The 56,842-nt window shown below is 70.2% G+C and carries 50 protein-coding genes and 2 pseudogenes (1 of these 52 cut by a window edge); 26 read left to right on the top strand and 26 right to left on the bottom strand.

The window, feature by feature from the left end; genetic code table 11:
- On the top strand, positions 1 to 161 hold the end of the coding sequence (locus ASG12_RS00255; RefSeq protein ID WP_055784008.1) for an alpha/beta hydrolase fold domain-containing protein. 1,060 nt of this gene lie to the left of the window's left edge; the window shows 161 of its 1,221 coding nt (coding positions 1,061–1,221); the start codon falls outside the window, past its left edge; the stop codon is at positions 159 to 161.
- Between the two features lie 4 nt (positions 162 to 165).
- Here the strand turns inward: ASG12_RS00255 and ASG12_RS00250 are convergent, their stop codons facing one another.
- From ASG12_RS00250 to ASG12_RS00240, 3 genes are read right to left on the bottom strand one after another with little or no spacing between them, the layout of a single operon-like run.
- Positions 166 to 1,734, bottom strand: coding sequence for an ATP-binding cassette domain-containing protein (locus tag ASG12_RS00250; protein ID WP_055784006.1), 1,569 nt, complete (start codon positions 1,732 to 1,734; stop codon positions 166 to 168).
- Between the two features lie 42 nt (positions 1,735 to 1,776).
- Positions 1,777 to 2,196, bottom strand: a complete 420-nt coding sequence (locus tag ASG12_RS00245; protein ID WP_055784004.1) for a DUF3054 domain-containing protein — start codon at positions 2,194 to 2,196, stop codon at positions 1,777 to 1,779.
- On the bottom strand, positions 2,193 to 3,332 hold the full coding sequence (locus tag ASG12_RS00240) for a lysylphosphatidylglycerol synthase transmembrane domain-containing protein (RefSeq protein ID WP_082501502.1): 1,140 nt from the start codon (positions 3,330 to 3,332) through the stop codon (positions 2,193 to 2,195). The genes ASG12_RS00245 and ASG12_RS00240 overlap by 4 nt, the downstream gene beginning before the upstream one ends.
- 83 nt (positions 3,333 to 3,415) lie before the next feature.
- On the opposite strand from ASG12_RS00240, the gene ASG12_RS00235 reads away from it, so the two are divergent.
- From ASG12_RS00235 to ASG12_RS00215, 5 genes are all read left to right on the top strand, one after another.
- Positions 3,416 to 4,672, top strand: a complete 1,257-nt coding sequence (locus ASG12_RS00235; protein ID WP_235455666.1) for an AI-2E family transporter — start codon at positions 3,416 to 3,418, stop codon at positions 4,670 to 4,672.
- Entirely contained in the window at positions 4,672 to 5,826 is a 1,155-nt protein-coding gene (gene macS / locus ASG12_RS00230; RefSeq protein WP_055784002.1) for a MacS family sensor histidine kinase, read from the top strand. Before ASG12_RS00235 ends, macS begins: the two co-directional genes overlap by 1 nt.
- Complete coding sequence (locus ASG12_RS00225; protein WP_055784000.1) at positions 5,823 to 6,485, top strand: response regulator; 663 nt, start codon at positions 5,823 to 5,825, stop codon at positions 6,483 to 6,485. Before macS ends, ASG12_RS00225 begins: the two co-directional genes overlap by 4 nt.
- 16 nt (positions 6,486 to 6,501) lie before the next feature.
- Positions 6,502 to 6,798, top strand: a complete 297-nt coding sequence (locus tag ASG12_RS00220) for a DUF503 domain-containing protein (RefSeq protein WP_055783999.1) — start codon at positions 6,502 to 6,504, stop codon at positions 6,796 to 6,798.
- A gap of 84 nt (positions 6,799 to 6,882) precedes the next feature.
- Complete coding sequence (locus ASG12_RS00215) at positions 6,883 to 8,808, top strand: DUF2339 domain-containing protein (RefSeq protein ID WP_055783996.1); 1,926 nt, start codon at positions 6,883 to 6,885, stop codon at positions 8,806 to 8,808.
- Here ASG12_RS00215 and ASG12_RS00210 read toward each other — a convergent pair.
- The 3 genes from ASG12_RS00210 to trmB all read right to left on the bottom strand — a co-directional run bounded on the left by ASG12_RS00210 (position 8,796) and on the right by trmB (position 13,409).
- A complete protein-coding gene (locus ASG12_RS00210) occupies positions 8,796 to 11,792 on the bottom strand; it encodes an MMPL family transporter (protein WP_055783995.1) in 2,997 nt (998 codons plus the stop codon). The genes ASG12_RS00215 and ASG12_RS00210 overlap by 13 nt on opposite strands.
- Before the next feature lie 130 nt (positions 11,793 to 11,922).
- Positions 11,923 to 12,627, bottom strand: a complete 705-nt coding sequence (locus ASG12_RS00205) for an NYN domain-containing protein (RefSeq protein ID WP_055783993.1) — start codon at positions 12,625 to 12,627, stop codon at positions 11,923 to 11,925.
- Positions 12,627 to 13,409, bottom strand: coding sequence for a tRNA (guanosine(46)-N7)-methyltransferase TrmB (gene trmB / locus ASG12_RS00200; RefSeq protein WP_055783991.1), 783 nt, complete (start codon positions 13,407 to 13,409; stop codon positions 12,627 to 12,629). Before trmB ends, ASG12_RS00205 begins: the two co-directional genes overlap by 1 nt.
- A 49-nt stretch (positions 13,410 to 13,458) precedes the next feature.
- On the opposite strand from trmB, the gene ASG12_RS00195 reads away from it, so the two are divergent.
- From ASG12_RS00195 to ASG12_RS00165, 7 genes are all read left to right on the top strand, one after another.
- Positions 13,459 to 14,343: a hypothetical protein gene (locus ASG12_RS00195; protein WP_055783988.1), complete on the top strand. Its 885-nt coding sequence runs from the start codon at positions 13,459 to 13,461 to the stop codon at positions 14,341 to 14,343.
- Positions 14,340 to 15,626, top strand: a complete 1,287-nt coding sequence (locus ASG12_RS00190; protein ID WP_055783987.1) for a hypothetical protein — start codon at positions 14,340 to 14,342, stop codon at positions 15,624 to 15,626. The genes ASG12_RS00195 and ASG12_RS00190 overlap by 4 nt, the downstream gene beginning before the upstream one ends.
- On the top strand, positions 15,626 to 15,988 hold the full coding sequence (locus ASG12_RS00185) for a DUF6802 family protein (RefSeq protein WP_082501729.1): 363 nt from the start codon (positions 15,626 to 15,628) through the stop codon (positions 15,986 to 15,988). Before ASG12_RS00190 ends, ASG12_RS00185 begins: the two co-directional genes overlap by 1 nt.
- Before the next feature lie 143 nt (positions 15,989 to 16,131).
- Positions 16,132 to 17,955: a phosphoenolpyruvate carboxykinase (GTP) gene (locus tag ASG12_RS00180; RefSeq protein ID WP_055783985.1), complete on the top strand. Its 1,824-nt coding sequence runs from the start codon at positions 16,132 to 16,134 to the stop codon at positions 17,953 to 17,955.
- A 113-nt stretch (positions 17,956 to 18,068) separates the two neighbouring features.
- Positions 18,069 to 19,166 carry an esterase-like activity of phytase family protein gene (locus ASG12_RS00175; protein ID WP_055783983.1) on the top strand — a complete coding sequence of 366 codons (1,098 nt, stop codon included), beginning with the start codon at positions 18,069 to 18,071 and terminating at the stop codon, positions 19,164 to 19,166.
- Between the two features lie 142 nt (positions 19,167 to 19,308).
- Positions 19,309 to 20,067, top strand: a complete 759-nt coding sequence (locus ASG12_RS00170) for an ABC transporter ATP-binding protein (protein ID WP_055783981.1) — start codon at positions 19,309 to 19,311, stop codon at positions 20,065 to 20,067.
- Positions 20,064 to 22,616, top strand: a complete 2,553-nt coding sequence (locus ASG12_RS00165) for an ABC transporter permease (protein WP_055783978.1) — start codon at positions 20,064 to 20,066, stop codon at positions 22,614 to 22,616. Before ASG12_RS00170 ends, ASG12_RS00165 begins: the two co-directional genes overlap by 4 nt.
- 3 nt (positions 22,617 to 22,619) lie before the next feature.
- Here the strand turns inward: ASG12_RS00165 and ASG12_RS00160 are convergent, their stop codons facing one another.
- Positions 22,620 to 23,108 (bottom strand): PaaI family thioesterase, encoded by a 489-nt coding sequence (locus ASG12_RS00160; protein WP_055783976.1) that lies wholly within the window; start codon positions 23,106 to 23,108, stop codon positions 22,620 to 22,622.
- The gene (locus ASG12_RS00155) at positions 23,105 to 23,620 is read right to left on the bottom strand and encodes a winged helix-turn-helix transcriptional regulator (RefSeq protein ID WP_055783974.1); all 516 of its coding nucleotides are present in this window, start codon (positions 23,618 to 23,620) and stop codon (positions 23,105 to 23,107) included. The genes ASG12_RS00160 and ASG12_RS00155 overlap by 4 nt, the downstream gene beginning before the upstream one ends.
- Before the next feature lie 98 nt (positions 23,621 to 23,718).
- Between ASG12_RS00155 and ASG12_RS00150 the strand changes: the two genes are divergently transcribed.
- Positions 23,719 to 24,858: an epoxide hydrolase family protein gene (locus ASG12_RS00150; RefSeq protein WP_156377990.1), complete on the top strand. Its 1,140-nt coding sequence runs from the start codon at positions 23,719 to 23,721 to the stop codon at positions 24,856 to 24,858.
- Here the strand turns inward: ASG12_RS00150 and ASG12_RS00145 are convergent.
- Entirely contained in the window at positions 24,846 to 25,676 is an 831-nt protein-coding gene (locus ASG12_RS00145; protein ID WP_055783972.1) for a G1 family glutamic endopeptidase, read from the bottom strand. The two genes, ASG12_RS00150 and ASG12_RS00145, sit on opposite strands and share 13 nt — an antisense overlap.
- A gap of 198 nt (positions 25,677 to 25,874) precedes the next feature.
- On the opposite strand from ASG12_RS00145, the gene ASG12_RS21925 reads away from it, so the two are divergent.
- Complete coding sequence (locus ASG12_RS21925; protein ID WP_055783970.1) at positions 25,875 to 26,711, top strand: hypothetical protein; 837 nt, start codon at positions 25,875 to 25,877, stop codon at positions 26,709 to 26,711.
- A 121-nt stretch (positions 26,712 to 26,832) separates the two neighbouring features.
- On the top strand, positions 26,833 to 28,158 hold the full coding sequence (locus ASG12_RS00135) for an HNH endonuclease (RefSeq protein ID WP_082501498.1): 1,326 nt from the start codon (positions 26,833 to 26,835) through the stop codon (positions 28,156 to 28,158).
- Here the strand turns inward: ASG12_RS00135 and ASG12_RS00130 are convergent.
- On the bottom strand, positions 28,141 to 28,908 hold the full coding sequence (locus ASG12_RS00130) for a class I SAM-dependent methyltransferase (RefSeq protein ID WP_055783966.1): 768 nt from the start codon (positions 28,906 to 28,908) through the stop codon (positions 28,141 to 28,143). The two genes, ASG12_RS00135 and ASG12_RS00130, sit on opposite strands and share 18 nt — an antisense overlap.
- 33 nt (positions 28,909 to 28,941) lie before the next feature.
- Here ASG12_RS00130 and ASG12_RS00125 point away from each other — a divergent pair, with 33 nt between their 5' ends.
- On the top strand, positions 28,942 to 30,180 hold the full coding sequence (locus ASG12_RS00125; protein ID WP_055783964.1) for a glycosyltransferase family 4 protein: 1,239 nt from the start codon (positions 28,942 to 28,944) through the stop codon (positions 30,178 to 30,180).
- Here the strand turns inward: ASG12_RS00125 and ASG12_RS21010 are convergent.
- The 3 genes and pseudogenes from ASG12_RS21010 to ASG12_RS00115 form a co-directional block, all read right to left on the bottom strand.
- Positions 30,117 to 30,584, bottom strand: a pseudogene (locus ASG12_RS21010) (nuclear transport factor 2 family protein); the annotation flags it as partial. The gene ASG12_RS00125 and the pseudogene ASG12_RS21010 sit on opposite strands and share 64 nt — an antisense overlap.
- On the bottom strand, positions 30,536 to 32,284 hold the full coding sequence (locus ASG12_RS00120; protein ID WP_200932708.1) for a hypothetical protein: 1,749 nt from the start codon (positions 32,282 to 32,284) through the stop codon (positions 30,536 to 30,538). The gene ASG12_RS00120 and the pseudogene ASG12_RS21010, both read right to left, overlap by 49 nt.
- 11 nt (positions 32,285 to 32,295) lie before the next feature.
- Positions 32,296 to 33,402, bottom strand: a complete 1,107-nt coding sequence (locus ASG12_RS00115) for a serine hydrolase (protein WP_055783962.1) — start codon at positions 33,400 to 33,402, stop codon at positions 32,296 to 32,298.
- Positions 33,403 to 33,464: 62 nt separating this feature from the next.
- On the opposite strand from ASG12_RS00115, the gene ASG12_RS00110 reads away from it, so the two are divergent.
- A complete protein-coding gene (locus ASG12_RS00110; protein ID WP_235455639.1) occupies positions 33,465 to 34,649 on the top strand; it encodes a polysaccharide biosynthesis protein in 1,185 nt (394 codons plus the stop codon).
- On the opposite strand, the gene ASG12_RS00105 is transcribed toward ASG12_RS00110, so the two are convergent.
- Positions 34,639 to 35,472: a helix-turn-helix transcriptional regulator gene (locus ASG12_RS00105; RefSeq protein WP_055783958.1), complete on the bottom strand. Its 834-nt coding sequence runs from the start codon at positions 35,470 to 35,472 to the stop codon at positions 34,639 to 34,641. The genes ASG12_RS00110 and ASG12_RS00105 overlap by 11 nt on opposite strands.
- Positions 35,473 to 35,613: 141 nt before the next feature.
- On the opposite strand from ASG12_RS00105, the gene ASG12_RS00100 reads away from it, so the two are divergent.
- Positions 35,614 to 36,360, top strand: coding sequence for an SDR family oxidoreductase (locus ASG12_RS00100; protein ID WP_055783956.1), 747 nt, complete (start codon positions 35,614 to 35,616; stop codon positions 36,358 to 36,360).
- 41 nt (positions 36,361 to 36,401) lie between these two features.
- Entirely contained in the window at positions 36,402 to 37,382 is a 981-nt protein-coding gene (locus tag ASG12_RS00095; RefSeq protein WP_055783954.1) for an LLM class F420-dependent oxidoreductase, read from the top strand.
- Here ASG12_RS00095 and ASG12_RS00090 read toward each other — a convergent pair.
- Entirely contained in the window at positions 37,356 to 38,045 is a 690-nt protein-coding gene (locus ASG12_RS00090) for a TetR/AcrR family transcriptional regulator (RefSeq protein WP_082501496.1), read from the bottom strand. The genes ASG12_RS00095 and ASG12_RS00090 overlap by 27 nt on opposite strands.
- Positions 38,046 to 38,160: 115 nt before the next feature.
- On the opposite strand from ASG12_RS00090, the gene ASG12_RS00085 reads away from it, so the two are divergent.
- A complete protein-coding gene (locus tag ASG12_RS00085; RefSeq protein ID WP_235455630.1) occupies positions 38,161 to 39,513 on the top strand; it encodes a serine hydrolase domain-containing protein in 1,353 nt (450 codons plus the stop codon).
- Between the two features lie 29 nt (positions 39,514 to 39,542).
- On the opposite strand, the gene ASG12_RS00080 is transcribed toward ASG12_RS00085, so the two are convergent.
- On the bottom strand, positions 39,543 to 40,985 hold the full coding sequence (locus tag ASG12_RS00080; RefSeq protein ID WP_082501494.1) for a DUF3068 domain-containing protein: 1,443 nt from the start codon (positions 40,983 to 40,985) through the stop codon (positions 39,543 to 39,545).
- A gap of 161 nt (positions 40,986 to 41,146) precedes the next feature.
- On the opposite strand from ASG12_RS00080, the pseudogene ASG12_RS21005 reads away from it, so the two are divergent.
- Positions 41,147 to 42,187 (top strand): annotated as a pseudogene (locus ASG12_RS21005) (acyltransferase family protein); the annotation flags it as partial.
- A 14-nt stretch (positions 42,188 to 42,201) separates the two neighbouring features.
- On the opposite strand, the gene ASG12_RS00070 reads toward ASG12_RS21005, so the two are convergent.
- From ASG12_RS00070 to ASG12_RS22285, 4 genes are all read right to left on the bottom strand, one after another.
- On the bottom strand, positions 42,202 to 46,500 hold the full coding sequence (locus ASG12_RS00070; RefSeq protein ID WP_055783944.1) for an alpha-(1->3)-arabinofuranosyltransferase: 4,299 nt from the start codon (positions 46,498 to 46,500) through the stop codon (positions 42,202 to 42,204).
- 13 nt (positions 46,501 to 46,513) lie between these two features.
- The gene (locus ASG12_RS00065; protein ID WP_045821299.1) at positions 46,514 to 46,714 is read right to left on the bottom strand and encodes a DUF2613 domain-containing protein; all 201 of its coding nucleotides are present in this window, start codon (positions 46,712 to 46,714) and stop codon (positions 46,514 to 46,516) included.
- Between the two features lie 24 nt (positions 46,715 to 46,738).
- Positions 46,739 to 47,239 (bottom strand): universal stress protein, encoded by a 501-nt coding sequence (locus ASG12_RS00060; RefSeq protein ID WP_235455620.1) that lies wholly within the window; start codon positions 47,237 to 47,239, stop codon positions 46,739 to 46,741.
- 78 nt (positions 47,240 to 47,317) lie between these two features.
- Positions 47,318 to 47,578, bottom strand: coding sequence for a hypothetical protein (locus ASG12_RS22285; protein WP_055783942.1), 261 nt, complete (start codon positions 47,576 to 47,578; stop codon positions 47,318 to 47,320).
- On the opposite strand from ASG12_RS22285, the gene ASG12_RS00050 reads away from it, so the two are divergent.
- Positions 47,562 to 48,557, top strand: coding sequence for a glycoside hydrolase family 3 N-terminal domain-containing protein (locus ASG12_RS00050; protein WP_055783940.1), 996 nt, complete (start codon positions 47,562 to 47,564; stop codon positions 48,555 to 48,557). The genes ASG12_RS22285 and ASG12_RS00050 overlap by 17 nt on opposite strands.
- Positions 48,558 to 48,613: 56 nt before the next feature.
- Here the strand turns inward: ASG12_RS00050 and ASG12_RS00045 are convergent, their stop codons facing one another.
- Positions 48,614 to 48,781 (bottom strand): hypothetical protein, encoded by a 168-nt coding sequence (locus ASG12_RS00045; RefSeq protein WP_156377856.1) that lies wholly within the window; start codon positions 48,779 to 48,781, stop codon positions 48,614 to 48,616.
- A gap of 127 nt (positions 48,782 to 48,908) precedes the next feature.
- Here ASG12_RS00045 and ASG12_RS00040 point away from each other — a divergent pair, with 127 nt between their 5' ends.
- Together ASG12_RS00040 and ASG12_RS00035 are read left to right on the top strand one after the other, a co-directional pair.
- Complete coding sequence (locus ASG12_RS00040) at positions 48,909 to 49,520, top strand: TetR/AcrR family transcriptional regulator (RefSeq protein ID WP_055783937.1); 612 nt, start codon at positions 48,909 to 48,911, stop codon at positions 49,518 to 49,520.
- A 49-nt stretch (positions 49,521 to 49,569) separates the two neighbouring features.
- Positions 49,570 to 50,202: a TetR/AcrR family transcriptional regulator gene (locus ASG12_RS00035; RefSeq protein WP_055783934.1), complete on the top strand. Its 633-nt coding sequence runs from the start codon at positions 49,570 to 49,572 to the stop codon at positions 50,200 to 50,202.
- An 18-nt stretch (positions 50,203 to 50,220) separates the two neighbouring features.
- Here the strand turns inward: ASG12_RS00035 and ASG12_RS00030 are convergent, their stop codons facing one another.
- Genes ASG12_RS00030 through ASG12_RS00020 form a run of 3 tightly spaced genes read right to left on the bottom strand, consistent with a single transcriptional unit; the run spans position 50,221 to position 54,156 of the window.
- On the bottom strand, positions 50,221 to 51,051 hold the full coding sequence (locus tag ASG12_RS00030) for an SDR family oxidoreductase (protein ID WP_055783932.1): 831 nt from the start codon (positions 51,049 to 51,051) through the stop codon (positions 50,221 to 50,223).
- Between the two features lie 50 nt (positions 51,052 to 51,101).
- Positions 51,102 to 52,040, bottom strand: coding sequence for a glycosyltransferase family 2 protein (locus ASG12_RS00025; RefSeq protein WP_055783930.1), 939 nt, complete (start codon positions 52,038 to 52,040; stop codon positions 51,102 to 51,104).
- Positions 52,041 to 52,050: 10 nt separating this feature from the next.
- Complete coding sequence (locus ASG12_RS00020) at positions 52,051 to 54,156, bottom strand: MMPL family transporter (RefSeq protein ID WP_055783928.1); 2,106 nt, start codon at positions 54,154 to 54,156, stop codon at positions 52,051 to 52,053.
- A 73-nt stretch (positions 54,157 to 54,229) separates the two neighbouring features.
- Between ASG12_RS00020 and ASG12_RS00015 the strand changes: the two genes are divergently transcribed.
- The gene (locus ASG12_RS00015; protein WP_055783925.1) at positions 54,230 to 54,739 is read left to right on the top strand and encodes a MarR family winged helix-turn-helix transcriptional regulator; all 510 of its coding nucleotides are present in this window, start codon (positions 54,230 to 54,232) and stop codon (positions 54,737 to 54,739) included.
- Here the strand turns inward: ASG12_RS00015 and ASG12_RS00010 are convergent.
- Together ASG12_RS00010 and ASG12_RS00005 are read right to left on the bottom strand one after the other, a co-directional pair.
- Positions 54,736 to 55,680, bottom strand: coding sequence for an alpha/beta fold hydrolase (locus ASG12_RS00010; RefSeq protein WP_055783923.1), 945 nt, complete (start codon positions 55,678 to 55,680; stop codon positions 54,736 to 54,738). The two genes, ASG12_RS00015 and ASG12_RS00010, sit on opposite strands and share 4 nt — an antisense overlap.
- A gap of 28 nt (positions 55,681 to 55,708) precedes the next feature.
- Positions 55,709 to 56,824 (bottom strand): DUF222 domain-containing protein, encoded by a 1,116-nt coding sequence (locus tag ASG12_RS00005; RefSeq protein WP_082501490.1) that lies wholly within the window; start codon positions 56,822 to 56,824, stop codon positions 55,709 to 55,711.
- Positions 56,825 to 56,842 lie beyond the last annotated feature (18 nt).

Raw genomic sequence — 56,842 nt, 5'->3', positions numbered from 1 at the left:
CGGGGAAGCTCTCCGCGGCCGGGGTGCCGAACCGCTACGTCGAACTGCCCGCCCTCGGCCACGGCATCGGTGACACGTCCTCACCCGGCACGGCCGGCGCCAAGACCATGCGCGACGCCATCGTCAAATGGCTCGACCGGTACGTGCCCCGGACGTCCTGATCGGTCAGAGGGTGTCGAGGTCGATGACGCGGGTGATGCCCAGTTCGCCGACGAAGTGGTCGTCGTGACCGACCACGACCAGCGCGCCACGGAAATCGGCGAGGGCCTGCGCGAGATGGTCGCGGGTGACGATGTCGATGTTGTTGGTCGGCTCGTCGAGGATCAGCAGCTGCGGGGCCGGTCGTGCGAACAACACCGCGGCCAACGCCGCGCGCACCCGCTCACCACCCGAGAGCGATTCCCACGCGCGGTCGGCGTCGTCGCCGCGGAACAGCATGCGCGCCAGGCCTGCCCGGCGTTCCTGCATCCCGAGGCCGGGTGAGGTGCGCGACACCAGCTCGTAGGGCGACACCGTGGGGCCGGGGTCGGGGTGCACCTGGGCCAGGTATCCGGTCGGCACCGCGGGCGGCGCCGCGAGGAGAGCCCGCAACAGGGTCGTCTTGCCGCTGCCGTTGCGTCCGCGCAGATGGATCCGTTCGGGCCCGGTGATGGCCATGTCCACCTCGCCGGCGGGGATCGACAGACGGGTGGGCGCGAGCACCACCTGACCCGCATGGACCTCGGTGCCGGGCAGGTCGACGCGGACCTCACGGTCGTCGCGGATCGCGTCGGCCGCGTCGTCGGCGAGGGCGGCGGCCTCGGCGAGCCGACGCTCGTGTCCGCCGACGAGTTTGCCGGCCGACTCCTGCGCGAACCGCTTGCGCTGGTTCATCACGATCTTCGGCTCGCGCTTCTGCGCGGACATCTTCTTCCCGTATCGCTGTCGGTGGGCGATGACGGTCTGGGACTCGACGAGCTCGCGTTTCTGTCGGGCCTCGTGGCCCCGAGCGGTGGCCAGGACCTCCTGAGCCCGTTGCTGTTCGGCGGCGATGACCGCGAGGTGGTGGTCGAAGTCGCCGGCCATGGTGCGGACGGCGCCGTCGCGCACCTCGGCGATGGTGTCGACGTGTGCGAGGAGGGTGCGGTCGTGGCTGATGGTGAGGACCTGACCTCCGAAGCGCCCGATCTCCTCCAGCAACAGCCCGCGGGCGTGGTGGTCGAGGTTGTTCGTCGGTTCGTCGAGGATCAGCAGATCGGGTCGACGCAGCAGCGCACCGATGATCGCGATCAGCGTCGCCTCACCCCCGGACAGCTCGCCGACGACCCGGCCGAGATCGTGCGGCTGCGCCACCAGGTGGGCCATGCCGAGCCGACCGAACAGGGCGACGGCGCGCTCCTCGACATCCCAGTTCCCCTCCAGCGCATCGAGATCGCCCGCATCGGAGCCGCCGGATTCGACGCGCGCCAATGCACCCCGCAGGTCGGCGAGCCCGATGAGCTCGTCGATCCGTCGGCCGGTCGCCGCCGTGAGATCCTGCGGCACCACCGCGAGATTCGCCGGTCGGTCGACGGATCCGGAGGTGGGTGTGAGGTCGCCGGTGATGAGACGGATCAGGGTGGTCTTGCCGCCGCCGTTCGCGCCGACGATGCCGACGTGGTGGCCGGCGAGTGACACCGAGACGTTCTCGAAGATCGTTGTGCCGTCCGGGAATCGGTGACTCAGCGCAGAGACGGTGACCGATCGCGAACTCATGGGGATCGACACTAGGTGGCCGTGTGCCCCGCGGCCAGCGAATTACGGGCGGGCGGCCCTGCGGGCGAGGCGACCGCGGGCGGCGCGCCATCCGAGGAGGAACACCCCGAGGACGATCGTCGCGACGATCACGAAGCTGACCGCGACACCCTGTCCGAACTGGTCGCGCAGGATCATCCCGATCGCGACCGCCCCGATCCACGTGAGGACGCCGTCGGGGACGAGGTTCTCGGGACGGAAATCGTGGTCGCCGATCTCACCGGAGCGGACGTGGGCGATGACGTAGGCGATCGACCAGCCGACGGCGCCGCCGATCGCGAACGGCCAGAATGTGGAGAAGATCCCCGGGATCGTGAGCCCGTCGTCGTGGTTGAACCGGCCGATGATCACGAACACGAGGATTGCGACGACGTCGCACACTGCGGCCAGCGCGATCGGGCGCGTACGGGTCGGTGATGTCACGGGTGGCCTCCAGCTGCAGACGGTGGGGTGTCCCCATCGGGAGACCGTTCTCTGTCACCGCCGTGTTCGTGTGCCTCGATGTCGTGCTCGGTGGCGCCGATCGACGACCGGAAGCGGAACACGATGACCACCCAGCCCACCAACGACACCAACAGGTAGCTGATGAGTCGGTAGATGAGCACCGCGGTGACGGCCTCGCCCGCACCCATGCCCGCCGAGGTGAGCGCTGGGACGAGGACGGCATCGACGACACCGAGACCACCGGGCAGCAGCGGGAACGCGGTGCCCACGGCCTTGCCCGCGGCATAGGCGACGGCGAGTCCGGAGATGCTGGGCTCACCGCCGACCGCGTAACAGGCGAAGGCCAGGCACGCGACGTCGGCGACCCAGTTGAACAGCGACCACCCGAAGGCGATGGCGGTGTCCTTGCCGTTGAGCTGCACTGCGCGCAGCTGGTCGACGATCTGGTGCCAGCGCTCGACGCCGTGCTCGTCGGGCTTGTTGCGGAGGTGGTTCACGGCGTGCAGGAACCGGGTGCCGATGTTCTTGATCGACTCGGGGTGCCCGGCGACGTACTGGGCGGCGATCACGAACGCCAGGAAACCGGCGATGGAGAAGATCACCGAGAACGGGCTCGTCTTGGCGCCAGCCAGCAGGGCACCGCCGAGGCCGAGGACCGCGAGCCCGACGCCCATCAGCAGGCCCGACATCACGACCTGCCACGACGCGATCACGGGGGTGGCGCCCCACTTGCGGGTCTCGCGGTAGGTGAAGGCCGGTGCGAGGACGTTGCCTCCGGGCATCGTCTGGCTGACGGAGTTCGCGGCGAGCACCACCGACAGCGACTTCATCTGGGACACCGCGACGCCCGCCGAGCGCAGCAGCGCGCGCTGGACCTGCGCGAAGCTGTCCATCGAGAGGCCGGAGGCGACGATGCACGCGGCGACCCACCCCCAGTGGATGCTGCCCATGCTCGCCCACGCCTCTTTGAGCTTGGGCCAGACGAGGACGGCTTCCACCGTGAGGACGATGACCACGAGGGCCAACGCGACCCAGCGGACCCACCAGAACCGACGTCGCGCGGGCGCCACGGGGGCGTTCGCGTCGTCGGCGGCGTCGCCGGACTGAGCCGTCATGGGGCCTTACCTTATCGACAACCCCCCTCGAAGCCCGCTTTCGAGGTGGTAGCGGAGTCGACTCCCTCGGATACTGTTGCGTGGTGAACGATGCGACGGCGGTGCATCCGCTGGTCCGAGCCGCGGCGCAGTGGGCGTGGCGGCTCATCGTCATCGGGGTCGGGGCCTACCTCGTGCTGCGGGTGGCCCACGAGTTCGAAGAGGTCGTGGTGCCGGTCGCGTTGGCGATCCTGGGCACGGCGTTCCTCGTCCCGGTGGTCGACTGGCTCGACCGCAAGGGCATGAATCGCGGCGTCGCGGTGGCGCTGACGATGATCGTCGCGATCGGCGCGCTCGCCGGGATCCTGACCTTCGTGGTGCAGCAGTTCATCGACGGACTGCCCGACCTCACCACTCAGGTCACCAGCACCATCGACACGCTCAAAGAGTGGCTCGTCGACGGGCCGTTCGGGCTCCGGCAGGCCCAACTCGACCACGTCGGTGACGATTTCGTCTCGATGCTCCAGCGCAACCAGGACAAGATCACCACCGGCGCGATCGCGACCGCGACCACCGTCACCCAGCTCGCCACCGGCGCCCTGCTGCTGCTGTTCCTCATGATCTTCTTCCTGTTCGGCGGCGGCCAGGTGTGGGAGTTCGTCACCCGCCTCATCCCCCGGGGCAGTCGGTCGAAGGTGCTCCAGGCCGGTCGGGCCGGTTTCGGCACCCTGGTCGGCTACGTCCGTGCGACGGTCGCGGTCGCGATGGTCGACGCCGTCGGCATCGGTGTCGGACTGGCGATCCTGCAGGTGCCGCTCGCCCTGCCGCTCGCGTCGCTGGTGTTCATCGGCGCCTTCATCCCGATCGTCGGTGCGTTGGTCACCGGATCGCTCGCTGTGCTCGTGGCGCTGGTGACGAAGGGCTGGATCGCCGCGGTGATCGCGCTCGCCGTGGTGGTCGCGGTGATGCAGATCGAGAGTCATGTGCTGCAGCCGTTCCTGCTGGGTCGTTCCGTGCGCCTGCACCCGGTGGCCGTGGTCCTCGGGATCGCGGCCGGCATCGTCTCGGCGGGCATCATCGGCGGTCTGTTGGCCGTACCGATCATCGCGTTCCTCAACACCGCGGTGCGGTCGATGTACGACCAGACCCATGCCGACGAGCACGAGTCGGAGACACGTGTCGGCATGTACGCCGCACGCCCGGACCCGCCGACATGGGACGACCCCGACGCCCCGGGGCGTGACGGGCCCGCCCCGTTGAGCGATCCCGTCGACCTCGCCAAGCGGGAGAGCTCGAAGCCCGAGACGCCCGCCGACACCCCCGACACCGCCGACGACCCGCCGCCGGGTTCGACGAGCTGATGAACCGTCGCGGCCCCGACGACGCGGTCGCTCCGCTGTGGCGCGCGGCGCAGGCGTACCGGCTGCTGACGGTGGTCTACGCGCTCGGGTTCCAGATCGCGGTCAACGGCGATCTCGACCATCCCGCATTCGGGGCCGCGGTGTTCGCCGTCGTCGCTGTGAGCTCTGGGGTGTTCGCGGCGGTCTACCTGCTGGGCAACGGCCGCAACGTCGGTTGGGTGATCGCGGAGCTGGTCCTCACGTGCGCCCTGATGCTCTCGACACTGCTGATCGCGAGTGAGCAGTGGCGGGCCGACAACCAGTCGCTGCCCACCACGCTGTGGGCCACCAATGCCGTCATCTCCGTCGCCATCCTCGCCGGCCCGGTGTTCGGCGGCGTCGCGGCGGCCGCGGTCATCGTGTCGAGCACGGTGGTGAAGGGTTTCGTCAACATCGATCTGGGCCGCAACGCGGCGGTGGTGATCCTGCTGGCCGTCGGCGTCATCATCGGCATGGGCGCGGTGACGGCGCGGCGGGCGTCGGCGCGTCTGGCCGAGGCGACCCGCCTGGCCGCGGCCACCGACGAACGCGAACGGCTCTCGCGTCACGTCCACGACGGCGTGCTGCAGGTGCTCGCGCTCATCGCCCGCCGTGGCCGCGAGATCGGCGGCCCCACCGAAGATCTCGCGTATCTCGCCGCCGATCAGGAGCGGGTGCTGCGGTCGTTGCTCAGCGCACCCGGGATCCCCGACAGCACCGGTACGACCAGCGACGTCGCGACGATGCTGCGGTCCCGTGAGTCCGACCGCGTCACGGTCAGCGCCCCGGGGCAGGCCGTGACGCTGGATTCCGTGGTCGCCGCCGAGCTGTTGGCGGCGGTCGACAACGCTCTCGACAACGCCGCGCGCCATGCCGGTGCGGGCGCTCGGGTGTTCGTGCTGCTCGAGGACCTGGGGGAGTCGGTGGTGGTGAGCGTGCGCGACGACGGTGTCGGGATCGAGCCGGGGCGGGTCGCCTCGGCCGCGGCGTCGGGTCGTCTCGGGATCGCGCAGTCGATCGTGGGTCGCGTCGAATCCCTCGGTGGCCGCGCGATACTCGACTCGGAGCCGGGTGCGGGGACCGAATGGGAACTGACCGTGCCGCGGCCGGCACACGACGGGACGAGGGACCGATGACCGAGACCACAGCGGTACGCGTGATGGTCGTCGACGACCACCCGATCTGGCGGGATGGGGTGGCCCGGGACCTCGCCGAGGACGGTTTCGAGGTGGTCGCCACCGCCGACAGTGTCCGTGCCGCGGTGGCGCGTGCCGGTGCGGTGACACCCGACGTCGTGCTCATGGACATGCAGCTGCCCGACGGCACGGGCGTCGACGCGACCGTCGGGGTGATGTCGGCGTCGGCGACGACGCGCGTACTGGTGTTGTCGGCGTCGTCGGAACGCGACGACGTGCTCGCCGCCGTGAAGGCCGGCGCCAGTGGTTATCTCGTGAAGAGCGCCTCGCGCAGCGAACTGGGGGACGCGGTGACCGCGACCGCGGCGGGCCAGGCGGTGTTCACACCGGGTCTCGCCGGACTCGTGCTCGGCGAGTTCCGCCGCATCGCCGGTGGCGGCGACGCCGACACCGACAACCCGACACCGCCGATCACCGAGCGCGAGACCGAGGTGCTGCGGCTCGTGGCGAAAGGACTGTCCGCGCGGCAGATCGCCACCAAGCTCGGACTGAGTCACCGCACGGTGGAGAACCACGTGCAGTCGACCCTGCGAAAACTGCAGCTGGGCAACCGAGTCGAGCTCACGCGGTACGCGATCGAGCACGGCCTCGACGGATGAGTACCATCGACGGCACATGTGGATCGGATGGATCGAGTTCGACTTCCTGCTGGGAGACGTGCACTCGCTGAAGCAGAAGCGGTCGCTGGTGCGGCCGATGGTCACCGAGATGCACCGGAAGTTCGGGGTGTCGGTCGCCGAGGTCGATCACCTCGACCTGCATCGCCGGGCCGGGATCGGTGCGTCGGTCGTCGCGGCCGACCGCACGCACGTCACCGATGTGGTCGACCGCCTCGAACGCCACGGTGCGAGTCGACCCGAGGTGCACCTGGTCTCGGTGCGGCGCCGGATCATCCGCGCCGACGAGATCTGATCCCGAGCCCAGACGGGTAAGCCCCCAGCTGGGCTGAGTAGTCGTACTCATCTCGATGACGGCGCGTCCGGCGAGCATGAGTCCATGACCGACAACGAAGCTCGCCCTCCGCGCCCCGACTGGACCGTGTTGTCCAAGGTGTCGTCGGATTTCGCGTCCCTGTCGCGCCAGATGGCGCAGATGTCCACCGATCTCACCGATCTGCGGACCACCATGACCGCCGTGCGTCCCGAGCCGGCCCCGACACCCCCACCACCGCAGCCCGCACCGCCGGTCCCGACACCACCGAGGCCCGCACCGCCCATGCCGCCCGCGCCCCCGCAGGCGGCGTGGCAGCCCCCGCCCGTCGCGTACCCGCCCGTCCTCTATCCGCCCAGCCTCGCTCCTCCGTTCGTCCCGCCGCGGCGCACCACCCCGCCGCCGTGGGCCGGGCAGCCTGCGCCGCCCCACCCGCCCCGACCCTCGCTGCTGCGCCGGGCCGCCTCGGCCACCGACGGCCGACTGGTCGGCACGATCCTCGCCGTCGCAGGGGTGGGCGTCACCCTGGTGGGTGTCGTGCTGCTGCTGGTCCTCGCCGCACAGGCCGGCATCCTGCGTCCCGAGGTCCGGGTCGGTGCCGGCGGTCTGCTGGCCGCCGCGCTCGTGGCGATCGGCGCCCGGGACCGCCGTCGGGGTTCCCGCGTCGGCCCGATCGCGCTCGTGGCGACCGGTGTCGGTACGGCCTATCTCGACATCGTGGCGATGACGCGGATCTATCACTGGCTCCCCGCGGTGGCCGGACTCGTGCTCGCCGGCGTCGTGGCCGTCGGTGGTCTGTCGCTGGCGCGACGCTGGGCTTCGGAACACCTCGCCCTGCTCGTGGTGGTGCCCCTGATCGGCGCGGCTCCGTTCGTCGCCGGGGGCATCGGACTGCCGCTGATCGGTTTCATGCTGGTGCTCGCCGCGATCACCCTGCCGTTCGGCCTCGGGTTCGGTACCGCGGCACCGTGGGCGAACCTGCAGTACGCCCGCGTCGCCGCTGCCGCGCTCTGGCTGGTCCCGACGATCGTGACGGTGGCGCAGAGCCGTTCGGACGCAAGCAGTCTCGATCAGTGGGCCCTGGCCGTCGCCTGCCTGCTGGCCGCGACGATCGCGCTCGGTGGCAGCCTGCTCACCCGCGGCGACACCGCCCACGCCGTCATCGCGGCGCTCGGCGCCGTCCCGGTCCTGGTGTGCGGCACGGCGATCGATCGTCCGCTCGCGGCGGGCGCGACGGCAGTGGTGGCCGTGGCGCTGACCGCGGCGGTCACCCTCGGCCGCTCGCACCTGACCGAGCCGCAGCGCATCACGTGGGGGGTCCTCGCCGCGGTCGCGGCGCTGATCGCGGTGCCCACGGCGTTCGGCGGGCCGGTCGCGGTGCCGGTGCTCATCGGGCTGGCCGTGATGGTCACCGTCGTCGGCCGTGACGACGTGCTCGGCCGCGGGATCGGGTTCACCCTCACCGGCGTCGGTGCGCTGGGCTACCTGTCGACCACGCGCCTGGAGTCACTGGTCGACCCGACCGTCACCGACACGGCGACCGCGACGTCGTCGATCGTCGGAGGACTGTTGCTCGCCGTCGCGGCGATGACGACGGCCTCGGTGGTCGCGTCACGTCTGGCGGAGGAGGTGTGGCAGTGGATCCTCGGAGGCGTGGTCGCCCTCTACGGGATCACGGCCACCGCGGTGACCGCGGGCGTCGCGACCGGCGGCACCGGGACCGGCTTCCTCGCCGGCCACATGGCCGCCACCATCGTGTGGGTGTGCGCCGCCGGCGCGGCGCTGGTGCTCGCGGGTCGGGTCCCCGCCGGCCCGGCGCGCATCGCACCCATCGCCGGTGCGCTGACCCTCGCCGCCGCGGCGGTCGCGAAGCTGATCGTGTTCGACCTCGCCACCCTCGACGGCGGCTTCCGGGTCGGCGCCTTCATCGCGGTCGGTCTGGTCCTGCTCGCCCTCGGGGCGAGGTACGCCCGGACCGGTCAGGAGTCCTGATCGGGACGACGCGACGTCGTCCGCCGCAGGAGATCCTGTACCGAGATCTGCTGGCCGTCGCCCCGCTCGTGACGCCGCCCGCCCGAATCGGAACCGTTCGAACCCACCTCGGGATCGGCCGGTTCGGGCCGCGGTGCACGGGTGGGGCGCGGTGCGTTCCCGGCCGGGGGGACGGGTATCGGCCGCGACACCGGCGGTGAGCTCGGACGCCCGTTGCCGTTCCCGGTGGCACCGTTGCCGTTACCGCTCACCGTGCCGTTGTTGTCGTGGCTCGGTGGACGGGCGCTGATGGCACCGCCGAGGCGGATGCCGCTGTCACCGAGGCTCCACCCGCCGGTGTCGGGTCGTGAACCCGACGTCCGCGGGGGTCGCGACGGCGCGAACGGACGTGCGCTCGGCTCCGACGGTTGCGCACCCGAGGGACGCGACCCGGACGGGATGGTCTCGCGGCTGGGTCGACGGGGCGCGATGGGTCCGCTGTCGGGCGGCGGCGGGGGACGGCGCACGCCCTCGGGTGCCGGTCGGGGACCGGGGACCTCGGGACGGCGTACCGGTCCCCGACCCTGCTCGGCGGGTGCACCGGGACGGGCCGGTCGGGCCCCTGCGGGCGGACCCGCGGGCCGCGCCGGACCGCGCTGCGGCGCCGGACGCCCCTGAGCGACCAACGCGGTGGTCGGTACCTGCGACACCACGGTCCCGGCGTCGCGTTGGGTGCCGGGGATCGCGGCGCGACCGGGCTCGTCGTCGAGGATCGTCTCACCGAGACCGATCTTGCGCTGCACGGTCTGCATCCACTTCGGTGCCCACCAGCAGTCGTCACCGAGCAGCTTCATCACCGCGGGGACCAGCAGCATGCGGATGACCGTCGCGTCGAGCAGGAGTGCGGCGATGATGCCGAACGCGATGTACTTCATCATCACGATCTCGGAGAAGCCGAACGCACCGACGACCACCACCAGGATGGCCGCGGCGGCGGTGATGATCCGGCCGGTGTGCGCGGTGCCGCTGCGGATCGCCTCGGTGGTGGTGGCGCCCTGCTGCCTGGCCTCCACCATGCGGGAGAGCAGGAACACCTCGTAGTCGGTCGACAGGCCGTAGATGATCGCGATGATCAACACCAGCACCGGCGACATCAACGGGCCGGGCGTGAAGTTGAACAGCCCCGATCCGTGGCCGTCGATGAAGATCCACGTGAGGACGCCGAGGGTCGAACCGAGTCCGAGCGCCGACATCAGCGCGGCCTTGATCGGCAGCACCACCGACCCGAACTGCAGGAACATCAGCAGGAACGTCACCGAGATGAGCAGCACGACCATCAACGGCAGGTTGTCGAGCAGGGCGTCGATGGAGTCCTGGGTGAGCGCCGGGGTGCCCGCGACGTACATGGTGAGGCCCTGGGTGTTGATCGCCCGCAGCGCCTTCACCGCATCGCCCGCGGTGTCGCGGTCGACGAGTCCAGCCGACATCTGCACGACACCGGTGGTGGTGCCCTCGATGCTCCCGGTGAGCGCGCCCTGACCGCTGTCGAGACTGAATTTCTTGGTGAAGCCGGGGATCGCGTTGGCCTCGTCGGCGATCTGCTGCAGCTTCGCGCCGTCGTCGCTGCTGTTCTCGTCGTAGCGGATGACGAGTTTGATCTCCTCGGTCCGCTGCGTCGGGAAGATGCGGTCGAAGTCCTGCTGGGCGACACGGAAGTCGTTGCCCGGCGGCAGGTACTTCTCGGTAATGCCGCCGAAGGAGATGTTGCTGAACGGGACGATGAGGACCAGCAGGAGGAGCACGGTCGGGATCGCGGTCTTGAGCGGGTGGCGCATCACCCAGCCCGAGAGCCGACCCCAGAACCCGGCCTCGATCTCCTTCTTCGTCTTGGTCTTGCGCAGGAACTTGAAGCCGAGCATGTCGATGCGCGGGCCGAGGATGCCGAGGATCGCCGGCAGCACGGTGATCGACAGCAGCGCCGCGAGGCTCACCGCGCAGATCGCGCCGTAGGCCACCGACTTGAGGAATCCCTGCGGGAACAGCAGCAGACACGCCAGCGCCGCGACGATGATGGTGGCCGAGAACACCACGGTCTGCCCCGCGGTCATGACCGTGCGTTTCACCGCCAACGGTGGTGGATAGCCCTCGGCGAGTTCCTCTCGGAACCGGCTGACGATGAACAACCCGTAGTCGATGGCGATACCCAGGCCGATCAGCGAGATGACCGGCTGGGCGAAGTAGTTGACCTCGGTGGCCTGGGCGAGGGCGTTGAGGATGCCGGTGGCGCCGGCGATGGTGAGTCCGCCGATGATGACCGGCAACACCGCGGCGACCACACCGCCGAAGATGAAGAACAGCATGATCGCCACCAGAGGGAGCGCGACGAGCTCGGCTCGCGTGGTGTCCTTCGCGACGCCGTCGGAGATGCCGCCCGCGATGGGCTGCAACCCGGCGAGCTGGAAGGTCGTACCCGGCAGGTCGTAGCGCTGGGCGATGTTCTCGAAGAACGGCTGGATGGTCTTGTAGTTGTTCAGGATCGTCGTGTCGTTGTCACCCTTGACGCCGATGCTGATGAACGCGTGCTGTTTCGAGGCGTCGAAGGTCTGCGCCCGGATCTGTTCCTGGGCGGCCTTCGACGCACCGCCGGTCGCGGAGAGGAACGGGTCGATGAGACCGGGATCGTCACGGTTGACGATATTCGGGTGCGCCGCGATGAGGTCGGTGACGAACTTCTCGACCTTGGTGCCGAACTCGGGGTTGTCGACGGTGGTGCCGGCGGGCGGCGTGATGAGCAACACGATGTCGGACTTGTGGTCGCGTCCGAAGGTGTTGTCGGCGAGCTGCGAGCCCGCGACCGACTGCGACCCGTCGTCGAAGAACCCGCTCTGGCTGAGGTGCTTGCCGAGGGTGAGCCCGTAGAGGCCGAGGCCTCCCATCAGGACGATCAGCACCGCGATGACGGCGAAGCGCATCCGGTACACGAATGTGCCTATGGCTCCGAACACCGGTTACATCCTCTCCAGTCGGGCGGACACGCCCCCACCGGACGCGCCGCCGCGAGGCGGGCGAAGGGGGCGAACTCGCCACGATTGTCTCAGGTCATCGTTCCCGACGGGATCTCCGCCGTGTGGTCGCTCAGTGCGTGCGCCCGCTGAGCAACGCCGACAGCGGGCGGAACGGCGCCAGCCAGGCGCCGTCGTCGGGCAGCGAATCGAGGTTGATCCGCGGGAGGGGCTCGCGGAACACGCCCGCGATGTCCTCCAGGTCGACGAACTCGATGACCTCCGACGTCACCGCCCAACTGGCGTGTTCCCGGAAACCGAGGACGGTGACCGGCACACCCTCGGCGGCGATCTCCTCCAGCGGTTCCCGGAAGGCCTGACCGTCGGCCGAGGCCACGATCAGTCCCGCTAACCCCACAGTGTGCCTGCGCAACTCGATGTGGTCGAGCATGTCCGAGTCGACGTCACTGTCCTCGGTGACCTTCGGCTTCGCGAACACGGCGAAACCGACGTTGCGCAACGCCTCGACCCACGGCCGCACGACATCTGCGCTTCCGGGGACGATGTTGGTGAAGACGGTCGCCTCGGGCTCGATGTCGCGGGAGCCGTCGTCCGCCGCGACCGACAGGTCGGCGGTGCGGGTCAGCAGCCAGCGGCCCAGGGCGTCGAACCGGGGGCGGTGCGAGGTGGTCGGACGCCCACCCAGGATCGCCCCGAGTCCCATGTCGAGGTTCGGCGCGTCCCAGATCAGCAGCGACCGCGGTGCCGGGCTGCCCCCGGAGATCGTGCGCGCGACGCCGGGCGCCTCGGTGGCCGAACCACCGTTCTGGCCCGACATCAGGCTGCGTCCCGGGGGATGCGGCGCAACACGAACTCGGTGACCGGGCGTCCCTCGCGATCGGCCCGACCCTCGAACTTGGTGGTCGGACGATCGAGGGAGAACGGTGCCTCGCCGTCGAACGGCACCAGCAGATCCTGCTCGGCCAGCTGCTCGGCGATGTACTCCGCATATTCGGCGTGATCGGTGGCGATGTGCACGACGGCGTCGTCGACGACCGCCTGTGCGATCAGTGCGAGCGTGCCGGTCTGCAGCAGCCGCCGCTTGTGATGGCGGGCCTTGGGCCACGGATCGGGGAAGAAGACCCGCACGCCGAACAGCGACGCCGGGGCGATCATGTCGCGCAGCACGGCGACCGCGTCACCGCGGACGATGCGGATGTTGTCGATGTCCTCCCGGACGATCATGCCGATGAGCTGGGCGAGACCGGGCTTGTAGACCTCGACCGCGAGGACGTCGAACTGCGGCTCGAGGTGCGCCATCGCCGCGGTCGATGTCCCGGTGCCGCAGCCGATCTCCATGATCACCGGCGCGGTGCGACCGAACCATGCGTGCACGTCGAGGGGGGAATCCGTCGCATCGCGACCGATGATCGGCCACACTGTCTCCCAGTTGTGCTGCTGGGCGGGAGTGAGAGCGCCGCGTCGCGATCGGAAACTGGTCACCCGGGGATAGAGCCGCGCGCGTTCCACATGATCGATCGGGTCGGGCACGGTGTCGGTGCCCGTGGCATGGGAATCGGGGGCGTACTGGTCGGGGTCCACCCTGCCATGGTGGCGCATCGCGAGGCCGGGGGACAGTCGGGCAGCAGCGGAAGAGGGTGAGGGGTCGATGGACGTGCAGGGTGTGGCGGTGTCCGGGACACTGTTCTCCGACGGTCCGCTGGCCGACGCCGCAGCCCTGCTCGACGCCCTCGGCGACCGCTTCGACGACCGCCCCGAGATCGTTCATGCCCGACGCGAGGTGCACGACCGACTCCGGGTCGCCGTCCACGGTCGGCCCGGCACCGGCCGCGACACCCTCGCCCGCGCCGTCCGCGACCACCTCGACGTGGCGCCGATCGGTCCCGGTGACGACGACGCCGATGCCGACGCCGATCTCTGGATCTACGTGGTGGTCGGGTGGCCGCGTGCCGCCGATCACGCCGCGCTGCGACATCTGCCCGTCGAACGGACGCTGGTGGTGCTGGGCAAGGCCGACACCCTCGGGTCGTGGGAGGTCGCGCGGTCGACCGCCGACGAGATCGCGTCGCTGTTGCGCCGCCCGGTGCACCCGGTGATGCCGCTGCTGGGGTGCGCCGACCTCACCGACGAGGAGTTCGCGCTGCTCGAGACGATGGTGGCGACCGACGAACCGATGCCGTCGATGGCGGCGCACTTCATCGTCGGTGGTCGCGAGGAGCAGGCCCTGCGCACCGGTCTGCTGCGTCGGCTCGACCAGTTCGGCATCCTCACCGCCCTCGACCTCGTCGACGACGCGCGCCTCGAGGGCCGCCGACTCGACCGGCGACAGCTGAGTGCGGCGCTCCGGGCCGACAGCGGGGTGTCGCAGCTGCGACTCGCGGTCGCCGCGACCCTGCCCGCGGTCGGGGTCCGCCGCCGCGATGTCGTCGTCGACCGACTCGATCGTCTCGCCGCGGCCGGGATCGCTCGCGACGAGATCGAGGCGGCCCTCGGCCGGTTGCAGCCCGGAACCCTCGCGGGGTCGGGGACGTGAACCCCGACACCGTCGTGGTCGTGGGGGTCGGCCGCAGCGGCGTGACGACGCTGATCGACGCCCTCGGCGTCGTCGACCCCGGGCTGCCGGTGGTGCGCCTGGCACCCGCGGACCTCGCCCCGTCGGTTCGCGTTCGCGTCGGGCTCCTCGTGATCGACCCGTCGTCGGTGGTCGGCGACGAGGAGGCGGCCCTGTTCGCCCGGCTGCGCGCGGTCGCGACCACGGTCGCCGTCGTGTGCACGAAGGTCGACGCGTTCTGGGACTGGCCCACCAACGCCCGGGCCAGCCGCGCGGTGCTCGACCCGACCGGCCGGTGGCCGGTGTTCGCGGTGTCGGGTGCGGCCGCCGTCGCCGGCGCGGTCGACGAATCCGGTGTCGACGAACTCCTCGGCTGGATCCGACAGTCGCCTCCGGTCACACCGCGCGACTCCGACGACGATGTCCGTGTGGCGCGCCGCCGATCGGCCGCCGACCTCGCCGCGACCCGTGCGCGCCTGGTGCGCGGACGCGATCGGGGCCGCGCCGATCGACTGGCCGCGCTGCGATCGGGTCTCGCGAGCATCCGCGCCCGTGCCGTGGCCGACCTCAACGCCGGAGTCCGCGACATCGGCGCCACCTCGCGCGACACCGTCGCCGGGTTGCGCGACGACGATGTCGCCGCCCACGCCGAGTGGGTGGCCGCCGCGATGACCCATCTCCGCGACCGTCTCGATGCCCGGGTGCGCACCGACCTCGATCAGATCCGGGCGGTGGCGCTGCTCGGTATCGAACCGGTCGCGCCCGTCGCGTCCACCCCGCCCCGCCCGCCGGTGCAGCTGCGACCGCAGACGGCGCGTCGCCGCGGGGCCGAGGATGCGCTGCTGGTTCTGTTCGGTGCGTCGGGTGGGGCCGCCCTGGGACGCCTGGTGGTGACACCGCTCGCGCAGGTCCACACCCTGCAGTGGATCACCATGCCGGTGGCCCTCGTGATCGGCGTGGTGATGGCGATCGGGGTGGTGCGGCTGCGCCGGGTCGCGGCACTGCGCACCGCGGTCCGCACCTGGACCACCGAGGCGGTCGGCGAGGCGCGGGCGACGATCGAGCACGACCTCCTCGACCGGATCACCGCTGCCGAACCCGTCGTCGCCGGACAGGTGACGCGACACTACGAGCGTCGGGCGCGCCTCCTCACCGAGGAGGTCGCGGCCGTCGACGCCCAGATCCGCGGTGTGCGGGCGGGTGGAACCGAACGGGCCGTCGCGACGTCCGAACACGGACGGGCAATCGGCGAAGGGAAGCAGTGATGATCGAGATCGGTGACGCGTTCGATCAGGGTGACGAGGCCGGGGTCGACGATCTCGACGACCATCTGGTCCACCCGGCGATGGCGACACACCCGGCCCACGACCCCCACGACAACCTGTGGATGGCCGACGGCGACCGGATCTGGGACCTCGGGCCCGCCGAGACCGACACCGACGCCGATGGTGTCGCCGACTCGCTCACGCGGATCGGACCCGACGGCATGACGGTCTACACCGACAGTGATCACGACGGTCAGATCGACGCGATCACCGAGGTCGATGCCGACGGGGGTTACGAATCGCGACGCCTCGACACCGCCACCGGCGAGTGGGTCCGCACCGACATCGGGCGCCTGCGATGACCGAGCGTGCGATCGCTCACCCGTTTGGCGAACGGCCTGCCTGAACCAGTAACCTGGGCGGACACCATGTCCGTCACCGGCGACGGACACTCCCGGCGGGGGCTGCGGACCCCACGCCGGACGGCCACGCAGGAGATGCACAGATGACCTCAGCGACCATCCCCGGTCTGGATCCCGACAACGCCCCCACCCGGCACGCCGAGCTCCTGGCCTGGGTCGCCGAGATCGCCGAGCTCACCCAGCCCGATCGCGTCGAGTGGTCCGACGGCAGCGACGAGGAGTGGACGCGGCTGACCGATCATCTCGTCGCCGCGGGCACCATCGTGAAGCTGAACGAGGAGAAGAAGCCCAACTCCTACCTCGCGACGTCCGATCCCGCCGACGTCGCCCGCGTCGAGTCGCGCACCTACATCTGTTCGAAGAACGAGATCGACGCCGGCCCCACCAACAACTGGGTCGACCCGTCCGAGATGCGCGCCACGATGACCGATCTGTACCGCGGCTGCATGCGCGGACGCACGATGTACGTCATCCCCTTCTGCATGGGCCCGCTCGGTGCCGACGACCCCAAGCTCGGTGTCGAGATCACCGACTCGGAGTACGTGGTCCTGTCGATGCGGATCATGACCCGCGTCGGCCCGCAGGTCGTGGAGCTGCTCGGCGAGGACCGCTTCTTCGTCAAGGCGCTGCACTCGCTCGGCGCGCCGCTGGCCGACGGCGAGGCCGACGTCCCGTGGCCCTGCAACACCACGAAGTACATCACCCACTTCCCCGAGGACCGCGAGATCTGGTCGTTCGGTTCGGGTTACGGCGGCAACGCGCTGCTGGGCAAGAAGTGCTACTCGCTGCGCATCGCCTCGGCCATGGCGCACGACGAGGGCTGGCTGGCCGAGCACATGCTGATCCTCAAGCTCATCAGCCCGGAGGAGAAGGCCTACTACTTCGCGGCGGCGTTCCCGAGCGCCTGCGGCAAGACCAACCTCGCGATGATCCAGCCGACCATCCCCGGCTGGCGCGCCGAGACCCTCGGCGACGACATCGCCTGGATGCGTTTCGGTGACGACGGCCGCCTCTACGCGGTGAACCCCGAGTTCGGGTTCTTCGGCGTGGCGCCGGGCACCAACTGGTCGTCGAACCCGAACGCGATGAAGACTGTCGAGGCCGGCAACACGATGTACACCAACGTCGCCCGCACCGACGACGGCGACATCTGGTGGGAGGGTCTCGAGGGCGAACACGATCACCTCGTCGACTGGCAGGGCAACGATTGGACCCCCGAGTCGGGAACGCCTGCCGCGCATCCGAACTCGCGCTACTGCACCCCGATGAGCCAGTGTCCCATCATGGCGCCGGAGTGGGACGACCCGCAGGGTGTGCCGATCTCGGGCATCCTGTTCGGCGGTCGTCGCAAGACCACCGTCCCGCTGGTGACCGAGGCCCGTAGCTGGCAGCACGGCGTGTTCATGGGCGCGACTGTCGGCTCCGAGCAGACCGCCGCCGCCGAGGGCACGGTCGGCACCATCCGCCGCGACCCGATGGCCATGCTGCCGTTCCTCGGCTACAACGTGGGCGACTACCTGCAGCACTGGATCGACCTCGGCAAGAACGCCGACGAGTCGAAGCTGCCGAAGGTGTTCTACGTCAACTGGTTCCGTCGTGGCGACGACAAGCGCTTCCTGTGGCCCGGATTCGGCGAGAACAGCCGCGTGCTGAAGTGGATCGTGGAGCGCATCGAGGGCACCGCCGACGGCGTCGAGACCCCCATCGGCATCGTCGCGACACCGGAGGCGCTCGATCTCGACGGCCTCGACGCGTCGCCCGCCGACGTCGCGGAGTCGCTCGCGGTGGACCTCGACGAGTGGCGCGGTGAGATCCCGTCGATCGAGGAGTGGTTCGAGTTCGTCGGTGAGAAGCTCCCGACCGGGATCGCCGACGAGTTCGCCGCACTCAAGCAGCGTCTGAGCTGAACGCGACGAACATCACCGGACGCACCCGGACCGGTCACTTTCCGATCTCGCATCGCCGCTTTGCGGTACTTGGTCTGGTGCGGGTTCCGACGGTGCCGGTAGCATCCCGCCTCATGGGTCTCAGTCGCTCCGGCGCGCGTCGTTCCTCTCTCGGTGTCCTCCTCCTGAGCTGCGCGCTCGCGGTCGGCACCGTCGTGTCGGCACCGTCGTCGGCCGCTCCGGGGCTGCGGGGGCCGTCGGCGCGCTACGTGGACACGATGACCGTGCCCGACAACTTCATCCCGTTCCCCGCCCGTTTCGGCGGACTGTCGGGCATCGACAACATCGGTGGCGGCAACTACGTCGCGGTCAGCGACGACAAGGTCCAGTACGGCGCCACCCGGTACTACCAGTTCGGTCTGCCGATCACCTCCGACGGCATGTTCGCCTCGGCCACCCCGCAGATCAACGGCGGCGGCACCATCCTCGGGCCCGGCAACGTGCCGATCCTGCCCGGCGGCGCCGACCTCGAGGGCATCCGCAAGCTCGGTGGCAACTACGTCGTGTCCAGCGAGGGCGCACGTCCGTTCGTCCGGGTGATCACCCCGCCCGGGCTGTTCGTGCGTGATCTGCCGATCCCGCGTGCCTACCTCCCGGGCCGGTCGTCGGGCCTGGCCGTCAACGACGGTTTCGAGGGCCTCGCGGTCACCCCGGGCGGTTCGATCGCCCTGATGACCGAGCAGGCCCTGCGCCAGGACGGTCCCGCCCCCACCAAGGCCGCGGGCACCCGCTCACGGCTGCTGGTCTACGGCGCCCGAGGCGGCACCAACGAGTACGTGTACCGCACCGATCCGCTCGCGCGGAATGCGAGCAACCGTGCGAGCAAGGGCGTCTCGGAGATCCTCGCCGTCAACGCCACCGACTTCCTCGTCCTCGAGCGCGGATTCGATCCCGCGACCGGCCGCAACGACATCAAGGTCTTCTTCTCCACCACCCGCGGCGCCACCTCGGTGACCGGGGTGAACCGCCTCTCGGGTCGCGAGACGGTGATGCCCAAGACGCTGGTCTACGACTTCGCGTCGGTGCCGCTGCTGCGCCCGGACAACGTCGAGGGAATGGCCTTCGGACCGCGACTGTCCGACAACCGTCGCGCGCTGATCCTCATCAGCGACGACAACTTCAACAACCCGACCCAGCACACCAAGCTGCACCTGCTGGCGCTGCGCTTCTAGGTCACTCCTCCGCCCACCCCCGTCCGCCGTGGATGATGGTGGGGGAAAAGATCAGGGACTGCCCCGATGACGACGGTGACCGTCGCGGGCGATCATCTCGTGTGAGCACAGGCCACACGGGTGCCCCGGTCGGAAGGCGGACATGAGCGTTTCAGCAGCAGAACAGTCGACGAGTGCGGAGATCGCGGCGCGCGCAACCGATGTGACCAAGACCTACGGGTCGGGTGACACCACGGTCGAGGCCCTGCGCGGCGTCTCGTTGTCGTTCCGCTCGGGGGAGTTCACCGCGATCATGGGTCCGTCGGGTTCGGGCAAATCGACCCTGATGCACTGCCTCGCCGGCCTCGATTCGGTGAGCGGCGGGTCGGTCACCATCGGTGACACCGATCTCACCTCGCTGGGCGACAAGGAGATGACCCGGTTGCGTCGCGACCGCATCGGGTTCGTCTTCCAGTCCTACAACCTCGTGCCCACCCTCACCGCACGCGAGAACATCACCCTGCCGCTCGACATCGCCGGCCGCACCCCCGATCAGCAATGGTTCGACACCGTCGTCGACCGCCTCGGCATCGGTGAGCGCCTCGGTCACCGCCCCAGTGAGCTGTCCGGCGGCCAGCAGCAGCGGGTGGCCTGTGCCCGCGCCCTGGTCGGGCAGCCCGCGATCATCTTCGGCGACGAACCGACCGGCAACCTCGACTCCCGGTCCTCGGGTGAGGTGATGAGCATCCTGCGTGCCGCGGTCGACGAGTTCGGTCAGACCGTCGTCATAGTCACCCACGACCCGCGTGCCGCGAGCTGGGCCGACCGGGTGGTGTTCCTCGCCGACGGCCGCATCGTCGAGGAGCTGCACAAGCCGTCGGCCGACGACGTGTACGCCTACATGAAGAACCTCGACGCATGAGTTCGGCGTCCACCATGCGCCGGGTCTCACTGCGAAACCTGGCCGCGCACAAGGTCCGACTCGTGCTCACGGTCCTCTCGGTGGTGCTCGGCACCTCGTTCGTGGCGGGGTCGATCATCTTCACCGGGACCATCTCGACGGCGTTCGACAACATCTTCGACAAGGTGGCGCTCGGGGTCGACACCCGACTGAGCCCGGCCGAGTCGAGGGCGTCGGGGGTCGACACCGCGGTGCTCGACCGCCTCGAGGCCGAGAAGTCGCAGCTGGGCATCGCCAAGATCGTCCCGCGTTACTCGGCCACGGTCACCATCGCCAAGGCCGACGGCACCGCCCTGCAGACCGGTGGCGCACCCAGTGTCGGGACGGCGTTCACGCCGCCCGCCGAGGCGTTGTCGACGACGGAGTCGATGCTCGAACCCGGCGGTCGCGCGCCGGTCGGGACCGGTGAGATCGCGCTCAACGCCAGTGCGGCGAAGGAGGCCGGCCTCTCGGTCGGGTCGACCACGACGCTGGTGGTGAGCCGCGGTGCGGCCACGCCGATGAAGGTCACCGTGGTCGGCATCGTCGACCTCCCCCAGGACACCGGCGGGTACGTCAACGTCCAGGTGGAGGAATCGGTTGCCCGGCAACTGTTCTCCGCCGACGACCGGCCCGCGTTCATCGAGATGGCGGCGGTACCGGGGGTGAGTGCGCAGACGCTCACCGACCGGGTGCAGGCCGCGTTCGGCGACGACTACAAGGCCCAGACCGGCGCCCAGGTACGGCAGGAGGAGAAGGACCGGGTCAACCAGTTCCTCGACGTCTTCAACTACATCCTGTTGGCGTTCGCGGCGATCGGGCTCATCGTCGGCACGTTCATCATCTACAACACCTTCGCGATGATCATCGCCCAGCGGGTGAAGGAGCTCGCGCTGCTGCGCGCCATCGGCGCCGGACGCGGACAGATCACCCGGTCGGTGTTGCTCGAGGCGTTCGTGGTCGGATTGTTCGGCGGCCTCGTGGGGCTCGGTGTCGGTGTCGGGTTGGCGGCGATCCTCAAGGCGGTCACGACCTCCACCTCGGGACTGCCCAGTGCGCCCTTGGAACTCACGCCGAGCGCGGTGATCGCCTGCATGGCCGTGGGCATCGTCGTGACGATGATCAGCGCCTACGCCCCGGCGCGGCGTGCGGGTCAGGTGTCCCCGGTGGAGGCGATGCGCGAGAGCGCCACCGACGGCGCCTCGTCGCTGAGGCGGCGCACCCTCGCCGGCGCGATCCTCGGCGTCGTCGGTGTCGCGGTCATCGGCATCGGCACCTCCGGACAGGGAGCGAAGTACGCGTCGACCGTCGGTGGCGGCGCACTCCTCATGATCATCGCGGTCGTGTTGTTCGCCCCGGCGCTGTCGCGGCCGCTCGTCGGCGCACTCGGCCGGGTGCTCGGTGCTCCGTTCGGCAAGATCGGTCGGCTCGCCCGAACCAACGCGGTGCGCAATCCGAGACGCACGGCGGCAACGGCTTTCGCGCTCACCCTCGGACTGATGCTCGTCGCGGTGGTCGGCACGTTCGGGTCGAGTCTGAAGGGGTCGATCGACACCGCCATCAACAAGAACCTGTCGGCGGATCTCGTGCTGGCCACGTCGGATCAGGGTGCGCTGCCGACGTCGGTGGTCACCGCGGCCGGCAAGGCGCAGGGCGTGGGCACCGCGGTGTCGTTCCGCATCGTCGCCGCCAAGGTCGACGGTCAGGCGGTCAGCGGCATCTCGCCCACCGGTGACCTCGGTGCGGTCACGCCGTACGAGATGCTCGACGGCGCGTCGAAATCGATCCCGTCCGACGGGATGATCATCTCGGAGAAGACCAGTGAGTCGAAGGGCTGGAAACGCGGCCAGGTGCTGACGTTCACCGGTTACGACGGCGCCACGGTGCCGGTCACGGTGTCCGGCATCTACAAGGACTCACAGATCCTCGACCCCTGGCAGATGGGGGAGGGGGCCTACGAGAAGCTGGTGCCCGCCGGATATCGATCGGATCTGTTGGTGCTGGTGAAGGCCGCGCCGGGGGAATCGGTCGATGCGCTGCGCACCGAGTTGACCGCCGCCACCAAGGATTTCCTGACGGTGCAGGTCGAGGACCGTGCGCAGTTCGTCGGGCAGGCGTCGTCGCAGATCGACCAGATGTTGGCCGTGCTCTACGGCATGCTCGGGTTGGCGCTGGTGATCGCGGTGCTCGGCATCATCAACACGTTGGCGTTGTCGGTGATCGAGCGCAAACGCGAGATCGGGATGCTCCGCGCGATCGGCATGGCCCGCGCCCAGGTCCGCCGGACCATCTACGTCGAGTCGGTCCTGATCGCCATCTTCGGTGCCGTGCTGGGCGTCATCCTCGGCAGCGGTATCGGCATCGCCCTGGTGCGCACGTTCCGCGATCTCGGGATCACCACCGCCGTGCTGCCGTACGGCCTGATCGGGATCACGCTGGTGGCGGCCGCGTTCGTCGGCGTGCTGGCCGCGCTGTGGCCGGCCGTGCGCGCCGCGCGGACCAACCCCCTCGAGGCCATCACCGACGCGTAGGCGTCACGGTCGCAGGATCACGCAGCTGCTGGTGGCCGAGGCGAGCAATCGGTCGTCGCCGTCGCGGATCTCGGCCTGCGCGAGCGCGGTTCGGCGCCCGGCGTGGACGACCGTTCCGGTGCAGGTGATCTCGCCGGTGTCGGCGCGCACGCCGCGCAGGTACTTCACCGACAGGTCGAGGCTGGTGTAGCCGACCCCCTCGTCGAGCACGGTCTGCACCGCGCAGCCCGCGGCGGAGTCGAGCAGGGTGGCGAGGATGCCGCCGTGCACCGAGCCGATCGGGTTGTAGTGGTATTCGGCGGGCTGCAGCGCGAAGACGACGCGACCGGACTCGGCCGAGACGAGGGTGGCGCCGGTCAGGTGCATGATCGGCGGCGCGGGCACCTCGCCGGCGGCGAGCGCGCGGATGAACTCGAGGCCGGTGCGGCCCTGCGCGGCCGACGCCGTGGCCATCGGGTCGTCCCAGGTGACGGTGCGGGTGCGGTCGGTCATGTGTGGTCCTCGGGGGTCTCGGTGTCGGGTGCAGGGCCCGCGGCGAGCGCGGTCTCGTGTCGGGGAACGAGATGGTCATCGGTGCAGCGCATCTCGGCGTGCACGGTCGCGCCGCAGTCGCGGTGCACGGTGTGCAGCGGGGGTCCGGGCTCGGGTGCCTCCCATCGGTCGCCCCAGTCACGTAGGGCGGTGAGCACCACGCGGAGTTCACCGCCCTTGGCGGTGAGTCGGTACTCCTGCCGTTCCCGTTGTCCCGGCTCGCGATAGGGACGGCGTTCGAGGATCCCGGCCGCGGCCAGCTCTCCCAGCCGCTTCGCCGCGGCCGATTCCGACACCCCGACCCGCTCGGCGAAGTCGTCGAAACGTCGGGTGCCGAAGAACGCCTCGCGGAGCAGCAGCAGCGAGATCCGGTTGCCGATCACCTCGAGGGCGCGGGCGATCGAGCAGTTCGCGTTCGTGAGCGTCCACTCCCCACGGTCGGGGAGCAGCTCGGGCGGCGGATGGGTGGCCATCGGGCCAGGCTAACACCCCTGGCTTTTCTGTCGAGAAGTCAGTCGATGGGGGCACACTGGTGGCCGTGACTTCTGATGACAGCACCCCTTCGGAGACGATCACCCCCTTCCGCGTCGAGGTGGCGCAGGCGCAGCTCGACGATCTCGCCGATCGCCTCGCCCGCACCCGGTGGGCCGAGCCGGAGACCGTCGACGACATCTCCCAGGGGGTGCGGGAGGAGTTCCTGCGTTCGCTGGTCGCGCACTGGGCCGACGGCTACGACTGGCGTCGACTCGAGCGCCGTCTCAACGACCTGCCGCAGTTCCGGGTCGAACTCGACGGCGGAGGCCCGGACAGCCTGCGGGTCCACGTGATCCACGTGCGGTCGTCGCGGCCCGACGCCACGCCGCTGCTGTTGACGCACGGGTGGCCGGGCTCGGTGTGCGAGTTCCTCGACGTGATCGCGCCCCTGACCGAGCCGGGAGCCGACGAACCGGCCTTCCACGTCGTGATCCCGGCCCTGCCGGGCTTCGGGTTCAGTGACAAACCGAGGTCGCCGGGCTGGGGGATCGAGCGGATCGCCGACGCCTGGGCGCAACTCATGGCGCGTCTCGGCTACGAGCGGTACGTCGCGCAGGGCGGCGACTGGGGGTCGATCGTGACGAGCAGTCTCGCCGAACGCGACGCCGAGCACGTGATGGGCATCCACCTGAACATGCCCCTCGCCCCGCCGGATCGTGATGACGAGCCGACTGCGCAGGAGGCGCAGATCCTCGCCGAGTCGGCCGAGCACCGGCGTCAGCGCACCGGGTACCAGAACCAGCAGTCGACCCGGCCGCAGACACTGGGATACGGCCTGGTCGATTCCCCGGTCGGGCAGGCGGCGTGGATCGTCGAGAAGTTCTGGGAGTGGACCGATCACGACGGCGACCTGACGTCGATCCTCGACCACGATCAGCTGCTCGACGCGGTGATGATGTACTGGCTGCCCGCCGCGGGTGCGTCGTCGGCGCGGATCTACTGGGAGGCCGCCCACAATCCGACGTGGCCGAACATCACCGTGCCGGTGGGCATCTCCATGTTCCCGAAGGAGATCTTCCGGACCTCACGGCGGTGGGCGGCGAAGCGGTACCCGACCCTGGGTTACTTCCACGAGGTCGATCGTGGTGGCCACTTCGCCGCCCTCGAACAGCCCGAGCTCTTCGTGTCCGAGGTCCGGGCGTGGTTCGTGACGCTGAGAACGGTTCAGCCGGTGTAGGTCTGGGTGCCGGTCGCCAGCCAGGTGGTGGTGAAGCCGTTGCCCGTGGCGTTGGGCGCCGATGTCTGCGTCTCCTGTGTGCCCTGACCGTCGACGATGTCGATCGACTGGCTCGAGGTGAGTGCCGGCGAGGCCCCGTTGACGGTGATGCCGCGGAAGGTCACCGACCCCCAGTTCGGCGCTGTCGAGATGTAGCCGTTGACGTCGGTGTCCTCCTGGATCCATTCGGCCGAGGCGCCCGGGCCGGTGTAGGCGGCGGTCTTGCTCGCGGTCTGGCCGGTGGTGGTGTCGGTGAGCGTCATCAACGAGGTGGTGCCGTTGGTGACCACCGACGCGGTGATGGCGTCGCCGGGGGAGATCGGGAAGCGGCTGAACCGGGTCTCGGGGGCGGGGTCGCTGGGCGTGATCACCTCCCACCACGCGTAGTACGAGACCTTGCCGTTGACGACGTCGGCCTCGGTGCCGGTCTGGGTGAGGTAGCTGTTGGCGGCGCCGTCGACGCCGACCCACGTCGAGGAGTAGCCGGGGTAGGTGGTCGACGTCTTGGGGACCGTCCACGACGCCGTCGAGCTCTTGAACTGCCCCGCCGACCCGGTCTGGGCGTAGCCCGCCCAGTTCGTCGAGGTGCTGCCGGCGGCGACGCGGCTGGTCTTCGATCCGCGCGGCTTGCGGCCGACGAGGGGATGCCCGTGGATGCCGGTGGATGCGGAGATGGCGCTCGTGGTGGCGGGAACGTCGACGCTCGCCGCGACGGCCACGGTCGGGACGACCGCGGACGTGGCCAGGGCGGCGAGGGTGACGGCGAGATGGCGGCGCATGGGGATCCCTACTGTTAGTTGCCGGTGATAACCGAATGAGTGAGACCACCTGATCAGAGTTCTGCCCGGTTGGCGTGGTGAAGACCGATTTGTCGTGGTCGTACGCCGAAAAGGCCGTGTTCGGCGGGTGGGCGCCCGGCGCCAGGCAGACTGGTGGGCGACCCGGCAGGACGTCGGTGGGACGAGAGAGGCTGCGAGATGACCGAACGACCCGGTGGCGAGCATGATCCCGGAGCGGACGATCAGTGGCGCCCGGTCGACCCGGTGGGCGGCAACCCGCCCACGCAGGCCTTCGACCCCGCCCAGGGCCCGTATCCGCAGGATCCGTACGCGCAACCCCAGTACGGGCAGCAGCCGCCCTACGGCGAGCCCCAGTACGGCACCGCTCAGTACGGGCAGACCCCGTACGGGCAGACCCCTTACGGCCAGGCGCAGTACGACCAGACCCAGTACGGCCAGCCGCAGTACACCCAGCCGGGGTACGGCCAGGATCCGTATGCCCAGCCCCAGTACGGCGGGACCCAATACGGCGGGACACCGCCCGGCGGTGGCAACACGAACCGGACGCTGTGGTTGATCGCGGCCGTGGTGGCCCTGCTCGTGGTGGTGGCACTGGTGGCCGGCTACTTCCTGGTGAGCAACAGCGGCGATGACAGCGACAACGGTCTGGCGGCGTCGAGCAGCACGTCGGTCACCGCGCCGGACGATTCGCTGATCCCCGATCTCCCCGGCGGCGCGATCCCCACCGAGGAACCGCCGACGTCGGCGACGCCGACCGCGGGGCAGATCCTGTACCAGATCACGGGCAACGGCCAGGTTCTCGGACTGACCTACTCGGCGGGCCAGACCTTCAAGATCACACCGCGACTCATCACCCCGCCGTGGTCGGTGGCCGTCGATGTGGAGGTGACACCGTCGTTGACGGCGGTCGTCCTCCAGGGTCAGCTGACGTGCACGATCAGCCGCGACGGCAAGGTGCTGAACACCTCGACATCGTCGACCGGCTTGTTGCGCTGTGAGGCGCCAGCGGGCTGATCGGCGCGCTTGCTCGTCGCGCCGAACCGGTTGCGCGCGAAATGCATTGAGTTGCGACTGTTGTCCACAGGACTCGCGATCGACGTGGCGATTGTCGGTGGGTGCAGATACAATAGAACACATGAACGACGGGGATGGAGACGCGACAATGGTTGCGCTGCAATCATTCCTGTCTTTACTCCCCGAGCTTCCCGCTGCCGGCGACGAGGCGGCCGCGATCGATCGCATCTCGGTACTCGAGGCGATCAAGGCGGGTTGCGCTGCGGCGCAGGCGGTCGAGACGATGCGACTCGAGGAACTCCGCGTCGAATCCGAGTCCGCCGTCGGCGTACCGAAGGCCCGCCAGGGTCGTGGGTTGGCCGCCGAGGTCGCACTCGCACGCAAAGCGTCCGGCTCTGCTGGTGGTCGGCACCTCGGGTTCGCGCGTGCGTTGATGCACGAGATGCCGCACACGCGTGCGGCGTTGGCGTCCGGTGCGCTGACCGAATGGCGGGCGACGATCCTCGTGCGGGAGACCGCGCACCTCACCCCGCATGATCGCGGAGAGATCGACCGCCGCATGTGCGCCGATGTGTCGGTGCTGGAGGGCGTCGGGGACCGCGCGTTGGATGCCGAGGTGAAGCGGATCGCCTACGAGCTCGATCCGCAGGCCGTGGTGGACCGGCACGCTCATGCGGTGAAGGATCGCCGCGTGTCGACCCGGCCGGCCCCAGATGGGATGGTGCGGCTGTCGGCGTTGTTGCCGTTGGTGTCCGGGATCTCGGTGTACGCGGCGCTGAAGAAGCAGGCCGATGCCACCGTCGGTGGTGATGACCGGACCCACGCGCAGGTGATGGCCGACGCCCTCGTCGAACGGGTCACCGGCGCCGCGACAGCAGACGCTCTGCCGGTGGCGGTGAACGTCGTGATGTCCGACGAGGTCTTGGCCGGGAACGGCAGTGCGGCAGCCCATGTGACCGGTTACGGCCCGATCCCCGCCGACACCGCCCGCGCGATGGTGGCCACCTCCCTCGACGCCGACGCGGCCACCACCCTGCGCCGGGTCTACAAGGCCCCGACGAGCGGCGCGCTGATCGCGATGGACTCCACCGCACGCCTCTTTCCGACCGGATTGAAACACTTCCTCGACCTGCGCGACGGGTCGTGCCGCATCCCGTACTGCGATGCCCCGATTGCCGAGTACGACCACGCCGATCCCCATGCGCGGGGCGGTGCCACCTCAGCCGCCAACGGCGGCGGAATGTGCCTGGCCCACAACCGCGCCAAACAGAACCCCGGCTGGCGGATGACTACCGCCGACCACACCGACACCGGCCGCCACACCGCGACGATCACGACACCCACCGGACGCACTCATGTCTCGCGCGCACCGGCGCCCCCGGGTCACCACGACGAAACCGTCAGTCTCGTCGAACGACAACTCCGGTCGCTACTGGACGCCGCCTGAGCGGAACACCAGTACGAGGTTGCTGCCCAACAGTTCTCGGAGAACGGGTACGCGCATCACCCACCAGGACCAGCGGGGAAGGTAACGGGGAAATGAGGCGACGAGGGTAGCGGTGTCGGTGGGAACGTTTGCGGCCCAGCGGAGTCCGTCGGATGCGGTGACACGGAAGAGACTGGTGCCGTAGAGGTTCTTCGGTGGGTGGCCATGACGGCGGGTGTACATGCGGGCAGCGCGGGCGCCGCCGAGGTAGTGGGTGAGACCCATCTCGTGGCCACCGAACGGGCCGTACCAGAGGGTGTAGCTGAGGATCACGGTGCCGCCGGGTCGGGTGACGCGCAGCATCTCGGTGCCCATGCGCCACGGATCGCGGACGTGTTCGGCGACGTTGGAGGAGAAGCAGACGTCGAACGCACCGTCGGCGAAGGGCAGGTCCATCCCCGAGGCGCGGACGGTCGCGCGGTGCGGGAGCGCGGCGGCGTGCAGTTCGGCGGGGTCGGGCTCGGCGCTCACGTAGCGCGCGCCGAAGGCGCGGAACCCGTCGGCGAAGTAACCGGGTCCGCCACCGACGTCGAGGATCACCGCACCGTCGAGGTCGCCGTGGTGATCGGCCACGAGGTCCACCGAGTCACGGGCCAACGCCGAGTAGAAGCGGTCGGGGTCGGTCTGCTCGTAGCGGAAGTCGTTCAGCAACCCGGCGGCGCGACGCAGCGTGGCGCGACGGGCGAACGGGGACCGGGGCGGGGCGGACACGTCAGAACCCTAACGACCGATACCCTCGCAGACGTGTCGAGCCACACCGCGTCCTCCCGGGACCTCCCCGCAGAGGTGCTGCTGCTGTGCTGGCGCGACAGCGATCACCCGCAGGGCGGCGGCAGCGAGCGCTACCTCGAACGCGTCGGGGCGGAGTTCGCGCGACGCGGCGTGCGGGTCACGCTGCGCACCGCCGGATACCCGGGCGCCGCGCGTACCGAGGTCCGCGACGGCATCACCATCTCGCGCGGCGGGGGCCGGTTGTCGGTCTACCCGCGTGCGCTCGGTGCGATGGTCGCCGGGCGTCTCGGTCTCGGGCCCCTCGCGGGCCTGGCGCCGGACGCCGTCATCGACACCCAGAACGGCATCCCCTTCTTCGCCGCCGCCGTCACGCGTGCACCGGTCGTCGTCCTGGTCCACCACTGTCATCGCGCGCAGTGGCCGGTGGCCGGTCGGCTGCTCGGGACGATCGGCTGGCTCATCGAGTCGCGGATCTCGCCACGAGTGCACCGGCGCAGGCAGTACCTCACCGTCTCCGATCCCTCGGCCGGGGATCTGCACGCCCTGGGCGTCGAGTCCGAGCGGGTGGCCATAGTGCGGGCGGGAGCAGATCCTTTGCCGCCCACCACGCCACTGCCCGTCGACGCCGACCAGCATCGCCTCGTGGTGCTGTCACGTCTGGTGCCGCACAAGCAGATCGAGGACGCCCTCGAGGTGGTCGCGCACCTGCGCGCCCGCGACGTCGCGGTGCACCTCGACGTCGTCGGTGACGGCTGGTGGGGAGATCGACTGCGCGAGAAGGCCGGCGAGCTCGACATCGTCGACCACGTCACCTTCCACGGCCACGTCGACGAGGCGACCAAACACCAACTGCTGGCCCGCGCCGAGATCCATCTCATGCCCTCACGCACCGAGGGCTGGGGCCTCGCGGTCATCGAGGCGGCCCAGCACGCCGTGCCCACCATCGGCTATCGCACGTCGCGAGGGCTCACCGACTCGGTGATCGACGGTGTCACCGGCCTCCTGGTGGACGGCGGTGAGGCCGAACGGTCGACCGAACTCGCCGGTGCCGCAGCAGTATTGCTCGCCGACCCCGATCGGCGCCGCACACTGGGCGAGGCGGGGCGTCAGCGGGTGTCGGGCTGGACCTGGTCGGCCACGGCCGACGCCGTCGGTGCCGTGGTGTCGGCGGCAGCATCGGGCAGGTATATCGCCGGGCCGGTGGTGAGCCCGAAGCTGGGGACGTCGGCCAGCGAGACCGTCGCCTCGTAGGTCCGCTGGTAGCCGGTGGAACTGATCCGCCAGCCGTCGTCGGTGCGCCGGTAGGTGTCGGTGTAGACCGCGGCGCCGAACAGCATGAACTGTGCACCCGCGGCGATCACCCGGTCCTGGAGGTACCAGTGCCCGGTCGCGGTGTCGCCGCCGGGATCGATGTCGATCTCGGGATGTCCCACGTGGTGTTCGGTGATGATCTCGGCGGTGCCCAGGGAGGTGCGCATGAAGTCGACGAGCCGCTCGCGGGTGTCGAAGGACAGCGAAGCCCCGTACGCGCCGGTCACGTCCTCGGTGAGCGTGGCCTCGAACTCGTCCCAGCGCTTGGTGTCGAGTGTGCGCAGGTAGCGGTACTTCAGCCTGCAGATCGCGGCGACGTCGGCGGCGGTGTCGGTGCTCTCCATGCTCCCCATGAGAACAGCCGCCGCCCCCGTCCCGCGGCCACTCCGCCGAACCCGACCCCGCCGACGATGACCGCGAGCCACACGAGATGCGCCGCCCACGACAGCACCCGGTCGACGGTCGACGCACGCACGACGACGGGGTCGACCACGCGATACAGGGTGAGAAGGTCGCCGCGATAGACCACCGGCAGCGTCGTCAGCGTCGCGGAGGGCGTGTGCGGTCCGACCGATTCGACGAGCACCCAGCCGACCCCGAGCCGCGCCAGCTCGGCCGGGGGCTCACCCCGGGCGAGGATCGCCTCGGCGCGGGCGGCCCGCGAGTCGGGAGCGGTGTCGACCGCTCGCCCGTCGACGAACAACTCCCCGGTCGCGAGCACCGGTGCGCGCAGCAGGCGGGCGGTGGGGTCGAGTGACACGACACCGTCGGTGAACGCGTACCGCCGATTCGACCCGGTCGGCAGCACGACGACGTCGCCGGCATCGGCGGGCACCAGCGCGGCGACCTCGGCGAAGTCGCTCGGCAACGACACCGTGCGCACCTCACCCCCCACGCCGGCGGCGAGGTCGGGCAGCGGCGCGACCACGAGCAGTGCGACGCACGCCGCGGCCAGCCCTCGGGGCACGAATCGACCTATCACCTGCACCGCGGCGGCCGCGGCGATCGCGTAGAACGGGACCACCAGGGCGACGAACTTCGAGGTGTCGCGCAGCAGACCGGCGCCCGGGACGGTGTCGACGAGTCCGCGCAGCACCGCCTGACCGGGCGTGGTGGCCGCGAGCGTGACGAGTACGAGCGCCGCCACCGCGACGGCCGCGGTGACGCCGATCAGCCGGACCCGACGCCACCGGCGCCGCAGCGCGACACACCCGATCGCCACGACGGCCAGCAGGCACAGGGTCGCGATGAGGGCCCACACCCCGGTGCGGCTCGCCGGCACCGCGTCGGCGTTCCAGATGCCACCCAGACCGGCGAGCGTCCCGAGGGTTCCCAGCCCGGTCTCCGCGCGCGCGGCGAACGCGGCGACGGCCGCGGTGTCGGAGGTGGCCGGCGCGGTCGACAATGCTGCGGCCACCGTCCACGGCAGGCTCGTCACGATCCCGATTACCGCGACCCCGACCACCGCACGGGGCCGTGGGACCACCACGGCGAGGGCGACGACGACGGCGAACATCCAGCCCGTCGGGGTGATGCCCGCGACGGCGACCCACGCGGCGAGACGCGCCCACGTCCGACCGTCGGGGCGGCGACGGCAGTCCTCGGCCGCCAGGATCACCCACCCGAGCGCGGCGTAACCCAGCAGCAGGCTCCACTGACCCTGCAGAAGGCGTTCGGCGACAAAGGGATTCCAGATGCCGATCGCCGCGCCGGCGAGGAGTCCCGGTGTCCGCGCGGCGGGCACGACCCGCCCCGCGAGTCGCCCGAACCCGACACCGGCGAGAACCAGCGCGGCGAACGTGAGCGTGGTGACGACCACGGAGCCATCCAGCACACGGCTCGCGACCGCGATCAACCAGTCCTGCGGAACCGCTCGCGCAGGTGCGTCACCGAGCCCCAGCGCGGTGTCGGTGACGAAGCTCCGCGGCGTCGATACCGCGTCGCGGTAGAGCAGGTCGCCCCCCGCGAACAGCGGCGCGACGATCAGCGCCGAGAGTCCCGCGCTCGTGAGCCACAGCGTCGCCCGAGCTCCGCCGCGGTTCATGGGTCACGACACTAGTGACCGCCGGTCGCGCACTGCACCGCAGCCACGATGGCCGCGTCGCCGCGCACCAGGCCGAGCAGCAGCTTCTGCTGGGCGTAGTTCGACTTCTGGTAGTCGGCACTCGACAGCCCGCGGACCAGCAGCGTCGCGGTCGAGATGTGCCCGGCAGGGGTTCGGAACTCGAAGTTGTCGGTGAGCACCGAGTTGTTCGGCGCGAAGAGGCTCCCACCCTTGAAGCCGAGCACCGAGCCGTCCGGCTGGGGCCCCTGGTATTCGAGGATCGACCGTGCGAGTGGGGCTCCGGGACCGAACGACCCGTCGGCGATGGCGCCGATGAGCCGGTTGAGGCCACGGGCGGGCTGCGAGTACGAGCGGTCGACCTGGGCGCTGGTCGTGAGGGCGGTGAGACGCGGCGCCGCGGCGAACACGGCTGCGCGATAGCGGGCGTCGTCGTGGTATCTGCGCGCGGCGGCCTGCTGGCGTGCCTGCGTCGTCAGCGTCGGGTCGATCAGCCTGAGGTAGAGCGCTGCATTGAGCGGCGGGAGCCCGGTCAGCCCGTACTGCCGCATGACCGCGTCGAAACCGGCGTCACCGAGGACCGATCGCAGGGTGTCGGGGGCCGCCGAGTCGGAGAAGCGGATCATCACGTCGGCGAGCTGGGCCAGGCTCACCCGCAGCGACGCCGGGCGCGCGGAACCGGGGGCCCCGGTCAGCGGTGGGAGCTTCAGGTACTCCAGTGCCTTGACGTGGGCGCCGCCGTCGATCGGCAGGTACCAGCGTTCCCACTCGTTCACGCTGACGGTCTGCGTCGGGGTGATCCGGCCCGATGCGACGGCGCGCGCGTAGACGGCGAGGTTGATGAGCTTGGATGCCGACGCCGTCGGGTACGCACGATCGGCGTTGTGCGAAACGGTCACGCGCCCGCCGTCGGTGACCACGAGCCCGTAGTCCTTCGGGTGCGCGGCCAGGTAGCCGATCCAGCCCTGCTCGGTGGACGTGTCGGCGGCCGGGGGCGGGGGACACGGGGCGGCCGAGGCGGGACCCACGCTCGTGGGGGCGACGAGCGCGACCGCTGCCATGAGCAGACCGGTGAGGAACGACGCAGTGCGGCGTGACATGGACCAGATCGTAAACGATGCGAACGACCTGGGTGAAGCATGACGGCTGACACACTCGACCGGTGACGACAGGGTCGATGGCGCGATCGGTGGGCCTGGTGGCCGTGGGCAGCATGGTCGCCAACGTGTGCGCCTACTTCGTGCACCTGCCCGCCAGCGCGTGGCTGTCGACCGACGCCTACGGCGAGTTCGCCGTGCTGCTGCAGGCGACCCTGGTGCTCGGCGTCCCGGCGCTCGCGGTGCAGGCCGTGACCGCGCGGGAAGTGGTCGCGGGGCGGCCGATCGGATCGTTGGTCCGGCTCGGCGGGATCACCGCGGCCGCGGTCGCCATGCTCGCCGCGATCGCGGTGTGGCCGTTCACGGTGTTCGCCCACACGGGCGCCGTGGCGACCGCGGCGGCGTTCACGGTGGCGCCGCTGTTGGTGCTCATCGCCGTCGGGCAGGGCATCATCCAGGGCCGCACCGAGTTCCGTCGACTCGCCTGGGTGATCGGGACGGTCGGGGTGGCCCGGACGGTGCCGCCGTTCGTGGCGCTCGCGTTCGGTGGCGGTCCGGCCTCGGCGTTGGTGGCGACGATGGCCGGTGCCGTGGCGGCCGCGGTGCTGGTCGCGTGGCAGGCCCGCCTCGTCGCGCCCGAGGCCGGCTCGATGTCGCTGCCGCGGCTGTCGCCGGCGAGTGTGCTGCAGGCGTCACAGGTGCAGCTGGTCTTGATCTCCGCGACGTCGGTGGACCTGTTGTTGGCACGAGCGGTGTTGGGCGAGAGTGATTCCGGGGTCTACGCGCTGGGGACGGTGGCGAGCAAGGTCGCGTTCTGGCTACCCCAGGCGGTGGGTCTCGTCGTCTTCCCACGCCTTGCCGACGCCCAGCGCTCGGCGGCGACCTTGCGGACGGCGATCATGGTCCTGGTGGGGCTGTCGGCGGCGACCACGCTCGCGTCGGTGGCGGGCGGCCCGCTGGTGCCGATCGTGATCGGCGAGGACTATCGGCCCGTCGCCGGTCTGCTGTGGCTGTTCGCGATCACCGGCGGCGCACTGGCCGTGCTGCAGGTCGCACTGCTCGCGGCCATCGCGCGGCACCGCACCCGGATCGCCGCGGTGCCGTGGGTGGTGCTCGCGGTCGAGGTCGTCCTGATCCTGACCTGCGCGACGTCGGTGGCCGGGCTCGCGGTGATCGCGGCGGGATCCGCGGTCGTCGCCGCGGCACTCACGGTCACGGTGTTGTCGCGCGACGACACCGTCAGGCCGTGACCGCGGCGAGCATCGACAGCTTCTGGTGGCTCTCGCTGCCGGGGGTGGCGGTGTAGACCAGCAGCAGCAGTCCCTGGTCGGGTTCGGTGAGCGTCTGGCAGTTCACCTCGATCGTCCCCAGCTCCGGGTGCACGATCCGCTTCGTCGACACGTCGAGTGCCACATCGACGTCGTGCTGCGACCACAGTTCGACGAACTCCGGTGACACCTCGGCGAGTGCCCGACTCACCTCTGCGGCGCGGGAACTCGACCCCTCGACGGTCACCGCGCGTCGCAGACGCGCGGTGTGCGCCCGCGCGTGGTGGTCGTGATCGGGCTCGGGGACGCGTGCGCGCTGTCGGGGGTCGGTGAACCAGCGGTACACGACGCTGCGGTGCACCCCGGTGTACTCGGTCTCGTCGCCGAGGAGGGCGACGGCCGGACGGGTCTGGATGAGGGTCTCGCCCGCGCCGTTGACGACCATCGCGGGGGTGTCGCCGAGTCGATCCACGATGCGCAGCAGCCCTGGAGGCACGTGGTCGTTGCGGGTGATGCGTTGCGGCGCATGATGTCCGGCGAGAACAAAGAGGTGATCGCGCTCGGCCAGCGACAGGTGCAGCGCCCGAGCGAGCGCGGTGAGCATCTGGTCCGACGGCTGCGGACCGCGCTTCTGTTCCAGTCGGGACAGGTAGTCGGTCGACATGCCGGCGAGCATCGCGACCTCCTCGCGCCGCAGCCCCGGGGTGCGGCGTCGTTGCCCGCGCGGCAATCCCACGTCCTCGGGCGCCAACGCTTCCCGGCGACGCGTGAGGAATTCGGCGAGCCCGGCGCGATCGGTGTCCACCCGACCATCATGGGCGACGCCGTGCGCCACATCCAGGGAGCACCGATCCCACGATGAGCGGTGCCTTCCTGCCCGTCTCGGTCGGGTGTCGACTGGTGTCACCGGGCCACTGGAGCCACCGCACACGAGAAACGAGATCCCATGCAGATCACCGGCAACACCATCTTCCTCCCCGGCGCCACTTCGGGGATCGGCGAAGCCCTCGCCGTCGCCCTGCACGACGCCGGCAACACCGTGGTGATCGCCGGGCGCCGCCAGGAACGCCTCGACGACATCGCCGCCCGCCACCCGGGCATCGAGACCGCGCGCCTCGACGTCGCCGACCCGGCGTCGATCGACGCCGTCGCCGCGGACGTGCTCGCCCGATTCCCGGCGCTCAACGTCCTCATCACGATGGCCGGTGTCGCCGGTCCCGAGGACCTCACCTCGGCCGACTTCGTCGACACCGCCGAACGCATCGTGACCACGAATGTCCTCGGGACGATCCGCCTCGTCGGCGCGTTCACCGAACACTTCGCGACAGTGTCCGATGCGACCGTGGTGACCGTCTCGTCCGGTTTGGCGTTCACGCCGATGCCGGTGACGCCCACCTACTCGGCCACGAAGTCGTTCGTCCACGCCTTCACCGACTCACTGCGGATCCAGTTGCGCGACAGCGGTGTCCGGGTCCGCGAGCTCGTACCGCCGGCGGTCCAGACCGACATCTTCGACGGGCAGGCCGACGCCGAGTGGGCGATGCCGCTCGCCGATTTCGTCACCGAGGTGATGGATCTGCTCGCCGGCGACGACGACGAGATCGTGGTCCGCAACGCCCGCGCACTGCGGAACTCGGAGGTCGACGGGACGCGCGGGGAGCTCATGGAGCATCTGGCGCATCTCATCGGTTGACGACTCTGGTGGGGGCATGGGGTGAGGCATACCGTGGAGGCATGAGCATCCGCCTCGGTTACCAGATCCCCAACTTCACCTACCCAGGGACGCCGGCCGACATCGTGCCGACCGTGCTCGCCCAGGCCCGCGAGGCCGAGGCCAGTGGCTTCGACGCCGTACTGGTGATGGACCACTTCTACCAACTCCCCGGGCTGGGTGAGCCGTCGGAACCGATGCTCGAGGCGTACACGCTGCTCGCGGCGATCGCCGGGGCGACCGAGTCGATCCAGTTGTCGACGCTGGTCACCGGCAACACCTACCGCAACCCGGCGATGCTCGCGAAGACGGTCACCACCCTCGACCTGGTGAGTGCGGGTCGCGCTGTCCTGGCGATCGGTGCGGGGTGGTTCGAGCTCGAGCACCAGCAGATGGGCTACGAGTTCGGCACCTTCACCGACCGTTTCGAGCGTCTCGACGAGGCCCTGCAGATCATCGAACCGATGTTGCGCGGCGGTCATCCCGAACTCGACGGCACGTGGTACCAGGCACATTCGACCCTGAACGAGCCACGGGTGCGCGACACGCTGCCGATCATGCTGGGTGGTGGCGGCGAGAAGAAGACGTTCGGTCTGGCCGCGCGGTACGCCGATCACCTCAACATCATCTGCAATGCGAGTGAACTGCCCCGCAAACTCGATGCCCTCGCCGCGCGCTGCGACGAGGCCGGTCGTGACCGCGGCAGCATCGAGACGAGCTTCCTCGCCTTCGTGATGGTCGACGCCGACGGCGACAAGGCCCGACAGATGCAGCGGGACTATCTGATCAAGACCGGTGTGAACGTCGATGCACTCGACGCCGACGGGTGGGCGCAGGCCACCGACCGGATGTTCGTCGGCACCCCCGACGACGTCGCCGAGCAGATCCAGCGTCGCGTGCTCGATCCCGGCGTCGACGGCGTGATTATCAATCTCGTTCCCAACGGCCACATCCCGGGAACCGTCGAGATGGCGGCGTCAGCGCTCAAGCCCCTCGTGGGCTGACGGGGCTGACGGGGCTGATGGGGCCGACGGGCTGACGGCCGGGTTCGGCGCCGACTCCATCAGCGCGCGGAGACCGCCGGCGATGAACCGTGCGGCGATCGCGATCGCCTCTGCGGGGTCGACCTCGGAGACGAGCAGGGACTCCCGGGCGGCGTAGACCGACGCGCCGACGACCATCGCCGCGAGCTGACGGATCGCCGGCGCCTCGGGGTCGATGCCGGCGACGGCGCCCATCCGGTCGGCCACGCGGGACACGATCGCCTCGTTGAAGTGGTCACGCAGGTCGCTCGGCGGGCCGGCGTCGCGCATCTCCACGATGAGTCGGAAGCCGTGCGGCCGGGCGGCGGCGTAGTCGAAGAACGCCGCGACGTCGGCGGCGACCTCGTCGTCGATCGTCAGGTCCTCGGCACGGCCGTAGGCGGCGAAGAGATGCTGTCGAGCGTGCTCGAACTCGCGCTCGAGGCACCGTTCGTACAGCGTCGCCTTGTCGGAGAAGTGCTTGTACAGAGTCGGTTTGGTGGTGTTGCCCCGGGTCGCGATGGCGGCGACGGTGGCGTCGGCGAATCCCTGCTCGGCGAAGACCTCGGCGGCGGCGGACAGCAACGGGTCCAACGGCACCGCCTCCGGCCCGGGCTTTCGCCTGCGTGCGTCGCGCTCGATCACCGCATTACTTTACTCACGGGTCAGCAGATGCTATCTGTTTACCATGAGGTCAAGTGTTCTGGATCACGTTCGTCTCGCCCTCGGAGTGGCGATCGCCCTCGCGACGGTGACGGCCGTGACCCCCGCGATCGGCTCGACACCGTCGGCGACTGCGGCCCCGGCATCGGCGGAGAGCCGCTGCGCGCTGCCCGGCTCCGGAGCCCCGTCGACGGCATCTCCGGCATCGGTCGGGATCGATCCGGGCAGGCTCGACGCCGCCATCGCGTTCGCGAGCTCCCGGCTGCGCACCAACATCACGGTCTTCCGCAACGACTGCCTCGTCGGTCGCGGGCCGTTCAACGCCGTGACCGACGACCTCCCGTGGAATCTGTGGAGCGGCACGAAGTCGGTCGTGTCGATGGTGGCCGGCGTCGCCCACAGCGAGGGGCGACTCGCGCTCGACGCACCGATCGGGCGGTACCTGCCGGCCGGTGAGGGCGATGCCGCCCATCGAGCGATCACCGTGCGCGATCTCCTCACGCAGACATCGGGTCTCAAGCAGTCGATCGTCAGCGAGGGCATCCCGGCCGCTCTCGATCTCGACACCGACATCGTCGGGCAGGCACTGGCCCTGCCGATCGTGCACCGCCCGGGCACCTTCTTCGAATACGGGCAACACAACGCCGATCTCCTCGCCCATGTGGTGCAGTCGGCGGTGGGCGAGGACTTCCAGACCTACGCGCAGAGAACGCTGTTCGCACCGCTGGGCATCGGCCGGGGTGACTGGTTCTGGAACCGCGACCGGCGCGGCAACACCTACGGCTACGCGTTCCTCTACATGCCACCGAGTGATTTCGCGCGCCTCGGACTCCTCATGCTGAACGACGGGTCGTGGAACGGTCGTCGCGTGATCGCGTCGGACTACGTCGCGGCACTGCGCACACCGACCGCGACGAACCCGTGCTACGGATTCCTGTTCTGGCTCAACCGATCCCCGTGCACCGGTCCGTCCATCCCGTCGCGCCAGACGCAGGACGTGGCACCGCTGGCCGGCATGCCCGCCGACGCCTACGCGATGGTCGGGCTGATGCAGCAGAACAACTTCATCATCCCCAGCCTCGACCTGCTGGTCAGCTGGACCGGCGCGTTCGGGGACGTGTCACCGGACCCGATCACCCTGCTCAGCGGAAGCCTCAACAGCGAGCTCTACCACGACTTCCTGCGATTGCTGGCCGCAGCGATCGTCCGGCCGCGCCTGCCCGACCCCGGGCCCTACCGCCCGACGTTCAACCTCACCGTCGACCCGGATCAGTCCGCCGATCCCTCGATCGCGTTGGGCGCGTTCGGACTCGGGCCCTACGCGCCGAAGGGGTGCACCCTGGTGCGGTGCGGCGACACCCCGCTGCGCGCACCCCTGCAGGGCAACCCGGGGTGCTTCGCCATCACCTGCCTGCCGACCCCGACAGGACCGGGCCGGCGACCGAACTGATCGGTCGCCCGACCTGATCGGTCGTCAGGTCAGGTCCGCTTCCAGGGGTCGTCATCGCGACGGGTCTCCGCCGATCCGGGTCCGTTCTCGTCGGGCTCGGACCAGCCGTGCGGCTCGTCGCCGGTGACGCGCGGGATGTTCTGTGTCGCATCGTCGTCGGTCGGACCGGCGCCGGATGCCCCACCGCCGCGCTTACGCAGGTCGGGGAACGTCGAGGTGGCGTCATCCGAGCCGCCGAAGGCGCCGGAGTCGTCGCGTGTGGCGGCGGAGTCGGTGTCCTGGGTGGCCACCGGGTAGTACGGATCCTCGCCGCCCGCGGTGGCGGGGGTGCGACGCGGTCCGCGCAGCAGCAGCACGATGCCGGCGGCGAGGGCCAGCACACCGAGGATGCCGAACACGATCGGCATCCATCGTCCCCACAGCTTGATCGGCGACGCGAGGTCCTTGGCGTCGGCGGCGCGCTGCTCCTGGGTCTTCTGGTCGTAGGCGAAGGTGGCGTCGAGGTTGGTCAGCGAGAAGTTCTTCAGCGCATCGGGTGCGTCGTCGCTGATGCCCGAGATCTTGAAGTACTCCTGGACGCGCTCGCGGTCGTTCACGATCGTCCCGGTCGTGGGGTCCACGTAGAGGTCGCGGGTGGTCTTGCGGTAGAGGTCGGCGGGCAGCACCTGCTTGCCGTCGATACCGGGGAAACCGCCGTACCAGGACGCGCTCTGGGTGAGCTGCGTGCCCTGCGGGACACCACCGTTCGCATCCTTGAGCGAAGCGAGGTTCGCCTCGGGCACCTCCTGCGAGAAGTGGTCGACCTTCACACCGTTGATCTCGGTCGAGTCGACGTACTTCAGCGGGCTGGTGGTGCGGCTCGCGAGGTCGAAGTAGATGTAGTTCTTGCCCTTGTCGGTGTCGAAGGGGAAGCGGTACTGCAGCCCGCGGCGATCGGGGATGGTGACGGTCTTGTCCGACGAGTCGAGCTGCACCTCGGAGCTGCCCCCGCCGCCCAGTGCCGGCGCACCGGTGGTGCGGTTGGTGGTCACGCGGTCCTTGGTCGCGCTCAACAGCGCACCGAGGCAGCCGCCGCCGCTGGTCGAATCCGAACTGGGCGTCACGGTCTCACCCGAGATCTGCACCTGGTTGATGCGCACCGAGGTGCCGGCCTGGAAGGTGACGCGGTCACTGTTCGCCGGCTTGACGACCACCACGCGCTGCTGGCGGGTCAGGTTGGCCGGCGACACCTCCGGCTTCGACGACGTGAGCGAGCACCGGTTGAGGATCTGCGCGGGCAACGCCTGGCTCCCCGAGGAGCCGTCGGTGCGCTGCGAGGTCGACACGGTCGTGTAATCGGTGTCCATCGGGGTCTTCTGGAACTGACCCACCAGGTACAGCGGCATCGCGATGGCGGCGACCACGAACAGCGCCCCGATGAAGATGAGGACGGGCCCCACCAGCTCTCGGACCGACATACGGCTTGACGCCATGGCGAAGACTCCTTCGGAGACGATGTGTCCGGCCGGTGGTCGCCGCGTCGTCGGCGCGGAGTCGACGTGAGCGGTCCCACCCTGCGAGCGAGACTAACAGTCGGCCCCGCGTGCTCACGGGATCGAAGGCCGGGCGCGGGGAGCGCGGTAGCTTCGAGCCCATGCGCGCCACGTCCGGACATGTCCCCGCACTCGACGGTGTGCGGGCGCTGGCGGCGCTCGGTGTCCTCACCACCCACGTGGCGTTCCAGACCGGGTCGGTGGACTCCTCGGTGGTCGGCTCGGTCCTCGGGCGTCTCGACCTGGCCGTGGCGGTGTTCTTCGCGCTCTCGGGCTTCCTGCTCTGGCGCCCGCACGCCGCGGCAGCCCGCGGCCTTCGCGAGGCGCCCTCGGCGGTCCGGTATCTCCGGCACCGGGTGGTGCGGATCTGGCCGGCGTATCTCGTGGTCGTCGTGGTGGTGCTGTCGTTGCTCCCGGCGGCCCGGGGTGCCGGTGTCACCACATGGCTGGCGAACCTGTTCGTCGCCCAGATCTACGTCCCCTACACGCTGACCTCGGGGCTGACCCAGATGTGGACGCTCGCGGTGGAGGTCAGTTTCTACCTCCTGCTCCCGGTGATCGCCGTGTCCGTCGCGCGGCTGCGCGGCGATCGTGCGCGGTGGCGATCCCCGGTGCTCGTCGCGGCGGCCGTGGCGTGCCTGGCGTGGCCCTGGCTCGCCTCGACGCTGCCGCTCGCACCGGGCGTCGCGGTCGACAACTGGCTGCCCGGCCACCTGGGCTGGTTCGTCGCGGGCATGGTCCTCGCGGAGAGCGTGAGCGACGGGGACGAGACGGGGTCGTGGCCCCGTCGCATCGCGGCCGACCGCCGCATCATGGGCGCACTCGCCGTGGTGGCGTACGCGCTGGCGTGCACCCCGATCGCCGGCCCGACCGGTCTCGCCGCGGTGTCGAGCGCCGAGTTCGCGACCAAGACGGTGCTCGGCGCCGCGGTCGCTTTCGGGCTGTTGGCGCCGATCGTCCTGGGCGACCACCGCCACCGCCTGCTCGACTCGACGATGATGCAGACGCTCGGGCGCTGGTCGTACGGCATCTTCATCTGGCACCTCGCGGTGCTGGCCGCGGTGTTCGGACTCTTCGGCTTCGCGGCGTACGGCAGTTCGCCGTGGTGGGTGTGGTCGCTCACCGTGATCGTCTCGACCGGTGTGGCCGCGGCGAGTTACGGACTCGTGGAGGAGCCCGCGCGGCGTCGCCTGCGTGCCTGGGAGAAGGCGCGCACACGCGCCGACGGCGACTCCGGTACCGCGACGACGGTCACGAGCGCGACGACCGCGGCGAGCGCGGGAACGGTGACCCACCAGTCGAATCCCGTGTAGGGACCACCCGACCCCCACGGACCGAGCGACAGGCCGGCGCACGCCAGGGCGAAGGCCGAGGCGACGGCGATCGGGACCGCACGCGGTCGTCGTCGGCGCAGGGCGAGGACGCCGGCGGCGACCGCCGCACCGATGAGCAGTCCGCCCCAGCCCGAGAGCACCCCGACCGCCGCCACCGCGGCCACGCAGGCGACACCCGGCGCGCGCGGCGGGGGGCCGACCGACAGCGGATCGTGTCGTTCGCCGGAACGTCGTGCGCCGATCGCGGTCAGCACGAACAGCAGCGCGACCGCGAGGAGTCCGAGCAGCAACGCGAGTCGGTAGGGCGCATCGAGCGGATAGTCGAGGGTGACGGTGCCGGCGAGTCCCGCGGGCACGATCCAGCCCTGCTGCCAGCCGTTCACGACGATCGGGGCGAGCCTGCGCCCGGCGAGGCTCGCGTGCCAGCCGGAGTTCTCCGACTCGGGGACCACCAGCACCCGGTCACGGCTCGAGGCACCCACCGACGCGGTCCGGTGATCCGCCGACCACGTCCCGGTCGCCACGGGCTCGATGCGGTCGGACACCGAGGCGGCGGCGGTGCCCGCCTGTGTTGCCGTGGTGGCGGCGGTGAGGGTGACGGAGTCGACGGTGAACGCGCCCGACGGGTTCACCGACAGCGGTTGTGCACCGGCGCGCAGCGACAACGGCGCGTCCGATCCGCACAGCGTCGCCGCGACGGGTGAGCCCGCGATAAGTCGGCGCGCGGTGGTCGTCACCGACAGCGGCACGGTTGTCGACCCCAGTGACATCGTCAGCCCGGCGTCGCACCCGATGCGCACCAATCGGTCCGGTGACGCGACCGGCATCGGCCCGCCGTCGGGACCGAGACCGATCTCGGCGATGCCGACCGGCGCGGTCGCGGCGAAGCCCAGGCTGTTGACGTCGACGAGGTCGGTGGCGTCGAGCACGGTCACGGTGATCGTCGAGGTGCGTGCAGCCGACAGGCGGATTCGGCCGTCGGCGGGCACCGTCCGTACCTGTCGGCCGGTCCCGAGGTCGATCGCGACGCGGCGTGGCGCCGCGGGGTAGAGGCCGCGGGGTCGGGTGATGGTCACCGAGTCGACCAGTCGCGGCGCGGGCAGCGTGATCCGCACCGACGCCGGGGGTGCACCGGGGCGGGTGGAGGCATCGGGCGCGATCCAGGCGGTCCCGGGGTCCCCGTCGATCACGGCCGCGGCCGAGGCGCGTTGATCGGGCACCGACGACGCACCCGTGGCGGTCGCCGCGTCGGTCGGTGTGAGGAAGGTGTTCAGGGGTGTCCCGGGTCGGCCGCGCACCCAGATCCGCGGCGTCACGCGGGTGTCGGTGGGCACCGACACCACCCGGGAGAACTGTCCCGGTTCCTCCGGCGAGAGCGCCAGCGCCGACGAGCAGCGGGTGATGTCGGGGCCGGGTGCGCAGGCGGTGCGACCGGGCAGGTCCTGGCCGAGGTCCCACTGCGCGACGGCGCGTCCCGCGGGTTGCGTCGGCAGCACCGTCCGGTGGGTGATGGTCAGCGGCGCGCCGGTCCGGGTGTCGGTGAGCGCCAGTTCGGCGATGGCGAACTGACTTCCCGCGGTGCCGTTCTCGGTGCTGATCGCGCGGACCTGCACCGACCGTGTCGGGCCGCTCGGGGCCACGACGGTCACCGGCTGTCCGGGGGAGATGCCCTGGGCCACCGAGGTACCGCTGTCGGTGGTGATGAGCAAGCCGGTCACGGCCGGACCGAGCGCCTGACCGGGGGTGACCGTCACCGACAGGTTGGAGCGCGGCGCGGTGAAATCGACCTGCAACCACTGCCCGACGGCGCTGTCGAGACCGCGGCTCACCCAGGAGGTGTTGGAGTCGTCGTCGAAGGCGGCGGCAGGTGAGTTCGCGGGCGAGGTCTGACCGAGTTGTGTTGCGTCGGAGGCGGATCCCGACGCCGTCACCGACACCGCGTTCGGCCGACCGTCGAGGAGCCACTGTCCGCGGACCAGGCCTGCCCCGGCGACGGGGTAGTCGGGCGCGGTGTTCTGCGTACGTCGGGGATCGCCGGGCGCGCGGATGGCCGAACTGTGGTCGTCGACCCGACCGAAGTCGACCTCCCTGTCGGCGGGGGTGTCGGTGACGACCGCGCCCGCGATGCCGGTGTCGTCGACCCCGGCTCGTCGCGCATCGGTGTCGAGGAGAGTCGGGCCGAGGGCGGGGGCGCCGGTGCGTGCGGCGTGTTCCTGCAGTCGGGCCAACGATTCCGGGCCACCGACCACCCGCGGCATCGCCGCCAGATCGACCAGTCCCGGTGCGGTGCCGTCGAATCCGACGGTCGAGGCGACCCGGTAGATCTCGATGGCCCGCATCGGGGGGATCAGCCCGTCGTCGCCGACCACGCCCTTCACCCTTCCGGGCCCGATGAGCGGTCCGAACTCGGCGACCTTCGACAACCCGGGGGAGGCGGTGAGTGCCGCGCGCGCCACGATCGGTCGGGCCGACCGCGACCGGATGGGTGCGAGGTCGGTGCGCAACACCACGTACCCGATTCCCTGCTGCGCCAACGTCGCCGCGAGCCCGGGCGACCCACGACCCGAGGCGATCTGTCGTTGCACGGAATCCATCGCGCGGATGGCGCCGGGTGGCACCAGTGGGATGGCGTCGCGCACCGCCCAGGGTGTGGTCGCGAGCGGCTGCAGCGGTTCGTCGCGGGTGAGACCCCACGTCTGCACCGCGAACGGGGCCCCGGGCACCACCAGCGCCCGGGTGGGATGCGCAGCGTCGCCGGAGTGCTCCCGCAGCCACGACGCGGTCTGCGGCCAGTAGCCGGGTGTCGATCGCACCGTGCCCGACGGCGCCAACTGGCCGGTGATCACCAGCGACCCGGCGCCGAACAGCACGACGGTCAGCACCATCGTCGCCGCGACCGGTCGCGATCGTTCGGGATGGGCGAACGCCGGGGCGGCCGTGCGCCATCGCACCGCGCCGGGCAGCGGCACCCGCGCCAGCAGGTGGGCGATACCCAGCACGATCGGGATGCGGATCAGCGGGTCGAACTTGTGGATGTTGCGCAGTGGCGCACCGGCGCCGTCGAGGAACGCGCGGACCTGTTCGGCGACAGGCGAACCCAGAGTGGCCGACCAGCCGCAGCCCATGATGACCAGACCCACCACCGCGAGGGTGGCCAGACGCCCGCGGGCCGGCATCGACCGCATCGCCAACCCGGCGAGCCCGGCGGCCGCGACCAATCCGGTGGCGAGCACGGCGACCGGCGACGACACCAGCAGCGACCCGGCCACCCTGTCGGGCGAGACGAACGGTGTCCACGAACTGGTACCGCGCAGCACCTCGGTCAGCGACGTCCATCGTGTGGTCACCCGCGATGACTCGATGAAGTCGAGGAACGGGGGACTGACCCGCGACAGGATGAGCAGCGGCACCACCCACCACGCGCACGCCAGTGCGACCCCCAGCGCCCACCACCCGGTGAACCGGGCCCACCGGGCCGACCCCGGGCGGCCGGTGGGGACGTGCAGCGCCCACCACAGCACCGCCGCGGCACAGGCGGCCGCGGTGGCGACGGCGTTCACCGCGCCCATCAGCGCGACCGCGCAGGCCGAACGGAACGCGAGCTGCCGCAACGACCAGCGGTGATCGGAGCGGTCGAGGGCGATCACCACCGGGATCAGCACCCACGGCGCGAGCATCATCGGCAGCGTCTCCGACGAGATCGACCCGATGGTGGTGAGCACGCGCGGGCTCACGACGAACGCCGCCGCGGCGAACAGGCGCGAGCCGCGGCTGCCGATGCCGAGCGTCTCGGCGAGTCGGACGATGCCGACGAACCCCACGGTCAGCAGCAGTGCCCACCACAGTCGTTGCGTGACCCAGCCGGGCAGGCCGATGACGTCGCCGAGGACGAAGAACGCCCCGTGTGGGAAGAAGTAGCCGTAGGCCTGGTTCTGCACCTGGCCCATCGGTGCCACCGACGACCACAGGTGGGTGGCGCGGGAGAGGAAGCCGAGCGGGTCGGCGGTGAGGTCGAGTTTGGTGTCGGCCGACACCTCGCCCGGCGACTGGACGAACGAGGCGATCAGCGCCACCAGTGCGACGATCGCGACCCCTCGGCGTGAGAGCCGATCGGCCACCATGAGTGGCCTCAGGTCAGTTGGAGACGCCGGCGTTGTCGCGCGTTCCGTAGTCGACCGAGCCCTTCACGAAACCGTTGTCGGCGTTGAAGCTGTTCACCGACGTCGACGGGGTGTCGTCGGAGGCGAGGTAGCCGCCGAGGAAGACCACCGCGATGGCGACGATCACGCCCATGATCCCGGCCACGGCTCCGGCGATGAGACGGTTGTCGGTCATGCCGGTCAAGCTACCATTCGTGGCTCATGTCACCGGTGTGCCCGGCCCGGTGCATCGTGCGGGCACCACGAGTACGGGCCGACTGCAGTGTTTGAGCACCTGTTCGGCCACGCTGCTGCGCATGAGGGCGCGCAGGCCGGTCGCGCCGCGCGTGCCGGTCACCAGGACGTCGGCGTCGATCTCGTCGGCCACGTCGATCAGTGCGCCCCACACCGTCCCGGTCACCTCCACGAGGTGTCCGCGGGATCGCAGCCCACACGCGGCCGCGCGCTCGACGCCGCGATCGTTGAGGGTGCCCGCCTCGATCCGGAGGAGTTGGTCGGTCTCGCTGTCGAGCGCGGTGCCGAACACCGGCTGCATCCCCGACATGCTCGACATCCGCGCGGTCTGGTGCAGGGCGGTCTCCCAGGCGGTGACGACGACCGCGCCGCGGCCCGCCCAGATCCGCCCCGCCCAGTCGATCGCGCGATCGGCGTTGTCGCTGCCGTCGTAGGCGATCATGATCAGGTCGTCGGTTGCGGTCATCGGATGTCCCTTCGTCTGACCCCGCGGACGTCCGATTTTAGTCCTCTTCGCCCCTGTCGGCCCGCAGATCGGCGCATGTCAGACTCGTCGGATGCGTACCCGAGCGGTCCCCCGCGCCAGGACGACACCACGGGTCCTCGGCACCTGTCTGCTGGTCGCCACACTGGCCGCCTGCGCCACCGACGGCCCACCCGCGGCCGCTCCCGGGACCTCCGCCGCCGCGACGGCGAGCAGTTCGGTCGCCTCGTCGTCGGCCTCCCCGGCATCCCCGTCGGTGACGGCGTCGTCGATGTCGGCGGCCTGTGCGTCGGCGGTGTCGTCGATGTCGTTGCGCGACAAGCTCGCGACGTTGCTGGTGGTCGGCGTCAGTGACCAGGCCGACGCGCGCGATGTCGTGTCGCGTTTCGGTGTGGGCGGCATCTTCATCGGCAGCTTCACCGACAAGTCGATCCTCGCCGACGGTGGTCTCGCGGCGGTGAAGAAGGCGTCGCCGCGTCCGTTGATGGTGACCGTCGACCAGGAGGGCGGCCGGGTGTCGCGGCTGACGAGCCTCGGCATCGACAGCCCCTCGGCGCGCGAGTTGGCGCGCACGAAGACCCCCGCGCAGGTCCGGGCCATCGCGAGGACGACCGGTGAGGGACTACGGGAATTGGGCATCACGGTCGATTTCGCGCCCGATGCCGACGTGAGCGACGAGTCCGACGACGAGGTGATCGGCGATCGCTCGTTCTCCGACGATCCCGCCACCGTGGCGCGGTACGCCGCGGCGTTCGCCGACGGTCTGCGCGACGCCGGGATCATGCCGGTGTTCAAACACTTCCCGGGCCACGGCCACGGTTCGGGTGACTCGCACACCGGGACCGTGCGGACACCGCCGCTGTCGCAGCTGCGCACCGACGATCTGGTGCCCTATCGCACGTTGCTGCCGGGCCCCTCGACGCCACAGGTGCCCTCGACCGGTGTGATGGTGGGACACCTCATCGTGCCCGGGCTGACCGGTGACGAACTGCCGGCGAGCATCTCGCCGGCCGCGATGCGGTTGCTGCGTTCGGGTGCGGGTTACGGCGGTCGGCCGTTCGACGGACCGATCTTCACCGACGACCTCAGCGGGATGGCCGCGATCAGCGCGAAGTACCCGATCGCCGAGGCGGTGGTGCGCGCGGTGAGTGCGGGTGCGGACATGGCGTTGTGGCTGAGCACCGACGACGTGCCCGAGGTGTTGGCCGCGCTCACAACCGCGGTGCGGTCGGGGCGACTCGCCGAGGATCGAATCGACAGATCCGCGGCTCGAGTGCTCCACTCGACGGCATACTGCTGACCGTCGGCGGGCACTACGCGATCAACGAACGAAGTACCCCACGTAGAATTCGTTCGTCATTCGCGTAGTGCCCGCAGCTCGGCGGTCACGGGGAGATCTGGCGCATGCCAGGCCTCCCGACCATCGGCGGCTCCGGGATCTCCCCCCAGATCCCGAAGCCGCGCAATGACGAGGAGGGTGACAGTGGAGATGACCAGCGAGACCGTGATGATCACGGCGCTCATCAGCCATATCCAGGCGTCACCCATCGGACCCCCCGATCCGATCGAGACAGCAGCTCCCCCCGGGACGTACGTCCCCTCGCGCTGCTACTCTCGCCCTCATGCATCGTTACGTTACAGTCTGTAATGAATGATGGTCAACACCGGACGACCAAGAGATTCGACGATCGACGATGCAATCCTCGACGAGGCAGCGAAGATGGTCGTCGAGAACGGCTACGGCGCGACGACCATCGACGCGGTCGCCCGCGCAGCCGGAACCACCCGGCCGGCGGTCTACCGCCGGTACGCCTCGCTCGCGCAGGTCGTCTCCGCGGCGATGAGTTCGAGGATCGTCTTCGATCCCACGATGGACTCCGGCGATCTCCCCACCGACCTGCAGGTCCTGCAGACCCAGCAGGTCACGTTCTTCACCGATCCGCTGGTGGTGAAGGCCATGCCGGGACTCATCGAGGAGAGTTCACGCAACGAGACCCTGCGCATACGTCTGCTCGACGACTTCATGGGTCCGCGCCGCTCGGCTGTGCGCCGGGCACTCGAGCAGGCCACCGCACGCGGTGACATCACCGGCGACACCGACGCCGATCTCATCTGCGACCTGCTCACCGGCCCACTCCTGCTGCGCACGCTGATGCCGTCACTGGGCCCGGTCGACGACGCCATGGTCGCGGTCACCGTCGCCTCGGCGCTCGACGCCGTCCGTTTCCGCGCCGCGGGGGTCACTCGTCTGGAGAACCCCTAACTTACTGCCTGGTAAGTTAAGCTGAGGGATCAGCGAGAGGCGGTGAGCGATGGCGGGTGGAACCAAGCGACTCCCGCGCGCCGTGCGCGAGCAGCAGATGCTCGACGCTGCGGTCACCGTGTTCGCCGAGAAGGGCTTCCGCGAGACCTCGATGGACGCCATCGCCGCGGCCGCCGACATCAGCAAGCCCATGCTGTACCTGTATTACGGATCGAAGGACGAGCTGTTCGCCGCGTGCCTGAGCCGTGAGGGCGGCCGGTTCATCGAGGCGATGACCACCGGGTTCGACCCTCGACTGCGTCAGCGCGACCAGGCCCGCACGGTCATCTACGAGTTCCTGCGTTTCGTCGACGCCAATCGGGCGTCGTGGCGTGTGCTCTACCGTGTCGCCACCGGTCAGGCCGCGTTCATCGCGTTGGTCGACGCGAGTCGTTCGCGCCTGATCGAGATGATCGCCGACCTGCTGCGTCGCGGCACCACCGTCGACGGCGCCACCGACATCGACTTCGAACTCATGGCCGTCGCGCTCGTCGGCGCGGGTGAGGCCGTCGCCGACCGGATCTCCGAAGGCGACATCGACCTCGACACCGCCGCTGACCTCATGGTCAGCATGGGCTGGCGCGGCCTCGCCGGCGGCGCGCGGATGATGAGTGATCACGCCTCGGGCGTGGCCAAGAACTGACCTGGTGTGCGACCGGCCTCAGAGGTCGGGGAGCGGCAGTTCCATGTTCGGTTTGATGATGCCGCCGTCCACCTCGAGGATCTTGCCGGTGGTGTACGCCCCCGCCGACGACGCCAGATAGACCGCGGCCGCGGCGATCTCGGCCGGATCACCGATCCGTCGCAGCGGTGTCGCCTTCTCGAGTCCGGTGCGCATCCCCTCGTCGCCGGTGACGATCTCCAGCGCCGAGGTGGCGATCGCGCCGGGGGCGATCGCGTTGACCCGGATGCGCGGTGAGAGGTCTTCGGCGGCGAGTCGGGTGTAGTGCGCAAGTGCGGCTTTCGCGGTGCCGTACGCCGAGAACGCGCGGCCCGGGAGGCGTCCCATCGCGGAGGTGATGTTGATGATCGATCCGTGGCTGTTGTGCTCGGTGGTGTCGTTCTCGAGCATCAGCGGCACCGCGGCGCAGGTGAGTGCGTGGGCGGTCGAGACGTTGAACCGGAACGCACCTTCGAGGGCGGCGACGGAGGTGTCGAGCAGGCCCGCGGGCATGGTGCCGCCGACGTTGTTGACCACGATGTCGAGGCGTCCCAGCTCATCCTTCGCGGTGCGCGCGAGATCAGCGGTGACCTCGGGATCGCTGAGGTCGGCGGCCACCACCACGGCGCGTCGGCCGAGTCCGCGGATCGTCTCGGCGACCTCGTCGAGCTGCTCGCGGGTCCGCGACGCGATCACCACGTCGGCGCCGCACTCGGCGAAGGCGACGGCGATCGCCGCCCCCAGGCCGCGCCCGGCGCCGGTGACGATCGCGACGCGTCCGTCGAGGCGGAAGCGATCGGTGAAAGTAGAACGTGTGTCAGTTTCGGCCATGGGGCCAGACTAGACACCTCTCATCGCCCCGGGGCCCGATCCGTGTCGGATCACCCGGGCCCGTGCGCGCCCGACGTCGAATGCGGGTAGTTCTTGCGCAGCAGCACGCGCACCCCGTGGGCGGTGACGGCGAGCGACAACCGCTGCGCGAGAGGGAAGCGCGATGCCTGCGCGGCGACATCGTCGATGAGACGTTCGGCGGCGGCGACCTGCTCCGGTCGCGCGCCGGGTCCGGCGAGGGCGGCGTAGGCGCCGGGGCCGCGGTCGTACTCGTGGCCGAGCACGGCGCGACACAGATCGCGGTGCACCCCGGCGCTGGTGCTGTCCGATGCCAGGGCGGCCTTCCAGGCGGGCTGCGCCGACGTCTGACCGCTGTGGCGACGGTAGGCGAGACCCGGCGACGATGTTCGTCCCAGCCGAGCGCCGTTGAGGGACAGGCGCATCCACAGATCCCAGTCCTCCGACGGCACCGATCGGTAGCCGCCCGCGTCGAGGATTGCGGCTCGGCTACCGGTCATCGTGGGGTGCGCGACCGCGCAGTTGAGCATTAACTCCAGACCCACCGACTCGGGGCCTGCCGACAGCAACGGCTGGGGCTCGACGGCGAACCGTCCGGGGCCCATGAACACCAGCGGAGAGAAGGCGAGGTCCAGATCGTGGCGCCGCAGCAACGCGAGCTGGGTACGAAAACGCCAGGGCAGACTGATGTCATCGGCGTCCATGCGTGCCACGAGGGGCGTGTCGGCCGCGTCGAGAAGTGCCGTGGCCGCGGCCACGACTCCCACTCGGGTGGAGAGGGACTCGAGCAGCCCGACCCGGCGGTCCCGACGGGCGAGGTCGCGGACCACCGCGGCGGTGGAGTCGTCGCTCGCGTCGTCGAGGACGAGGACGCGGCCGTCGCGAGGCAGTCCCCGGGTGATCGATCGGATCGCGGTCGCGACGGTGGACTCGGCATTGCGTGCCGGCATCATCACCGTCAGGGGCGCCACGCCGGTGATGCTATCGGTGGCCGGGGTGGGTCGGCCACCAGATGCGTTCGCCCACCAGGGTGAACAGTGCGGGGACCACCACGGTGCGCACGACGAACGTGTCGAGCAGGATGCCCAAACCCACGATGATGCCGAGCTGGGTGAGCGTGATCAGCGGCAGGACGCCGAGGACCGCGAACACCGCGGCGAGCACGATGCCCGCGCTGGTGATGACGCCGCCCGTGGCCGACACGGCGCGGATCATCGCGGTGGGGACCCGGTGTCGTGCACTCTCCTCGCGGGCCCGGGTGACCAGGAAGATCGTGTAGTCGACACCCAGGGCGACGAGGAACAGGAACGCGAACAGCACCGTGTTGTTGTCGAGCGCTGGGAAGCCGAACAGGTGGATGCCGACGAACGTGCCGAGTCCGATCGCGGCGACCGTCGACAGGACGGTGGCGAGCACCAGCAGGATCGGTGCGATCGCCGCGCGCAGGAGTGCGAACAGCACCAACAGCACCACCGCCAGGATCAAGGGGATGACCAACAGTCGGTCGTCGGACGCGGCGTTGCGGGTGTCGTAGGCGCGGGCGTCGCTGCCGCCGACGAGTGCGTCGGCCCCGTCGATCCGCGCGGTCGACGAGCGGAGCGCCGCGATGGTGTCGAACGCGCCGTCGGACGCGGGCGGTGAGGTGAGCACGACGCTCCACCGGCTGTAGTCCCCCGATGAATTTGCCGCAGTCGACGTTCCGGTGGGTGTGACGGTGTCGACGCCCGGGGTGGAGCGCAATGCCTGCTCGACCGCCTGTGCGGCGGTGGTGCGGGCGACCACGGTGGTCGGGTCGGACTGGCCCGCCGGGAAGTGGTCCTCGAGGACGTCGAAACCGGTCACCGAGTCGGCCGTGACCCGGAACTGTTCGGTCTGGCTCAGGCCGATCGAGGTACCGAGGAAGCCGAGCGCGCAGACCGCGAGGACCACGACGGCGGTGACGAGCGAGCGCGTCGGGTGGGAGACCACGGTCGACGCGATCCGATGCCATGTACCGGTCGCGTGCAGGTCGGCGGTGCCGTCCTCGACCAGGTCGTCCTCGACGCGGGGAATGAACGGCCAGAACAGCTTTCGTCCGAACAGACTCAGGGCCGGCGGCAGTACGAGCAGGGCGAACGCCATGGCGAGCAGCAGTCCGGCGGCGGCGCTCGCGCCGAGGCTGCGGGTGCTGGGCAGTGCCGCGAACAGCAGGGTCAGCAGCGCGAGGACCACGGTGACGTTGCTGGCCAGGACGGCCGGGCCGGCGCGGCGGACCGCGGCGCGTAGGGCGTCGCGGTGGTCGCGGTGGCGGCGCAGCTCCTCCCGATAGCGCGAGATGATCAGCAGCGCGTAGTTGGTGCCCGCGCCGAACACGAGGACGCTCGTGATGCCCGAGGTGGAGCCGTCGAAGGCGAGACCCGTTGCCTCCGACAGTGCTCCGCCGGCCACGGCGGCGAGTCGATCGGCGACACCGATGACGATGAGCGGGACCAACCACAGCACCGGGGAGCGGTAGGTGGCGATGAGCAGCAGGGCGACGACCAAGGCGGTGACCGCCAGGAGCGTGACGTTCGCGCCGGAGAACGAGTTCGCGATGTCGGCGGCGAAGGCCGGGCCGCCGGTGACGTGGGCCTGCAGGCCGTCGGGCAGACCGTCGTCGGCGGCGGTGCGCAGGGAGTCGACGGTGTCGCGCAGGGTGAATCCGCTGATCTCGGACGAGAGCGGCACCGAGGTGATGGCCGCCTTGCCGTCGGGGGAGACGATCGCCGCCGGGCCGGTCGGGGCGGAGTCGGTGGACCGGTCGACACCCACCATGCGTTCGCGGGCGGCGATCACGGCGGCGCGGTCGGACGCGGTCAGTGCGGCGCCGTCGGCTCGGTCGACCACCAGGATCGCGCCGGCGACCTTCGCATCGGGGAACGTCGCGAGGTAGTCGTCGATGCGGGCCGACTGCGCCGAGTCGGGGAGCGAGTTCGGTGAATCGTCGCTCGAGCTGCTCTCGCCGCCGACCCCCATCGCGGCCAGTCCGAGGATCAGGACGACGAGTCCGACGATCCACGAGCGCCGACCGGTCACGACGGAGGCGAAGCGATCCCATGCGGTGGTCATGAATCAGACACTCTCAGATTTTTAACTGTTCAGCAAGTGAGACTTTAGGCCGGGTTCGTCGTAACCTGACGGGATGCATGACGAAGCGACGGACGACGGCGGTGCGGCGCTCGACCGCACGGGTCTCGAATCGGCGATGGCGTCGGACCTGCGCGCGTTGTCCGCGGCGTCGGAGCAGATCGGTCGCGTGTTCGCCGGACGGCATGACCTCAGTGCCAACGATTTCCAGGCGTTGCTGCGGATCATGGTCGCCGACGTGGACGGGGAGCCACTCACCGTCGGGAAACTGGGTTCGTCGCTGGGGATGTCGTCGGCGGCGATGACCTACCTGGTCGAACGGATGATCAACTCCGAACACATTCGGCGCGAGCCGGATCCGAGCGATCGGCGCCGCGTCATCCTCCGCTACGACGACCACGGCATGGAGGTGGCACGTGAGTTCTTCGGTCCGCTCGGAGCGGTCACCCGCGCCGCGCTCGCCGACCTCGACGATTCCGATCTCGCGACCGCGCACCGCGTGTTCGGCGTGTTGATCGATGCGCTGCGGGGCTACGCGCGCGACCTCGGCGAGTCGCCGAGCTAGCGGCTGGCCCTGCTCTCGGCCGACTCGCCCCGGCGAACGGTCCGCTCGATGCCGTCGATGATCTCGGGCCAGAAGCGGCGGGCCAGATCGTGACCCATCTCGTCGACGATCATCAGTTCGGCGTCGGGGAGTGCGCGGGCCGTCGCCTCGCCGCCGGAGTGCGCGATCACCGGGTCACGGTCGCCGTGGATGACGAGCGCGGGCATGGTCGATGCCTGCAGGCCCGGGGTGCGGTCGGTCTCGGCGAAGATGGCCGCGATCTGGCGGCCCGAGCCGGATTCGTCGGTGGACCGTGCGAGTGACCGCGGCATGATTTCGCGGACGTCGTCGGTGTCCGCCTCGGTTCGACCGAGCGAACCGATGCGCTCGAAGGCCGCGATCATGTCCTCGACCGGATCGGGCTTCGGGATGCGCAGGGCGGCCAGCAGGTACCGCTTCGACGATTTCCCGTGTCTGCGGTCGCCGGTGCGACCCATGATCGACACCAGGGATCGGACGCTGTCGGGGTGCCGGATCGCGGTCTGTTGCGCGATCATCGATCCGAGCGAGACACCGACGATGTGTGCGCCGGCAGGTGCGACGGTTCGGATGAGGCCGGCGGTGTCGTCGGCCATGTCCTCGAGGGTGTAGGTCACCGGCGCTGTACGTCGAAGGTATTGCAGCGCAGTGGGTACCGGACCTCGGAAGCGGGTCGACCGGCCGACGTCGCGATTGTCGAAGCGCACCACACGGACGCCGCGCCGGTTCAGTTCGAGGCAGAAGTCGTCACGCCACCACAGCATGTCGAGGCCGAGTCCCATGATGAGCACGACGGTCGGCTTGTCGGTCGGCGCCGCGGTGTCGGGGTGGGGCTCGAACACCTGGAAACACAGGGTCACCGCGCCCACGCGGAGGAACTGCTCGGGAGGCGTGGTCTCGGCTGCGGACGTGTCGGGGGCCATCGGACGCGAGTCTAGGCCGCCGGTCTGCTCAGAAGGGCGGCAGTTCGTCGTTGGCGGGGTCAGCGGCCTGGGCCTGTTGTCCGGTTTCGCGGGTGCGGCGGTTGTGTTCGCGTTCGGTGTGTCGGCGGGCGTGTTTGTCTGCCAGGCGTGGTCGGCGTCTGGTCGGTGCAGGTTCTGTGGCGGTGTCCGGGGCGGGTGGGGCGTTCTGCGGTGCGGTGAATTGGATGTCTTTGAGGGCGGGGAACAGGTCGGTGCCGTCGAATGCCGGCCCGGCGACGGTCAAGCCTTCGGGGGTGATGATCACCGATTGGATGCGTCCGTCGCGGCCGACGGTCTGATCGTCGAGGAACGCGGTGTGGGTTTTGAGGTTGTGGTGCAGCCGGCACTTCGACCCGGTGTTCCCCGGACACGTCTGCCCACCATGGGCGGGATGGTCGTGGTCGTACTCGTGGACATGGTCGATGTCGCACACCCAGGCGGGACGTTCACACCCTGCGACGTCGCAGTACAACGACCGCGCCCGCACCACGGTGTCCAGTGCGGTCGACGGCCGATACGGATCACCCGGTGAATGTGGGGCGAGCGGATCATCGGAATGCCCGATCGGCGCGACCCTCACACCCGGCTCGCTGATCAGTTCCTCGAGGTGCGCCGGTGAGATGACGCCGTACCCGTCGAGGAAACACGGTGTCTCCCCGTCCCCGGCAACGGTCTCCAAATCACAGATCACGTGCAGCGTCATGCTGCTGCCGGTTCCCGGCACCGCGCGGGCAGAGGGCCCGTCATCATCGGCGACCGTCGGAGCGTCGCAGTCATCGCTGCCGCACTGGCATTCCCACGCCACCCCCATGACCAGACAAAAATGCGCATCCGACTTTCGGGCGGCCAGAGTGCGCCCATCGTCCTTACACACCGCGCGAGCCAACGCATCGACCCGACGCGAGATCGCGATGGCTCTCTCCGCAGTGGACGTCGCCTCCACCCGCGCCATGCCGTCCTCGAGACGTTCGGTCCAGAACCCCCGCGCATCGACCGCCGCCTTCCGGCGAGCACGCACGGCGTCGGGGTCGACGCGGTAGACGCTGCGGTCGACCATGTCCCGGATCCGTGACGGTGACCACGATCCCCGCCTGCGTAACGCGATCCCCGCCTGCGTAACGCG

This window comes from Williamsia sp. Leaf354, assembly GCF_001424365.1.
Classification (GTDB): Bacteria; Actinomycetota; Actinomycetes; order Mycobacteriales; family Mycobacteriaceae; genus Williamsia_A.
Note: the sequence above shows the minus strand (reverse complement) of the source record. Positions and strands in the feature narration are given on the sequence as shown.

Excerpts from the sequence above, each read along its gene's own strand:
- ASG12_RS00155 (WP_055783974.1), bottom strand. The coding sequence starts at position 23,620 with ATGGCCACCCATCCGCCGCCCGAGCTGCTCCCCGACCGTGGGGAGTGG.
- ASG12_RS00060 (WP_235455620.1), bottom strand. The coding sequence starts at position 47,239 with ATGACCGCAACCGACGACCTGATCATGATCGCCTACGACGGCAGCGAC.
- ASG12_RS21925 (WP_055783970.1), top strand. The coding sequence starts at position 25,875 with ATGACCGAACGACCCGGTGGCGAGCATGATCCCGGAGCGGACGATCAG.
- ASG12_RS00195 (WP_055783988.1), top strand. The coding sequence starts at position 13,459 with ATGGACGTGCAGGGTGTGGCGGTGTCCGGGACACTGTTCTCCGACGGT.
- ASG12_RS00120 (WP_200932708.1), bottom strand. The coding sequence starts at position 32,284 with ATGAACCGCGGCGGAGCTCGGGCGACGCTGTGGCTCACGAGCGCGGGA.
- ASG12_RS00135 (WP_082501498.1), top strand. The coding sequence starts at position 26,833 with ATGAACGACGGGGATGGAGACGCGACAATGGTTGCGCTGCAATCATTC.
- ASG12_RS00185 (WP_082501729.1), top strand. The coding sequence starts at position 15,626 with ATGATCGAGATCGGTGACGCGTTCGATCAGGGTGACGAGGCCGGGGTC.
- ASG12_RS00045 (WP_156377856.1), bottom strand. The coding sequence starts at position 48,781 with ATGAGCGCCGTGATCATCACGGTCTCGCTGGTCATCTCCACTGTCACC.
- ASG12_RS00165 (WP_055783978.1), top strand. The coding sequence starts at position 20,064 with ATGAGTTCGGCGTCCACCATGCGCCGGGTCTCACTGCGAAACCTGGCC.
- ASG12_RS00160 (WP_055783976.1), bottom strand. The coding sequence starts at position 23,108 with ATGACCGACCGCACCCGCACCGTCACCTGGGACGACCCGATGGCCACG.
- ASG12_RS00070 (WP_055783944.1), bottom strand. The coding sequence starts at position 46,500 with ATGGTGGCCGATCGGCTCTCACGCCGAGGGGTCGCGATCGTCGCACTG.
- ASG12_RS00240 (WP_082501502.1), bottom strand. The coding sequence starts at position 3,332 with ATGACGGCTCAGTCCGGCGACGCCGCCGACGACGCGAACGCCCCCGTG.
- ASG12_RS00050 (WP_055783940.1), top strand. The coding sequence starts at position 47,562 with ATGTCGTTGCGCGACAAGCTCGCGACGTTGCTGGTGGTCGGCGTCAGT.
- macS (WP_055784002.1), top strand. The coding sequence starts at position 4,672 with ATGAACCGTCGCGGCCCCGACGACGCGGTCGCTCCGCTGTGGCGCGCG.
- ASG12_RS00035 (WP_055783934.1), top strand. The coding sequence starts at position 49,570 with ATGGCGGGTGGAACCAAGCGACTCCCGCGCGCCGTGCGCGAGCAGCAG.
- ASG12_RS00040 (WP_055783937.1), top strand. The coding sequence starts at position 48,909 with ATGATGGTCAACACCGGACGACCAAGAGATTCGACGATCGACGATGCA.
- ASG12_RS00030 (WP_055783932.1), bottom strand. The coding sequence starts at position 51,051 with ATGGCCGAAACTGACACACGTTCTACTTTCACCGATCGCTTCCGCCTC.
- ASG12_RS00220 (WP_055783999.1), top strand. The coding sequence starts at position 6,502 with ATGTGGATCGGATGGATCGAGTTCGACTTCCTGCTGGGAGACGTGCAC.
- ASG12_RS00225 (WP_055784000.1), top strand. The coding sequence starts at position 5,823 with ATGACCGAGACCACAGCGGTACGCGTGATGGTCGTCGACGACCACCCG.
- ASG12_RS00080 (WP_082501494.1), bottom strand. The coding sequence starts at position 40,985 with ATGGCGTCAAGCCGTATGTCGGTCCGAGAGCTGGTGGGGCCCGTCCTC.
- ASG12_RS00175 (WP_055783983.1), top strand. The coding sequence starts at position 18,069 with ATGGGTCTCAGTCGCTCCGGCGCGCGTCGTTCCTCTCTCGGTGTCCTC.
- ASG12_RS00145 (WP_055783972.1), bottom strand. The coding sequence starts at position 25,676 with ATGCGCCGCCATCTCGCCGTCACCCTCGCCGCCCTGGCCACGTCCGCG.
- ASG12_RS00095 (WP_055783954.1), top strand. The coding sequence starts at position 36,402 with ATGAGCATCCGCCTCGGTTACCAGATCCCCAACTTCACCTACCCAGGG.
- ASG12_RS00020 (WP_055783928.1), bottom strand. The coding sequence starts at position 54,156 with ATGACCACCGCATGGGATCGCTTCGCCTCCGTCGTGACCGGTCGGCGC.
- ASG12_RS00250 (WP_055784006.1), bottom strand. The coding sequence starts at position 1,734 with ATGAGTTCGCGATCGGTCACCGTCTCTGCGCTGAGTCACCGATTCCCG.
- ASG12_RS00205 (WP_055783993.1), bottom strand. The coding sequence starts at position 12,627 with ATGTCGGGCCAGAACGGTGGTTCGGCCACCGAGGCGCCCGGCGTCGCG.
- ASG12_RS00065 (WP_045821299.1), bottom strand. The coding sequence starts at position 46,714 with ATGACCGACAACCGTCTCATCGCCGGAGCCGTGGCCGGGATCATGGGC.
- trmB (WP_055783991.1), bottom strand. The coding sequence starts at position 13,409 with ATGCGCCACCATGGCAGGGTGGACCCCGACCAGTACGCCCCCGATTCC.
- ASG12_RS00015 (WP_055783925.1), top strand. The coding sequence starts at position 54,230 with ATGCATGACGAAGCGACGGACGACGGCGGTGCGGCGCTCGACCGCACG.
- ASG12_RS00010 (WP_055783923.1), bottom strand. The coding sequence starts at position 55,680 with ATGGCCCCCGACACGTCCGCAGCCGAGACCACGCCTCCCGAGCAGTTC.
- ASG12_RS00170 (WP_055783981.1), top strand. The coding sequence starts at position 19,309 with ATGAGCGTTTCAGCAGCAGAACAGTCGACGAGTGCGGAGATCGCGGCG.
- ASG12_RS00180 (WP_055783985.1), top strand. The coding sequence starts at position 16,132 with ATGACCTCAGCGACCATCCCCGGTCTGGATCCCGACAACGCCCCCACC.
- ASG12_RS00115 (WP_055783962.1), bottom strand. The coding sequence starts at position 33,402 with ATGTCACGCCGCACTGCGTCGTTCCTCACCGGTCTGCTCATGGCAGCG.
- ASG12_RS00100 (WP_055783956.1), top strand. The coding sequence starts at position 35,614 with ATGCAGATCACCGGCAACACCATCTTCCTCCCCGGCGCCACTTCGGGG.
- ASG12_RS00215 (WP_055783996.1), top strand. The coding sequence starts at position 6,883 with ATGACCGACAACGAAGCTCGCCCTCCGCGCCCCGACTGGACCGTGTTG.